The organism is Ruminococcus sp. AF17-22AC (assembly GCF_003460065.1).
Classification (GTDB): Bacteria; Bacillota; Clostridia; order Lachnospirales; family Lachnospiraceae; genus Blautia_A.
In genome coordinates this window covers 1-57,671 of the sequence record NZ_QRXT01000015.1, presented here as the reverse complement: position 1 = coordinate 57,671, position 57,671 = coordinate 1, and the positions used below count along the sequence as shown (strand labels likewise).

Genomic DNA, 57,671 nt, shown 5'->3' with positions numbered 1-57,671 from the left:
AAGTCCTGCATCTTCGAATTTTTTACGGTATGCCCACTGCCAGGAATAATCAAAGTATGCGGAAAAGCCTTCTTCTTTGCAGCGTTTTTCATAGATGGCACGCCACTCTGGATCATCGGTATCTTCCGGCTCATAGTTTGCTGTATCCATATAATTTACGCCACATGCCAGACACGCATCCATGATTGTCAGATCCTGATAAGGAAGGGCGATGTTCATTACCAGATCCGGTTTATAGCTGTTGATCAGTTCGATCAGCTGATCTACATCATCTGCATCCACCTTAGCTGTAGTAAGGACAGTTTTTGTCTTTCCTTTCAGTTTTTCTACAAGCGCATCACATTTTTCCTTTGTACGGCTTGCAATACACATTTCTGTAAATACCTCATCAACCTGGCAACATTTCTGAATTGCCACACTGGCTACTCCACCGCAGCCGATCACTAATACTCTGCTCATAATTCTTCTCCTTTTTATGTTGATATGTTACTGTTTTCTCTTAATGTTGTTTTATGATATCGGGACTTTTGACCCTGGTATCATTCTATTTTGCAATTGCCAGAAGCAGTTCACGAAGAACCTTGCAGGCTGTTGCAGTTGAAACACCACTCGCATCCAGCATGGGTGCAAGTTCATTGACATCTGCCCCTACCACATTTGCCTGAGAAACGGTACGGATTGCTTTAAGAAGCTCTAAAAAGCTCACACCTCCCGCCTCCGGAGTTCCTGTCCCCGGAAATACCGATGGATCCAAGCAGTCCAGATCAATTGTAAAATATACCGGAACCTGTTTCTCTTTCAGTTCTCTGATGGTCTCTTCCAGTCCTTCAAAAGTAAACGGATGAAAATCTGTATGTCTGGAAGCAAACTGAAATTCTTCCCTCGCTCCGCTTCGGATACAGAACTGATGGATATGGCCATCTCCCACAATTTCATGGCATCTGCGAAGAACACAGGCATGACTTAATTTTGCTCCGAGATAATCATCTCTTAAATCTGCATGAGCATCAAAATGGATAATATGAAGATCCGGATATTTTGCGGCTACAGCACGCACCGCTGCCAGTGTTACCAGATGTTCTCCTCCAAGAAGCAGTGGGAATTTTCCTGCTCCCAGGATTTCTTCTGCTCTCTTTTTAATGTCTGAAAGTGCCATTTCACTGCTGCCAAAGCAAAGCTCCAGATCCCCGCTGTCAAATACGCTGATGTCCATAATATCTTTATCCTGATACGGACTGTAGGTCTCCAGGCCAAAGCTCTCATGGCGCATGGCTGATGGGCCAAATCGGGCACCCGGACGAAAACTTGTTGTAGAATCAAACGGTGCACCATAAAGAACAATGGATGCTTCCTCAAAACTGCTTTCGCAGCCGATAAAGGTTTCTATATTAGGTAAAATCATAAATTAATCCTCCACTTCTTTCAGCATGTCTTCCAGAAAAGCCGGAAGATAAAATGCCCCTTTATGGAGTCTGGTCGTATAGTAGCGTGTACGAAGATTTAATGCGTTCCAGGCCTCTGCATCCAGATCATCTACCGGATGATATTTTTTACTTGCAAATCCGAACAGCCAGTAACCTGCAGCAAAGGTTGGGATATGTGCCTGATAAACACGGCTGATCTGGAAAGTGCTGGCAATCCTTTTATGGCTGCGCTGCATGGCATGTGCATCTTCTGCATAAAACGGGCTTCCCTGCTGGTTTACCATAATCCCGTCATCCTTCAGTGCATTGTAACAGTTTCCGTAAAATTCACGGGTAAACAATCCTTCCGACGGACCAAACGGATCAGAGGAATCCACGATGATAAGATCATATTTTGCTTCACATCTTCGGATAAATCTCAGCGCATTTTCATAATGAAGATGAACTCTTCTGTCATCCAGTCTGCAGGCATTTCCCGGAAGATAGGCACGACAGGCCTCAACAACCATCGGATCCATTTCTACCAGATCAATATGACGCACTCTGTCATATCTGGTCAGTTCACGGACAACGCCACCATCTCCGGCGCCGATCACCAGAATATCTTTTGCTTCTTTATGGACCGACATCGGCACATGCGTGATCATCTCATCATAAATAAATTCGTCACGCTCTGTCAGCATTACATTTCCGTCCAGAGTCAGCACACGGCCAAATTCCGGTGTCTCAAAAATATCAATTCTCTGATACTCACTCTGTCTGGAATAAAGATGGCGGTTTACCCGGATACTGTGTTTCACATCCGGTGTATGAAATTCTGAAAACCACATTTCCATTGTCATTCCCTCCCTGTCAGAACATTCAGTCTCAAAATATCAGGATCTTCAGGTCCCGTCATGTTACAGCCCTTTGCCTTGGCATATTCAATATAATCCAGGATCTCTGCTGTGATACGTTCCCCCGGTGCAAGAATCGGAATTCCAGGCGGATAGCACATCACAAATTCACTGCAGACCTTACCCTCGGTTTCACGAAGCGGCAGACTGCATTTATCCGCATAAAAAGCATCCTGCGGGCTGGTCACTACCTGAGGATCAATATATTCCTGACTCAGAAGTCCTGAACCATCTGTCTGAAAACGTCTGCGGATCTCTGCGAGCGCACTCACAAGCCGCTCTACTTCCTGTGCACGGTCTCCTATGGAAAGGTAGGCAAGAATATTACCGATATCTCCAAACTCTATCTGAATATCATATTCGTCACGCAGAATATCATACACTTCGATTCCTGCAAGTCCGATATCCAGCGTATGTACGCTTAATTTAGTTATATCAAAATCAAAAACAGAGTTTCCGTTTACCAGTTCTTTGCCAAACGCATAATAACCGCCGATCGCATTGATTTCCTCTCTGGCATATTCTGCCATATCTGCTACCTGATGAAAGATCTGACGGCCGCGCTGTGCAAGGTTTCTTCTTGAGATATCAAGGCTTGACATCAGAAGGTAGCTTCCTGAGGTCGTCTGTGTCAGATTGATGATCTGGCGCACATAGCCGGCATGTACATCCGGACCTGTAAGAAGAAGGCTTGACTGTGTAAGACTTCCTCCACTCTTATGCATGGACACAGCTGCCATATCTGCACCTGCTGCCATAGCAGAGACAGGAAGACCTCCTCCAAAATAAAAATGCGTTCCATGTGCCTCATCTGCCAGACAAAGCATTCCTGCATCATGAGCCATCTTAACGATCGCACGCAGGTCACTGCATATTCCGTAATAAGTCGGATTGTTTACCAGTACTGCAACTGCCTTTGGATGTTCTTTTATCGCTTTCTCCACCTGTTCCCTTTTCATTCCAAGGGAGATTCCAAGCCGCTGATCTACTTCCGGGTTTACATAAACAGGAATCGCACCACACAAAACAAGTGCATTCAAAACACTCCTGTGAACGTTACGTGGCAGTATGATCTCATCTCCACGTTTGCAGGCAGTCAGGACCATCGTCTGAACAGAACTTGTCGTGCCTCCTACCATCAGAAATGCATGTGCTGCTCCAAAGGCATCTGCTGCCAGTTCTTCTGCCTCCCGTATTACAGATACCGGATGACAAAGATTATCCAGTGGCTTCATACTGTTAACATCAACACCTACACATTTTTGTCCCAGAAATTCTGTCAGTTCCGGATTGCCTCTTCCTCGTTTATGGCCAGGTACATCAAATGGTACAACCCTCATACGACGGAAAGTCTCCAGAGCTTCATGTATCGGTGCATGATTCTGGTTTAATTTAAAACGACTTCCTTTCATCATTCCTCCAATTCCAGTTTCCTTTGTATCACCCCTTAATATACATTCCACAGACTGAATAAAAAACGTAAAAAAACGCAGATCAGGGCACTAAGCCACAAACCTGCGTTTGATCTGTATTTGCATGCGTATCAGAGTCTATATAGCAATCATACTTTTACTACTCTTATTGATCGTTTCACAAGTCTGCGCTTCTGACGCATTTCGGTTATCAAAGGAACCTACTTATAAAATTTGAGCTTTTAACTCAATCAATAAGGTAACCAAAGTTACCATCATCGGCAGTGGACCCGGCTGTCCGTATGGCCTTAACCCTGACGGGTGGTCCCAAACAATTGCTTTGAAAAGACTCTGTCTGTTACTCTGCATCTTCGTCTCTCAAAATTGACCTAATCATATCATGTTGAAAAAAAACTGTCAAGTTCCGCTTCATCCTCAACATGTGGAATCAAAAATCCCTATAACGTAAAAATGTCGTCTCACCATCCTTAGACAGTAAAACGACATTTTCTTACTTACATCTTTTGATTTGGTTTGTTTCCATTTTTAGCTTTATTAAATGATACGGTATTTCTATCTTACTTCTGTTCCTGACTCTTTAACAGCTTCCTGAGACGCTGAACTTCCTCTTCAAGCGCATTTGCTCGCTCTTCTGCCTCAATCTTTAACTGTTTTTCTTCATCTGCTCGCTGTTTTTCCTCATCCGCTCGCTGCTTCTCTTTATCCGCGCGTTGCTTCTCTTCATCCGCGCGTTGCTTCTCTTCATCCGCGCGTTGTCTTTCAGCCTCTGCACGCTGTTTCTCTCTCGCAGTATTTCTTTTTTGAGCCCCTATGTCTATTTCTTCCATATTCTCAAACAAATATCCCATACCACGACCTCCTATTCCACCCATTAGCTCCCGGGCATTCTCACTTGGTACTTTCATTTTCATTAGTAAAGACCACAATATCTTTTTATTGTAACATGTTGATTTTGATGGAACAACTGAAAACTTTCTAAAATACAAAAACTATCGCTCAATTCCCTGCTCTTGTCGCATCCTCGCGGAGCGTTTTTCTGAATATGAATATGTGTATTAACTCCGATTATTTTCGGATAGAAACAGGAAAGATACTCTTCAAGATTTTTTGCATTGATTCCGCCTGTCGGCATAAACTTAAGTCCTCTTTTAACTGCCTGAGCAACCTCAGATGGTGAAACACATCCCGGGTAAACAGGGATTTCTTTTTTCAGACAATAGTCTACGATCTCCGGATCAAATCCAAGGCTAACTATGAACTTGGCACCTGCTGCTGCATCAACCTGTTCCTTAGTAAGAACAGTTCCTGCTCCTACAAGCATATCCGGAAACTGCTCTGCCATAAGACGGATAGATTCTTCCGCTGCCTCAGTACGAAATATAACTTCTGCACATGGAAGTCCACCTTCAACAAGTGCCTTTGCAAGCGGAACTGCATACAGCTCAGCAAAACCCTAAATGTCTGAGTCAATAGAGTTCTTTTATAGCACACAAATTTGGATTTCCATGTGAATTTGTGATATGATTACAGATATACAAAAGAGATATGCGTGAATACGCAAAAACTGTTATACCTTGTCAACAGAATAAATACAGAAAGGACCTATCTCATATGGTAAAGATTATTTCAGACAGCACCTGCGACCTCTCTCCTGAGCTGATTGCAAAATATGATATCGACATCCTGCCGCTCCACATTCTTCTCGGCGAGGACGAATATGAAGATGGCAGAAACATTACGCCGCAGCAGATCTATGACTGGTCTGATGCACACAAAACAACGCCCAAAACATCAGCCCCGTCTCTGGCTGAAGCCATTGATCTTTTTCGCCCATATATAGAAGAAAAACGTGAAATCGTCTGTTTTTCCATTTCCGGCAGCATGTCCACTTCCGGAAATGTCATGCGCCTTGCGGCTGAAGAATTAGAAGCATCTGATCTTGTTACGGTCGTTGATTCGGCAAACCTCTCTACCGGAATCGGGCTTCTCGTCATAGAGGCAGCAATTATGGCCGAAAAAGGACAGTCCGCAGCCGAAATCGCAGCTACAATAGCATCTTTAAAACCCAATATCCGCGCAAGCTTTGTCGTCGATACACTTACTTATCTGTACCGCGGTGGCCGATGCAACGCTGTTTCTGCCATGGCAGGCGGAGTTCTGAGACTCCACCCGAAAATCGTCGTCGAAAACGGTGCCATGGACGCGTCCAAAAAATATCGTGGCAAAATAAATTCTGTCATTATGTCCTATGTAAAAGACATGGAAGATGATTTAAAATCTGCAAGACCTGAGCGCGTATTTATCACACATTCCGGATGTGACCGCACCACCGTTGATGCCGTCCGCTCCTACCTGGAAAGTCTCGGGATCTTCCATGAAATATTAGAAACCAGGGCCGGCGGTGTTGTTTCCAGCCACTGCGGTCCTGGTACACTTGGTGTTCTGTTTATTGCAAAATAAACGATTACACCGGATATTTATTATTACTTATCACGTTTTATGAAGTTCACATAAATTTATAGATATTATAAATATTAATCACGATCATCAGTAGCATCAATGCAATAAATAACTTATCAACTGTTTTTTCATTGATTTTCTTATTAATTGCACGCCCGCAGATGCCACCGACAATCCCTCCGGCAACCATAAGGAGCAGCACTCCAGGCTGAAAATCGGGCACACTTCCTGTCACAAGTGTAGAAATCAGACTCGCAATCTGTGAGAAGAAAATAACATAAAGGGAATTCTCTGCTGCAATCTTTGTTGACATGGAAAAGAAGAAAAACAGCACCACAAGGTTGATCGGACCTCCACCGATTCCGAGAAAAGACGACATAATCCCCAGAAAAATGCCAATCAAAATGCATACAACCGCATTGTCCACTTTGTAGGTTTTGATTTTCGCTTTATAAATTGTATAAATAAGAGTGCCAAATGTCACAATCAACAGGCAGAGTGCCTGTACAGCTCCGACTTTGTTCGGATCACTGCTTAAAGATTTCACATAAGAAAACAGCCATTTCCCAATCAATCCTCCGACTGCCGCCCCCATCGCAAGTGGGAACCCGGTTTTCATAGATACATGGGATTCTCCACTTATTTTATTTCTCAGAACGGAATATGCCGTCATTGAAAGAACCGTACATCCAGATAGAAAACTGATTGCACTTACATCCAGCACACCAAAAGAATCAAGCACCGGTTTGATGATTACACCGCCACCAATTCCGCAAATTGCCCCAACTATCGATGCCCCAAAACACACAATTAAAAATATCAGATAGATCATTTTTTACGCCCCATTTCCCTATTGTTCTATCATTTTTTGCTGATTTTCCGTATTTTTGGGTAAGGAAAAGCGAGCTGGCCTAAAACAGCTCGCTTTCCTTTGATTAGAATATGTTTTTATTGTAGAAGAATTTATCTGTCAGCAGCATCCACATCCACCGTGACGATGTCCGTATTCATCCATACAGTCATCTTCCGGATTCTTCATGCAGAGGTGCACTGCAGCTTTCTTAAATGTCATTGGTAATGCAAGAATATTCGGTTCCTGACCAACAAATTTCTTCTTAGCATCTTCCAATGCCTCTTCGAATGTAGCTCTTGTCTTGAGTCCCATTCCTCTTGCATATCCAGGTTCCTCAGCACCTACAATGTAGATTGCGCTGGTATTCATTTCTGCAATGTGTCCACAGGACATCATAGAGAAACCATGGAACGGATGAAATGCATTTGTAAAACGATATTTACGAATATATTCTTCGTTTGTCGCGAAATATTCACCATAACGGTTCATATCCGGTAAAGTATTCATATGGTCATGCTGGAACAGCTCGTACTGTTCTCTTAAGTATGGCCACAGTTCATCATGGAAATATCCGTTGCATGTTGATGCACAGATAATTACACAGTTGTCACTCATAACTCGTTTGAATCGAAGCACCTGTGCACTTAAAGCCTGCATCATCATAATCGGATTGGTTCCCATTCCATCTCCATAATGAAATTTCTGCGGCATACCAAATACCAGTACATCGTATTTTTTATCTGCCCAGTGTACATAGGTTCTCTTATCCGCAAGCTTCCAGCTGATTGGCATCATTTCTTTTGCATAGCCGGAATAAATTGCAATCTGCCTGGACTGTGTATCAAGAACCGCATCACAACAAAAGAACGGATGTCCCATTTTTTCTTCCATGTGCATGCTGATCTCATCAAATTTATTACGCATCAGACTTCCACCATTAACCGGTGTAAAATCATCTCTGTGCATAACGGACGGTACATGATGACTTGCAATACATCTCCAGTTTGTGATACCGGTCGCACTGTGTTTGTATCCACCCGAATATCCACCATAAGGATTTCCCTGTACATGACCGATCAAAATTGGGATATCACAGTCAAATACATACTTGTTCATATATACCGGATCTCCTCTGCGAGTAGTTCCAAGATATACCATATGTTCCTGATCCTCGCTGTCATGGCTGATAATCTGACTGGTATGCCAGAACTCATTAAATAATTTTTCACCGAAAATTGCCTTTGCATCGGATTCTTTACTTCTCGGATGTAAGCCATTGGAAATAATAAAAAGAATATCTTTTTTCTCCACACCTGCTGCATAAAGTTCTTTCAGGATATATTTAATACTTAATTTTCTGTGACTTGTTTCCTGTTCTCCACCTTTTACACGATCCGGAACAATAATTGTTACCGTACTGCCTTTGTGTGCAAGTTCAGTTAATGTCGGCATTCCGATTGGATGTGCCAGACTTTCAAGATAAGCTTCTTCCAGTTTGTCTTCCGGAATATATGCAGGATCTTTCACGGTTTCTCCCGGAATAAAAATATCTGTATTATCCGGCAGCTCTGCTGCCATAGTTCCCTGTCCATATTCAAAATCAAGTTTCATAGTGTCTTTCTCCTCTTTTTGTCGTACAACGCTGTTTTAGTTACATTTAGCCTTCCATGTATAAACGGATAATCTCTAAATATTCTTCCGGATAGTATCCGATTTCGCCCTGAAATCTGGTGAGTGCAATTAATCCTCCGTCAATTTCATCAATAGCCGCCAACATCGCAGCATTATCCTGTTTTAATCCACCGCCATAAACAATGTCCATTCCACCTGTCTTTTCTTTTACAAAACGGGCGATTTTGGTGATATACTCTTTATCAGCCGGTGTCTTGCCAGGTCCAATTGACCAGATTGGTTCATAAGCGATCACTACTTTAGATGTATCTACATCTTGCAATCCGATTTCAAGCTGTTTGCCGAGTACTTCCTGCCACTGTTCCTGCTCCTCACTCTTTTCTCCAATACAGTAAAGAACAGTCATGCCCCGGTCGATCGCACATTTGATTTCCTGATTCAGAAGACGGTTTACAGCATCTGTATCTGTCACACCTGCTTCTGCAAGAATACCTGCTTTGTCATTACGTTCCTCACAGTGACCGATGATCGTAGTCTCACAGCCTGCTGCCACCATTGCAGATGCAGGCCTGTTAGTTGTAAAAGCTCCGAAGTTTCCACCTACTGCAGTGTCTGCTCTGTATACACTCTGGCATCCGACTTTAACCGGACTTCCTTCTGTTTTTGCATTAACCGCATTCAAAAGATGAATTTCCGGAAAGTACATTCCAAATTCAACTTCTGCCGGATCATATTTTTTTAATTCTTCCTGTGTATTTTTTACAATATATTCAGCCCAGTCTGCTACCGGTGCAATGCGATTCACACCGCCCAACTCTGTAGGGACATCAAATCTTTTTAAATTCAGATAAATATGTTTCATGGAATTTCCCTCACTTATTCTTCTGGTTATCAAATTCCCGCTTTTTTGTAACGTTCCGCCATCTCATCAAGAGAGACTCTTTCTACCTTTGGTGCTTTGCCGAAGCTTCCAAACTTCACGATCAGAGTTCCGACCACTTCTTTTACACCATCCTCAATACATTTGCAAATTCTTGCCACATCATCGTTCGGAACATTACCGTACATAACAGTATCCATGATCGGTGTAATAAATACACGTGGGTCAAACGCAGATTTATTTTTCTCTAACAATTCATAAACTGCACCCACGGAAGCACTGTTTCTGAGTGCCACATCTCTGGCAAAAAGTTCTTTCATATTTCTTGTAACTGCAAGACGGATATCTGTATCTACGTTGATTTTGTTAATCCCACAATGTCCGACCTCAATCAGCTGATTTACATCAATACCGTATGCATTTTTGATATCTCCGCCTAACGCGTTGATTTCCTCTACAATATACTGTGGTACAGTAGAAGAGCCATGGCTTACAAGATATCCTTCAATTCCTTCATGCATCATGCATTCTTTAATAGCTATTGCGATTTCTTTACGGATTACTGTGTCCTTTCCTTTATTGGCTCCGTGCATGGTTCCATAGCTGATTGCCAGCGCATCTACACCTGTCTTTTTGAAAAACTCAATTGCCTTCAGTGGGTTTGTATAAGTACTTGTTGCTGCAAATACATGATCTTCTACACCTGCCAGCACACCAAGTTCTCCTTCTACAGAAACGCCTCTCTCATGTGCATATTTTACAACTTCACGTGTAAGTTCCACATTCTCCTCAAACTGAAGAGAACTTCCATCGATCATAACACTTGTGTAACCACCCTCAATAGCTGCCACACAGGAATCAAAGTTGCGTCCGTGATCCAGATGCAGGGCAACCGGGATCTCACTGTCTGCTCCGTATTTCTTTACCGCATCCGCAATATTTTTGGCTCCGACTTTTTTGTCCTCCAGAGTTGCATTTGTAAAATCTGTACGTCCTCCCATAAATCCATTGGCAAGGTCTGCTCCCTGCAGGATAGCCGGGCTTCTGAACATTTCATGGACATTGACCACTGCTTTTGCCTGGCATACAGCATTTACATTAAATGCCCCTTGTGCATAATCATTCTTGTCCGCTGCATCCAGAATTGCTCTCATTGGTACTAACATGTTTATTCCTCCCGACATTCTATTCTGTAAATGGTTCAAATGGCATGTTTTTAAATGTTACAAACTCTCTGAGCGGCTTTCCGATCAATGGTCTGCACCATTCCACAAACTCTTTTGTTACGCCATTATGTTCTGTATTAATATACTCATCCGGCATGCATCGCTCTGTCATCATAACTTCATGGATCGGAATCAGCATCGGTTCTGCTTTATAAATTTCTCCCGGAATCCTCTTAAATCCAACCATTACACCTGTTGCACCCTGCATTGCTGCCTTCACAGCCTCTGCACCGGCAATGATTGCCTCTTCACGGTCAACATCTGACTGAAAAGCAATACTTGCACGTCCGCATAAGCCCGGTTTTTCGCTTCTGGCTTTATATCCCAGTTTTTTGATTACAAGATTTGCCAGATGTGTTCCGACATCTCCATAATAGACAGCTCTTCCTACCTGAAAGATTGGCTCAACGATCGGAGATCCGTCTTTCTTTTTCAGACCTTCACTGGCTACCACAACGATGCCTTTTTTCTCCTGTAACTTATTTTCAATTGATGTCAGGAACTGATCCTCATCAAAAGGTTTTTCGGGCAGATAAATAAAATCCGGACCGCTTCCGTTTCCGTCATCTGCAAGTGCACTCGCTGCCGCGATCCACCCGGCATTTCTTCCCATTGCTTCCACTACACTGACATGAATAGGGAGAGCTCTGACATCCTGACTGATTTCTCTGACAGATGCAGCGATGTATTTCGCAGCACTTCCAAATCCCGGTGCATGGTCTGTAACAGAAATATCATTATCGATTGTCTTTGGAATTCCTACCACAGAAATTTCCTTTCCGATTCTTCTGCAGGCTTCATAAACCTTTCCACAGGTATCCATGGAGCCGTTTCCACCATTAAAAAATACATATCGAATATTCCATTTTACCAGTATTTCTGCAATTCGGTCGTACTCCGGCTGCTCCAGCGGATCTCTTGAAGTACCGATTGCAGATGCCGGTGTATATGGAAGCATACTCAGTTTTTCTTCTGAAATTTTCTTCAGATCCACAAACTGTTCCCGCAGGACAGCTCCGGCTCCGCCGATCGCCGCATAAAAGCTTCCAATTTCTTTATATTTCTTTATTTCATGAATTGCCCCATACAGGGACGCATTAATAACTGCGGTCGGCGCACCTCCGTGCACGATCAATGCATTCACTGACATTTCCAGTCCTCCATTTATTTTCCAGTACTTTCTCTCTCTACGATCTTGTATTTAAAATGTACTGTTTCTTTAATCTGCTGACCTTCTCTCATCAGATAGATCATTTCAATCGCTTTTTTCGCAATCGCTTCATTGTCCAGATGCACAGATGAAAGAGATGGAGTCACATAATTACAAACACTGGTATCATCAAATCCCATAACCACAATGTCCTTCGGAATGCTGTAACCTAATTTCTTTACGGCCCGCATCCCAATACATGCCATACGGTCATTTCTTCCGAGAATTGCATCTACTTTCTTTGTTTTCAGATACTCTGCTATTTTTTGTTCCACTTCTTCATCTGTACGGCAGCCCGTGATCACATTATCTTTCCAGTCAAACCCAAATGCCTCCATCTGTGCAGCAAAACCCTGAAGTCGGCTGTCAGACAGATCACTGAATATGTTTTCCTGAGAAACTCTGTCAAGATAAATGATATTCCTTCTGCCCATCTCATAGAAATATTTGACACAGCCCTCCGCTCCGCTTCGAAGTCCTGTTCCTATCTTTCCCACACCTGTCTTTATCCTGTAATTGCGTGTCAGCAGCAATACAGTCGGTATTCCCGCCTGCACAAATCTTCTTACAAATTTTTCCGGAATCTTCTTTGAACTGATAACAATTCCGTCAAAGCGTCTGCTTAAAATCCTGCTCACAAAAGACTCATCATTTCTGCACGCACACAATGTAACGACAGATCCTTTTTCATAGGCATATTTATCCAGTGAACCAAGCATGCTTCCGAGTCGCTCACTCTCTGGCGTATCAACAATGAACAAAAGCTGTTTGCTGTCCTTCCCGCTCAATGCCAGCGCCATATTATTTGGTGAATAATTCAGTTTTTCAGCCGCCTCCAGCACACGCTTTCGTTTTTCGGCCGCAACATACCTGTTGTTATTCATCACATAAGATACGATTGTTTCACTGACATTTGCTTCTCTCGCAACATCTGCTCTTGTTGCACATTTAATTTTCTGTAACGCCATAGTTCCTCCATCCACATACATGGTTCTTTATTTTTTATTAAGCCTTATTTTCACTTCCGGCTAATAAAATAAGTTTTTTAACATCATCTTTTAACTTGTCACTTGCATATCTTGACAATCTCCATGCATGTCCCTGATCCACTTTTTCTTTCAGACCCTGCCGAACATAGTCGACATACTGATATCTGATCTGCGTTCCGAAATTAATTTTCGCAACACCGTACTCTATGGATTTCTTTACTGTCTCTTCATCCATACCGGTACATCCGTGCAATACGAATGGAATATCTGTAAATTCTCTGCACTGTCTCAGGATATCGACCTTAATATCTACAGGTCCTTTGTAAAATCCATGTGCATTTCCAATTCCTATTGCAAGAGAGTCCGGATGGCAGGATTCAAGATATTTCTTTACATTGTCTACATCTGCGATATTTGAACATTCTGTAATATTTCCATTATCATCAAGTCTGGCAAGCTCACCAATCTCAGCCTCTACCGGAATGTCGATCGCATGAGCGACTTTGATCACTTCGTTGGTCCGTCTGATATTTTCTTCGAGAGAATATTTAGAACCATCATACATAATGGATGTAAATCCATAATTCAGCATTTCCACGCAGTGTTCAAAAGTGTCGCCGTGATCCAGATGAATTGCTACCGGCACGCTTACCTTTTCGGCCATCCATTTTGCAGTTTCATAGAACCAGTCATGACCGGAATACTCACCGGTTGACAGATAATGTGCCAGAATGATCGGGGAATTCATCTCTTCAGCTGCCAGGCAGACTGCTCTGATAATATCATAGGTGCCTCCCTGCGTGTTGATCGCAGGTACAGCATATTTTCCTTCATATGCTTTAGTCAGCATTTCTTTCGATGTAACAAGCATTTATTTTCCCTTTCCATTTTCTTATAATTATCATTTAATATCAATGATTACTTTTAAATAATCTCCGGGATTTTCCATCATATCTTTGATAGTGGCTTCTGTATCCTCTAATTTGATGTTCTTTGTGATCAGTTTGTCGATCGGCAAAATACCTTCATCCATTAATTTGATAGCTTCAGGGAACTTGCCACATGAGTTTCTGCTCGGGCAAACGTCAATTTCTTTCTGCATCAGTCTTGTCTGATTTACGGTAACCAGTCCGTGTGGCCATCCAACCAGAGCAATTCTTGCACCGTGGCATACATAGTTGTGCATTTCACCGAGAATTGGCTGTGCACCAGTGCAATCAATCATCGCCTCACATAATTTTCCATTTGTGACTTCTTTCAGGAACTCGACAAGATCACCTTTTGCAGAATTAAACGTATATGGCATATTCAGTTCTTTTTTTGCAAATTCAAGTCTCTCTTCTACAATATCAACGATGATCGGAGTTGCCTCATAGCTTAAGCATGCGAATGCAGCCATCAGACCGATCGTTCCGGCCCCGAATACTACTACATGATCGCCTTTGCTTACTCTTGCCCGGGTAGCACCGTGTAAACCGATTGTCAGAGGCTCTACCAGCGCTGCTCTCTGGAAATTTAGAGTATCCGGTAATTTGTATAATAATTTGATCGGATGGGAGAAATACTCTGTCATCATACCATCTTTATGTACACCGCATACATGAAGATCTGCACAATTGTTAAATCTTCCCACTTTGCACATATGGCAGGAGAAATCCGGTACATATGGTTCCAGAGCTACCCTGTCACCAACTTTAAATCCTTCTTCGTTTTCTCCGATCTCAACGATCGTACCTACACCTTCATGTCCCAGCCCGTGAATTGGATATTTCATTGTAGGATTTTTTCCGCTATATGCAGTGACATCTGATCCACAAATACCACATTTCTCTATTTCTACAATTGCATGTCCCGGTGTCAATACCGGTCTTGGCATATCTTCCATTACAAGTTTACCAGGTTCAAAAATTGATAACATTCTCATTTCATTCTTCCTCCTTGTCGTTCTCTCTTACAAAGTCCAGTCCGTCCGGCATGATACCCATGCTCCAGCCGCCATCTGCAAAGATGACCTGTCCAACAATATAATCAGATTCTTTAGACGCAAGGAATGTGGCCAGGCTTGCAATTTCTTCCACTTTTCCAAATCTTCCTATTGGTGATACAGATAAGATTTTCTTTGCATCAAGGATTCCGCTTCTCAGTGGACGTTTTACCATTTCGGTCTCAATCCATCCCGGTGCGATCGCATTTACCTTAATTCCGTACATTGCCCACTCTGCACCGAGCTGCATGGTCATAAGATTGATTGCGCCTTTTGTGATACCATACGGTGTCCTTCCGACATTGATCATCTTACTGTTTCCGGAAGAAATATTAACAATGCTTCCTTCTCCCTGCTTTCTCATATACTTTCCGATTGCCTGACAGCAGTACAGAGGTGCTTTCATATTGATTTCAATAACCATATCAATCTGCTCTTCTGTCAGTTTAAATGTTGGAACTGGAAGCGCTACACCGGCACAGTTTACAAGAATGTCAAGGTGTCCGTGTTTTTCATACAGCGCATCTGCCATCTGGAAAATTTCGTTTCTGTTGCGAAGATTAATCTTATAGAATTCAGCAGCTTCACCTAATTCTTTTACCGCCTCTTCTCCTTCGTCCAGGATGTCAGCTATAACAACTTTTGCGCCTTCTTCTACATATTTTTTTGCAATACCAAAACCGATTCCTCTTGCGCCGCCTGTTACGACAGCAACTTTATTCTCCAGTCTTTTCATATTCCTACCACCATTTAATCTTTTCTGTAATATACTCTCTGTACTCAATAAATTTCGGATCTGCAACGTTTCTCGGATGTGGTAAATCGATTTTAATTTCTTCTTTGATGTTTGCCGGTTTGTTGCTCAGAATGATAACTCTTTCAGCAAGGTAAACAGCTTCTTCTATATTATGTGTGATGAAAACAACAGTGCTTCCAAGTTCTTTCCACAGACGGATAACCTCGTCCTCCAGATAGAATCTCATCTTGACATCCATCTGGCCATACGGCTCATCCATCAGAAGCAGATCAGGCTGCATTGCAAAAGATCTTCCGATTACAACTCGCTGTGCCACACTTACAGATAAATCACCAGGATATTTTTTGCGTGAATCCTGTAGACCCATCAGTTTGATGATCTGTTCTACACGTTTGTTAATCTCATCTTTTGGTAATTTCTTGATTTTCAGACCATATGCAATATTTTCTTCAACGGTAAGCCACGGCAGTGCGCTCGGCTCCTGAAAGATAAAGGAAATATTATGTTTTCTCGGATCTGCCGGTTCTCCATCGATGAACAGATCACCTTCACTCGGCTGATGAATACGTGTCAGGCAATTTAAGAAGGTTGTTTTTCCACATCCGGTCGGTCCTACTACACATACAAATTCATTTTTCTTTATATCAAAGTTCATATGATCCAGGACCAGTAAGTCTCCGAAACGTTTTGTCAGGTCTTTGACCTCAACTTTTACGGGTCTGTTATCATTAAGTTCTGCCATAAGTTTTTCCTCCTGCTTAAACTGAAAGATCCGTATTTTCGGAAATCTTTGTTCTCAAATTCATAAATTCATCACTTACCATATCTCGAGGTCTCGGGAGATCAATGGTATATTCTGCTTTTACGCTTGCCGGACATTTACTTAACAGAACAATACGTGTTCCAAGATAAATTGCCTCTTCAATATTGTTTGTTACATAGATAACAGTTCTCTTTTCCTGCTCCCAGATACGAAGTACTTCATTCTGCATGGAATAACGTGTCTGTGCATCCAGTGCTCCAAAAGGCTCGTCCATAATCAACAGTTTCGGGTTGTTTGCATATGCTCTTGCGATACCAACACGCTGTTTCATACCGCCTGACAGTGCATTCGGATAAGAATTTTCAAAGCCCTGCAGACCTACCAGATCGATGTATTTCTGACAGATCTCTCTTCTCTTTTTCTTATCCATTCCACTGAATTTCAGTCCGAGTTCTACGTTTTCCATAACAGTCTTAAACGGCATCAGAGCTGTTTTCTGAAAAACCATACCCATCTCAGGATCTACACCGTTGATTTCTTTTCCATCGTATATTACAGAACCGGATGTTTTTTCTACAAGACCGGCAATGATATTTAAAAGTACGGTCTTTCCACATCTTCCAGGTCCCAGAATTACAAGGAACTCTCCGTCCTTGACATCAAAGCTTACATCTTCAATTGCTGTAAAATAATCTTTTTTATTGAAAAATGTCTTTGAAATATTAGACACTTTCAATTTTGTCTCTAATTGTTCCATGGGCAAACCACCTTTTCCATTTTGTTAAGAACTACAGATAAAATAAATCCGATAATCGCAATCGTGATTACGGCTACCAGTACAAGTGCCATATCACCACCCTGCCATCCTTTTGTAACCATTGATCCAAGTCCGGCAGTTGCACCAAGCATTTCTGCTGCCAGCACGGTTGTCCATCCTGAACTTACAGATGTTCTGATTCCTGCAAAAATAGACGGTAATGCAGTCGGTACTACGATTTCCATAAGGATCTGTCTGTTGCTTCCGCCAAACATCTTTCCAACCTGAATATTGATCTCGTCTACCATTCTGATACCTGTTGATGTATTGATAACAAGTGGAACAAAGGTTCCGATAAATACGATGATAATCTTTGCTGTTTCACCGATTCCGAACCACATGATGATCAGCGGGATCCATGCAATCGGAGGAATAGGTCTGATTACTTCAAATATACTTCCAAAAAGTGCTCTTGCAGTTCTGCTCCATCCAATAAGGATTCCAAAGAAAATACCAAATGTCCATGCAAACAGCAGTGCAAGTAATACTCGTTTCAGGGATGCCCATGCATGTCCCAGAAGATTGATTCTGCCGATTGGTTTTGTAAAGGTTCTTCCAAGTCTTTCAATAACTGCTGCCGGTCCGGGCATCAGTTCCGGATGAACTGATGAGAATGATACCCATGCAACGATTACGCAAAAGATTGCCAGTACCGGTAAACTCCAGTATAAAATGTCATGTATTCTTTTCTCTTTTTTTCTCTGATCCATTTACTCAGCACTCCTCTCAATTCTTGCTCTGCCATCTCAGTGCATGTTGCTCAACATAGGATAATATTCCGGAGAGAACCGCGCCGATTGCTCCGATCGTAACCATACCTGCAATAACGATGTCCGGTCTTGCGATGGTTCTTCCGATCTGGATCATGTAACCTAAACCGGCACTTGCTGCAAGCATTTCTGCTGCTACCAGTGTAGACCAGGAGTTTCCGAGAGCTACACGGATTCCTGCAAATACCATCGGTAATGCACTCGGAATACCTACTTTCCAGAAGATCTCAACATTTGATGCTCCAAACGTTCTTGAAACATTGATCAAAGTTTTGTTTGTCAGTTTAATTCCTGTATATGAGTTGATGACACAAGGTACAAACGCGGTGAAGAAAATAATCATTGCTTTCGCTTTTAATCCGATTCCCATCCATACAACTACAAGCGGGATCCATGCGATCGGAGGTACCGGTCTTACAAGCTCGAAGATCGGTCTGATGAAACGGTCTGCGTATTCCCACCATCCCATGAAGAGTCCGAGAGGGATTCCAATTACCATTGCGGTAAGGAAACCGGTGAGAGCTACCTGTAAGCTGGCAAGGATGTTGATTCCTAATGTATTTCCATCCGGTGCCTGATTGTAAATTTTATATCCCAGTGTCTGAAGAATCGTTGTTGGTTTTGGAAGTCGCGTTTCATTTACCAGTCCGAACTCAACCGCCAGCTGCCATATAAGTAAGAAGATAAAAATACCCAGAATACTCAGCAGTGCATATTTAACATTCTCTCTTTTTATTTTCTGGATGTGTTTTTTTTGCTCTTCCAGTAGTTTTGCTTTATTCTCAGCCATATACTTACTACTCCTTTTTAGTTTAAAATTGCCACAAAACAGTATACTGTCTTGTGGCAATCCCTGTAATTATTCTGCTAATTCAGCGCAAACATCTTCCATTAAAGTTGTGTCCATATGATTCAGCATCTTTTCGTCATCGCCAGCATTGTATTTTCCAGTTTCAATAAAGAAGTCTAAGATACCTAATAATTTTTCTTCCATTACAGAATAATCACCAGCTTCAGAAGTTGTTGTCATGCTCTTTAATACTTCATCAGCTGCGTAGTATGGATCCTGTTCCATGTATAAGGAAGCTGTTTCAGGCTCCAGTGTGATACCGCACTCTGCGTTAAAATCACTGCAAAGCTGAGCTGCATCCTCTGGATTCTCTTTCATCCAGTCGATTGTTTCCCAGTAAACTTTCAGGAATCTTGTCATTGCTTCATATGTTTCTTCATCTTCATAAGAAGCTGTGTTTGCAATAATGCTGCACTCAAGTCCTGTATCTGCCCAGTTTCCACAGGAAACTTCTGTGTAATCTTTCTTATCTTCTGCGAAGCTGATTGCGCCTGTGATAACTGATACATCACCCTGTCCTGCCTGGAATGCACTGTTTGCTGTAGGTGCATCCATGGTGATTACCTGTACATCATCTGTAGTAAGTCCGAAACCGCCTAATGTTTTGATCAGCAGGTACTCTAATACTGTACCGGAGTTACATAATACTGTTTTGCCTTTCCAGGAATCTGCATCGCCAATGATCTGATCATTTACTGTATTGTGTCCTGCGCCTGCTTTTACAATATCGGAATCATTTCTTGCCCATACGGTCTGTGTTCCGTTATCTGTATTTGTTGCTCCGACTAATTTTGCATCATAGGAAATCAGTCCGGAAAGTACACCGCCAACTCCTGTAAATCCAAGATCCCATGAGTCAGATGCAAGTGCCTCCATCTGAACCGGACCATTATCAAATAATACATAGTCAACATCAAGTTTTGCATCATCGAAGAAGCCCTGTTCCATAGCTACATATATAGGTGTAAAGTTTACGGAACCATTTACACCAGATACTGTAATGGAAAGTTCTTTCTGATCATCTGCCTTGTCAGCTGCGTATACGCTGCTTCCCATTGAAAGTGTCATTGCTGCTACCAGTAACATTGCTAATCCTTTTTTCTTCATTCTACCTTCTCCTTTTCTCATGTGAATTAATTATACACCCGTGTGTACAGCTTCTTTTAAAAAAAGAGCTCCGTTCTTGTACACCCGTGTGTATACCCCTCTTAAAAAAGAGAGCCGTCTCTCTTTTTCGTTTTGTACACCCGTGTGTATCAGCTCTATCTGTATAATATTCCATCGAAAGCCATTTGTCAATATGACGAATGAATATCGTTATTTTGCATATATTTTTTTCTTTTTTCCTTTTTTATCGCGGTATTTTTTGTTTATTTTGTATATATTATATAATTCTTACAAAGTTCGTCATCTCTTACTTGTAGATTTCTTACAACAATCTGACCATTTTTCATTTTTACGCAATATCATGCAAACGTTTGTTCAAATTTCCATCCTCTTTCTATACCTTTTGTGTTACGCTTATTTTTAGATATTCGGAGGTTCTACTCCACAATACTTATGGATCATCATGCATTTATCAGGGAGGTTTTTATTATGCAGATTAAATTACAATCCGACAATTATCAGGTACTCTTAAACACACTTGGTGCAGAACTGAATTCCTACACCGATCCATCCGGTAAAGAATATGTCTGGAATTCTGACCCGACTTACTGGCTTCGTTCTTCACCGCTTCTTTTTCCGACAGTTGGAAATCTTCGTAATGGAGAAACAGTTATAAAAAATCATATTTATCCGATGCCAAAACACGGCTTTTGCAAAGAATCTGAATTTGAGGTAATCGAACAGACAGAAGATTCTGTTACATTTTTGCTGAAGACAACTGAAAACACACTGAAATTCTATCCATACAATTTCGAGCTGTATCTTTCCTATCATCTGAACGGAAAAAATCTGTGCATGGATTATCGTGTCGTAAACAAAGATTCTGACCCTATGTATTATCATATTGGCGCACATCCGGGCTTCATGCTTCCGGTTGAGGACGAAGAAACAATTGAAAACTGTATTCTGAAGTTTGAGAAAGAAGAAGATTTTATCTCTTATGAGTATGATCTGAAAAATCTCGAATACAATGAAGATCACAAAGTAACGCAAAAAGCCGAAGGAACTACACTCCCTCTTACCATTCCGATGTTTGACCAGGATGCTATTTTCTTTGAACACACCAATTCGCATCGTGTTTCATTTTTAAACAAATCTACCGGAAAAGGTGTATCCATGTATTATCCGGATTTTGAATCAATTGCATTCTGGACACCAATCGGAGGCAAAGCTCCGTTCCTTTGTCTGGAACCATGGAACGGTTCTGCAATCTTCCGACAGGATGACGACATATTTGCACATAAACGCAGCATTCTCTCCCTTGAACCAGGAAAGGAAAAAACTTATCATCTGGAAATATCTCTTGTAGAATAATTTTACAGATGCATCAATAAAAGTCCTCAACATACACATATTCAGAAAACTTCGGATGCAGTACAGTTTTTCTGCTGTCCGAAGTTTTTTACTTTTTAATATTCTGAATGTAAACTTATCTTTTATTATTTTTAATTTTCAAATTCCACATAATCTCTATAGCTCCGTTGATTATCTGAAATTTTTCAAAATAGGCTTCTTCTTTTGGAATCCACAATGCCTGAAATTCTTTTGCTTTTTCCTGCCCATTTCGCCTTATTATATTGGCAATCTGATCCTCTGGTGAAATATTCATAAAAATTCGAAGCTGATACGGATTCTCAAAATATGGATGCATGCTGTAAGATCCCTCTATGATATTCAGCTTTTTATATGGAACCCAATATGCTTCCAGCAATTTCCACTGCTGACAGCTGAACGGCTGATACAGAACCGGACGTTTTTGCACAACAGGTACAAGAACCGTCTTTCTGAATCGCTCATAATCTACATTTCCTCCGATTTCGGCCAGTCGTTCCGGCGTCCGCTGCTCTTCCCTGAGAAAAAAGTCATCCATCCGAAACAAATTACAGTCAAATTTCTGTTTCAGATATTCACCAAGTGTTGTTTTTCCACTACCGCATCTGCCGTCAACAGCGACAAGTAACGGCATATCTTCCCCCATATAATCCTCCTGCAGTTGCCGTATTGCCTGAACTGCAGGTTCAAAACGTCGCCTGCATTGTTTTTTTAACTCCATACTTCCACCCTGGTCACACAATATACGCGACTCACAATAGACGGAATGAAAATCAGTTGAATCAAAATGCCCGGAAGTGCATTTATAAAACCACCCATCAAGAACAGCTTCCAGGTGAATCCTGCCCCCATAGAAGCATATACAACTGCTGAAACAATTCCCCAGACAATGCGTCCGCAAAGCATAGCCGTTATCAACGATATATACAGCGATCTGATATCTTTTTCCATTTTGGCAGACAAAATTCCTGTTATCATTCCATACGTTGCAAGTTCGAATGCCATGCACACCGCATTCGGAAAAAGTGCCGGCATGCCAAACAGAACTCCCCGGAAAAGCGGAGTGATAAATCCAATCAACAGGCCATATGGCCATCCGCAGATATATCCGCATAACAGTACCGGAATATGCATTGGGCAAAGCATTTTTCCTATTGCTGGTATCTGCATTGTAATAAAGGGAAGAATCAGTCCGATTGCAAGAAACATTGCTGCCAGAATACTTTTTCTTAAAGCCATTTTTTCTCTCATTTCCAATTTCTCCTTCTGCCTTTTATTTATCACTACAATATCATATATTTTTCTGTTTGTATTTCTTTTTTGTGCAAACGTTTGCGTACAATTTTACTCAAATTTTGCGTAATTTATGTTATACTGTCCATAAACAAAACAAAAGCAATATTATACAGAAAGAGGCATGTATCTTATGACTTTAAAGGAAATTGCAAAAGAAGCCGGTGTATCAATCTCAACCGTTTCAAGAATCATCAATGGAAACTCTCCAAATGCGGCAAGCAAAGAAATGCAGGATAAAATCTGGTGTATTGCACGGGCAGGTGGATATGTCCCCAACACTTCCGCACAGGCTCTGCGTCAAAAGACTGAAACTTCTTCACATCATCAGTCCATAGCCTGCATTTATGCCCGCTCTCAGGATGCCCAGAATGATGCATTCTTCTCGACTCTTACGCGAAGTATTGAACAGGAAGCCTTAAAAGAAGGATATATCGTCAAATACTCTTTTTCCGCCTATGATATTCATACCCCGGCAACCTACAACCAGATTATGAATAATGAAGTCGACGGAGCTGCAATTCTTGGCCGCTGCGACAAAGAGACGCTAAAATTTATGAAGAATCACTTTCGAAAGATCATTTACACCGGGCTGAATCCTCTTGATGCAGATTATGATCAGGTTATCTGCGACGGCAATGCAGTGGCTTCAGACGCAGTAAAACATCTGATTTCTCTCGGGCATAAAAAAATCGGCTACATCGGAGAAACCAAAAACGAAATCCGCTATATCGCCTATCGCAACACTTTGAAAGATCACCGGATTGCTTTTGACAAAAATCTTATTGCCAATGTTCCGGTTTCTTCCGAAGGCGGCTATCAGGGCGCACAGCGGATTTTAAAACGAGCTTCGGATATTACTGCTTTTTTCTGTATGAATGATATTACTGCAATCGGTGCAATACGTGCTATCAAAGAATCCGGGCACCGCATTCCGTCCGATATTGCCGTAATCAGCATGGATGACATTGACATCGCTCAGTACGTCTCGCCAATGCTTACGACCATGCATATCCCCATTGAGGAAATGGGAAAAATGACAGCTAAAACACTGATTGACCGGATCAATAACGGTCATACGCTGCCTTTAAAAGTTTCTTTGCCATATTACATGGCAAAAAGAGAAAGCTGTCTCTGACCTGCTTTACCCAACCGCTTTCTTCTGTTCAGCCCAGTTCAGATAACTAAAGAATCCTATGTTCAGGACGATTCCCACAGTCGTTGCCACCGGAGCAGCCAGACCGATCTTTGTCAGGCTTGCGTTCGGCTGGATACTCATAAAGTATGCCAGCGGCAGACGTACCAGAAGTGTCTGGATCAGGCCCTGCGTCATAACCCAGACAGTCTTATTATTTCCATTGAAATAACCAACCATACTGAACAGGATCGCTGTCACAAGTGTCTCCGGTGCAAAACCTTTCAGATATGCAAATCCATTCTGGATAACCGCTGCATCTGTAGAAAAAGCACTGCACAATACATCACCTTTAAACAGAACCAGTACAAATACCACACAGCCGACAGCCAGACCCACACCGATTCCTGTAAACATAGACTGTTTCGCACGTTTTTTCTTGCCTGCACCTATATTCTGGGAAACGAAAGATGCCATTGACTGCATCAGTGAACTCGGTACGAGCATTGCAAAGTTAACAATTTTACATGCAACTCCGTAACCGGACGAAGCTTCCAGTCCAAGTCGGTTGACAAATGCACAGAGTGCCAGGAAAGAAATCTGTGTCAGAAATTCCTGCAGTGCAAGCGGAAGACCGATCTTCAGGAATTTCCGGCACTGTGGGTTCAGGCGAAACTCCTTCTTTGTGATCGCAAACGGAAGATCTTTTTTCAGCAAAAGCATTACTGCAAATACTACGCTGAGCGCCTGTGCGGTAACTGTTGCGATTGCAGCTCCTGCTGCATCCATGTGAAGACCGGCTACCAGTACCAGGTCGCCGATAATATTTACGATACATGCCACCAGTACAAAAAGAAGCGGTGATTTACTGTCTCCCAGTCCACGGAAGATTGCAGACAACAGGTTGTACGCTACAATAAATAAAATACCTGCACCGCAGATTCTTACATAACTTGCAGTCAGATCTACAGCCTCCGCCGGTGCCTGCATCAGAACGGAAATAGGACGGGCAAATCCAACCATCGCAATAAACAGCACGACAGACATCATGGTAAATACCACTGTTCCACCACCAATGACAGCCCCGATCCTTTCCGGTCTTTTTTCACCGAGATAGCGAGCGATCAAAACGGTGATACCCATTGCGAACTGAATTACTACAAATGTCACCAGATTCAGTACCTGGCTTCCGGTGGAAACCGCAGAAAGTCCGGATGTGGAACCAAATCTTCCTACAACCAGCAAGTCGACTGCGCCGTATGCCGCCTGCAGAATCAACGCCCCGAGAACCGGCATCATAAAGGCGACCAATTTCTTCAGTATATTTCCCTGTGTAAAATCAGCTTTATCATTTGTCATGATGACTCCTCCTCTTGCACATGATCTGATAAAATTTTTCAATCGTGCGGATCATACAGTCTGCATCTTCTTCTGAAATATCACTCAGTTCCCCGGACAGCTCGCCGAAATAATGCTCATCATACTTATGAAACAGCTTCCATCCTTCTTCTGTGATAGATATGTAAGTGACACGTCCATCATCCGGGGATGCAATCTTGCTGAGATAACCTTTTTTCTCCATCTCCTTGACTGTTCGGGTGACTCCCGGCCTTGGGAGATTCATTACATCGCTGATATCAGACACTTTTACACGAATGTCTTTTTTTTCCAGTTTCTGGATTGCATCCAGATATTGAATATAAGACGGCATCACCCCTTCCGGCAGAGGCGGCAGCATCTCCCGGATCCGCTTCGCCTGATAACATGCATCAAGCATTTCTTTGATTTTTTTGGTTGTCATAATATATGCCTCTATATAATTATCATCGTTAATTACCTTTGATAATTATATAGAAAACTGAGGATTTGTCAAGAAGTATTGCATCCTCGCGGAGCGTTTTTATGTAATAGGAACATTACGAAGTAATTTCCTATTACATAAAAAATATCGTTTTACCATCATTTAGACAGTAAAACGATATTTTCTTACTTACATCTTTTGATTTGACTTGCTTCCATTTTTAACTTTATTGATATGTTACGGTATTCTATATGTTACTTCTGTCCCTGAAGCTCTAACAGCTTCCTGAGTCGCTGAAGTTCCTCCTCAAGCGCATCCGCTCGCTGCTTCTCTTCATCCGCTCGCTGCTTCTCTTCTTCTGCCCGCTGCTTCTCTTCTTCTGCCCGCTGTTTTTCTTCTTCTGCCCGCTGCCTTGTTAAGGCAACCTTCCTTTTTAGAGCCCCAATATCTATTTCGTCCATATTCTCAAACAGATATCCCATACCATGACCTCCAATCTCGCCTATAATATTGCTGGCCTCCTCATTCGGTACTTTTAATTTCATTAGTAATGACCATAATATTTTCTTATATATCTCTTTTATCTCATCCGGTGCATTTCCATAAGTGGAATCTACCATTTCCTCCGAGACCTTTCTAAACTCCGAAAGATCTTCCTCCGTCTGTATCTTATTAATCAGCATCACCAATGACATTTCATCATGTTTTTCGCTGAGTTCTTCATTTGTATATTGTCTCACACTCACTACCTGATATGTAAAATCCGGAATATATTTTTCCATTTCTTCTGAAAATTCAATGCGGTCTTTCAGGTTCAAATCTGCAGTCCATTTCCGTTTTCCCTCATAATATACAATTGGAATAATCAGAGGATAACGAAAATTTTTACGTCGGCTGCTTCCTTCCTGGATTTTATTCTGAGTCGCTTTATATTCCTGCCAGATTACACACATGTACCGAAGCAACTGCATCGCCACATCATAATCAATATCACTCTTGTGCTCAATCAATGACAATACATAAACTTCTCTTTCTATTGTGCCATCTGCTTTGCGGATATATACCTTTTTGATCGTATCCGACTCAAATTCCACCCCCAGAAATGCCTGATATTTTTCCGATACATCCTCAATATCCTCCGGCATCACATTCGCCAGCAGCGGAATATCTGTATAATTTCTCAGAAACTGACTTGTCAGCCTGTTATTCTTAAATATCTCCCGGCTGTTTGCATTTCTCACATGCATTTCCGGCTGGTAGCTCGCGTTCTTTTCTCTTTTGTCCTGTGATGCTTTTTCCATTTTGCCTCCTCGCTGGAAACAAATCACAGATCAAAAGATATTTGCTCTTTTATTGTAGCATGGAGATTTTAAAGGAACAACTTAAATAAAAAAAATTTTCCGCATACCAGGCGTCCCGCCGTGGCGGTTACCTGCACTGCACACTCCGAACAGAACAGGATCATAATCAGCAGGGAAGCTTCACTTGTCGCAATAGCGAAGCGTTCTGTTAATATTTATTTCAGTTTCTTCTTCAGTTCCTGAATCAGTTCAAAGTAATCTCTGTGTCTCATCTCAGGGAATGCTTTGATGAGTCGTCCCTGTCCAAATACAGTGTGGTTTGTGATAGAACTGGACAGTTCATCAAACTGTGCCTGAAGTTCTGTTTTTTTCATTCGAAGCATTTCGATTGACTTATCTTTCTGCGCTATTGTAGCATCACGGAGCTCTGCTTTTGCAAGTGTAACCTGCACTTTACCCTCACCGACTTTCTGAGCAGTGTCGATCGTGGTCGTCGCCAGTGTGTTGCTGAGTTTGTCACTTACAATTCTCATATCGGAGCTGACTTTATCCAGTCTGGTAAGCTTCTTGTTCAGTCCGCGGATCGTTGCTACAGTCACTACAAAATCCGCAAAATATGCCGCATACAAAATTGCTATCACAACCCATTCCCAGGTTGCCGGTATATGTGATGCCTGATTCTCCACATACTTCTGGAAAACTTTTACGACCATCACGATTGCAAGTCCCCAGATCAGCGAAAACTCCAGACAGATATACCCGTGAAAATTCAGCGGCTTATCTGAATAATCCCACCATCTTGCATGAAAGCATACGTCAAGCAGCCATCCGGCGATCAGCTCTACCAAAGTAGCCAGGACAAATCCAAAGACAAAGATCATTCCTTCACTCATCACATGTCCGCCGCTCTGAATCGTATTGAGCAAAGCAAAAACGGACAATACTCCGAAACCATACACCGGGCAGACCGGACCATTCAGAAAACCTCGGTTTATCACCTTTCCAAGTGCAACCGCATGAAAGATAACTTCAACAACCCATCCTCCAAAAGAATAAAACAAAAAATACAAACATATCTGAAAATATGTCATTCCACAAATCATTATCTATACCCTCCTCCATCTTTCCTTTTTGATATAAGTAAATTTATTATACCAGACACGCCAATATATACCTATACAAATCTTATGAAATATTTCGTCAGAACAAAGCGGACAAGTCTGCTTCAGCAAACATGTTCCTATTACATAAAAATACCGCCAGTTAGCTCCGGGCCATCTGACGGCATTAATATTATCTCTTTACCCCACACTGAATCGCCTGTGTCGGGCAGGCTTTCTTACATCTTCCACAACGGATGCACTCTGCACTGTTCGGGTTTTCCACAGGGTTGACTTCCATCTGACATGCTTTTGCACATTTTCCACAGTGAATGCACTTCTCCTCGTCTACACGATAACGAAAAACAGATACTTTATTGAATATAGAATAAAATGCTCCCAGTGGACAGATATATTTACAAAACGGCCGGTAAATAAGAATTGCCAAAATGATCATAATCACCAGAATCACATTTTTCCATATGTAAAGCCATCCGACTGCACTGCGCATGGACTTATTCAACAATACAAGCGGAAGACCACCTTCCAGTGTTCCTGCCGGGCAAATCAGTTTGCAGAAATACGGTGCGCCCTGTCCCATGATATCTACCACAAACATCGGCAATAAAATTACAAATATAAGAAAAATTACATATTTCAGCTTGCGAAGCAGTTTGTCTCCGCGAAATGTCCTGATTTTTTTCGGAAACGGAATCTTGTTGAGCAGATCCTGGATCAGTCCGAACGGACACAGGAATCCGCAGACCAGCCTGCCCAGCAATGCTCCGACAAAAATCAGAAATCCGACCACATAATATGCCATTTTGAAGTTCCAGCTTCCGATCACCGCCTGAAGAGAACCGATCGGACAGGCGCCTGTCGCACCGGGACAGGAGTAGCAATTCAGTCCCGGAACACAGACATTTTTCAGCTTTCCGGTATAAATCTTGCCGGTCACAAAACCAGACAGATGACTGTTAGTCAGCAGGGCCCACAATGCCTGGATTCCATGTCGCGGCCATTCGTTTATTTTCATTTTTTTATTATCCAATTCCAATACACTCCATGCAGATATTAATTGCTTTTGTAAAAACTACGGACATCTCGCCTCTGTAGATTCCAAAGATCATCAGAAGGATTCCAAGAATTGCCAAAACAACTCCTGCCCATTTTGTTTCTGTTATTTTTTTTATCATAGTTATCTTTTATCTTTCTGCCGGAAACCGGCATTGCTGGTTATCACAACTATACTCTTTTATTTTGAAACATTCGCAAGCTCTTTTTCTACGATTTTCTTCCACTCATCCAGGCTATGGCTTCCGGAATATGTTTCTCCTACAATATTTCCATCTTTGTCAACAAAGAAGGTTTCCGGGAAAGCAGAGATGCCATTCAGACGTCCATTCATCATTGTTGAATCCGGAATCAGGAAAGGATAAGAAGCTTTTGTCTTTTCCTGAAGAACACCAGCTTTTTTCACGGTAGCATCATCCTGTTTTCCGTCATCTCCTACTGTATCAAGAACCACACCAACAACTCCTACTCCCTTGTCTTTCATCTCCTCATAGAGTTTTTCCAGTTCCGGAATCTCATTGACGCATGGAGAACACCAGGTAGTAAAAATATTGACCAGAGTCAGGTCATAATCGCTAAATACTTTTTCTGTATAGTCTTTTCCGTCAACACCCTTTGTCTCAAATTTACCCACAGTTGTAGAATCACCTGCATTGCTGGTATCCTGTGGCTGATCAAATGCGGAAAGCTGCTGGAATGGTGTCATCTCTGTGAGTGTCACATCAATTTCTTCCACTTCTTTTTTCAGGGATTCATCTGCATCTTTATTAGTGCTCAGATAATATTTATACTTTCCATCACTGCTGCTTCCGATTTCTTTGTGTTCTGTACAGCCTGTGATCTCATCCAGTTCTTTCTCAGAATCTTCGTCATAGATTCCAATCACTCCAATTTTTGCAAGACTATTGCACCAGTCATCATACGCTGTTCCAAGCTTGTCAACCTCTGCCTCTTTCTGCTCCTCGGTCATTTCGCTCCAGCTTATATATGCATATTTAATTGCATCTGCAGTGTCATTCCATCCTTCATTTGAGATCATCGCAATAGTCTGCGCTTTTATCTGTTTAAGCAGTTCCTCTGGAAGTTTCATGTTAAGTCCAAGGAATGGATACTCATAAGAATCCTGTGCCTGCACAGTTGTCTCAGATGGTTTGAAAGTACCCTGTATAAAATCAGACGGGATTGCATCCCCCTCTGCAGCAACTGCATCATCATCAACTACCATTCCGTCCTGGTCTGCCGGAACCGCCATTGCTTCTGTACTTTCTGCTGCCATTACGGATACTCCTCCAAAGGTGGATGCTCCTAATACTGCAGCTGCCATAAGTGCTGTTATTTTTTTCATTCTGAATTTCATGATATATATCTCCCTTCAATTGATTTCGTTTGCATTTTACAGCGTGAGCTGTGCTCACTGCGATTACTATAGACAAAACTATACCATACTGTACATAAAATTGGTGTTAAGAAAACACGAAAATGAATTTTTTTAATCAAAATGCCGATTTCATTGAAATATGTGATTTTTTTACAGGAATTTTATGTCCAACATGATATGATAGTATCAGACAGAATTATCGAAATACCTGATACAAAACAATTCTCAGGTACTACCACTTAAAAAGGAGAACTTACATGCATATATTAATTATAGAAGATGAAGAACAGCTCTGCTGCTCCATTGCAGAGGGTCTTCGCATGAATGGATACGAAACAGATACCTGTTTTGATGGAAACGAAGGACTGGAATTATGTATGACAGAAAGTTACGATCTGATTCTTCTGGACCTGAATCTTCCGGGAACAGACGGTCTTGACATTCTGCAGCAATTCCGTACATCTGACAGCACCACACCGGTTCTGATTCTTTCCGCGCGTGGACAGATTCAGGACAAAGTAGAGGGACTGGATCTTGGCGCCAATGATTACCTCACCAAACCTTTTCACTTTGAAGAACTGGAAGCCAGAATCCGCAGTCTCACCCGTAGAAAATTTATTCAGGAAGACATCTGTCTGAAATGTGGCCGCATCATTTTTGATACACGCACACGGAAAGCCAGTGTAGATGATGCGACTCTTTCCCTTACCCGAAAAGAAAGTGCACTTCTGGAATATTTCCTGCTCCATCAGGGTCGTATCATCAGCCCCGAGGAAATGATCGAACATCTCTGGGACGGAAGTGTTAACAGTTTCAGTAATTCAATCCGCGTCCACATTTCTTCTCTGCGCAAAAAACTTCGTGCTGCACTGGGCTTTGATCCGATTCAGAATAAAATCGGACAGGGATATATTCTGATGGAGGAAATATCATGAAAAATTTTTCCAGAAAACTCTCCCTGCAATGGCGTCTGACACTGATCACCGCTCTGCTTGTAACAATCACCTGCATACTGATGTACTTTTTTATCAGTCAGTCCGCAGTTACCGGTATGGACCACCTGCAAAATTATATCGTACAAATTAATAAAACCGATTCTTCACCAATTACTTTTAACATAGATCCAACTATCTTGTTTCCTGATCTCTCAGAACAGGTAACAACGACCAAACAGCTTTTTCAGATCCGAAGCCTTATCACTACAGTACTCATCATTCTGCTGAGCAGTGCCTGCACATATTTTGTCAGTCGCCGGGCATTAAAACCATTGCACAATCTCAGCACAAAAGTTGAAAAAATCCAGGCACAAAACCTCTCCGAACCACTTGAAGTACCGGACAGCAACGATGAGATCTCGAATCTGACACTTTCCTTTAATGAAATGCTTTCCCGTCTGAATGATGCCTTTACCGCACAAAAACAATTTTCTGCCAGTGCCGCGCATGAGCTTCGCACACCCCTTGCGGTCATGCAGACAAATCTGGAAGTTTTTTCCCGCAAGAAAGAGCCCTCCGCTGATGAATATCAGAAGCTTTTTTCCATGATTCAGGAACAGACCGGACGACTCTCCCATCTGGCAGAAATACTTCTCGATATGATCGGGATACAGACGATTGAACGTTCTGAAACAATCTCGCTGGCAGAGCTTACAGATGAAGTTCTCTGCGACCTGACTTCAATTGCTGAGCAAAAACAAATTAAGCTGATTCAGGAGGATGGAGACTGTACCATCACCGGAAGTTATCTTCTTCTCTACCGTGCTGTGTATAATCTTGTGGAAAATGCGATTAAATACAACCATCCCGGTGGAAAAGTAACGGTAAACATCCGGCAGAAAAAATCTCTCCTGAACACTGCTGTTCCTCCTGTTCCGACAGACTGCGCCCTCGTTGAAGTATCTGACACCGGGATCGGAATTTCTCCGGAATATCAGGAAAAAATTTTCACCCCGTTTTTCCGTGTAGACAAATCCCGAAGCCGCGCTATGGGCGGCGCCGGACTGGGGCTCGCGCTCGTAAATGAAATTGCCAGACAGCATGGTGGCGAAGTAAAAGTCCTGAAAAGCAATAAAAACGGCAGCACGATTGCCCTCATACTGCCACTGTAAAGCAACAGGCACAAACCACTGTTTTATGTGATCTGTGCCTGTATTGATTTTCAATCTAAAATTTCTTTCATCGGTGTGCCGATCGTTCCTTCCGGCATCGCAACTCCGAAATTTGATGCAATCGTCGCGCCGATATCAGCAAAGGAATCAGACTCCGGCAGATTTCCGCTTATTTTCAGTTTCGGCGAATACAGAAGAAGCGGTACATATTCTCTTGTGTGGTCGGTTCCTGTATAAGTCGGGTCATTTCCATGATCCGCAGTGATCATCAAAAGATCATCATCCCTGAGAACTTTCAGAAACTCACCTAATTTCACATCAAAACGCTCAAGCTCTGCCGCATATCCTTCCGGGTTTCTGCGGTGTCCCCAAAGCGCATCAAAATCAACAAGATTTGTAAAACAGAGTCCTGTAAAATCAGTCTTTGCATAATCAATCGTCTGATTCATTCCGTTGACAGAGCTTACGGAATGGACGGAATCTGTAATTCCTTCCCCATCAAAAATATCATGAATCTTACCGACTGCCAGCACATCGTAACCGTTTTCTTTCAACGCATCCATTGCTGTTTTATTCGTCGGTTTTAACGCATAATCATGGCGGTTGCTGGTTCGCTTGAAGTTCTCCGGTGAATCACCGACATACGGCCTTGCAATTACGCGACCTACTCGCCATTCCTCTTTGAGCGTCAGCTTTCTCGCAATCTCACAGCAACGATACAGATTTGCCAGATCAAATGTCTTTTCATTTCCGCAGATCTGCAATACAGAATCTGCAGAAGTATAAACGATCATCGCATTTTCCTGCATCTCCTGCATACCAAGTTCTTTAATGATCTCTGTTCCACTTGCGCTTTTATTTCCGATAACCTTTTTGCCACACTGCTTCTCAAGCTCGTCGATCAGTTCCTGCGGAAAACCGGTTTCCGTAAATGTCTTAAACGGTTTTGTCGTATGGATACCCATCATTTCCCAGTGTCCGGTCATCGTATCCTTGCCATTGCTCTGCTCTTTCATTCGCTTGTAGCAGCCCAGCGGTTTCTCAACAGGATGAATACCTTCCATTGCTTTCAGGTTTGCCAGACCCAGACTCCGTAGATGAGGCATCTTATCCTCATGCAGATATTTGCCCAGATGACCGAGCGTATCTGCGCCTTCATCTCCAAACTTCGCTGCGTCCGGCATATATCCCATGCCGACCGAATCCAGCACAATTACAAATATTCTCTGATATTTCACTTTATCGTTTACCTTTGTCATATGGAACTCACCTGCTTTCATTATGTTATGATAATTATACCCCGATGACCATAGAATTACAATTACATCGACAGGCTGCTCCTGTTTCTTTTCGCTAATTATTTTTTATTCTATCCGCAGCATCCGATAGCCTATTCCAACATGAGTCTGTATATATGAAACATCACTCTTTTCTGTTTCCAGTTTCTTTCTCAAAGTCGCCATAAACACACGAAGAGAAGCTACATCACTCTCTGCGCTTCTGCTCCAGATCTGCTGCGTGATATATGTATGCGTCAGTACCTTACCTACATTACGCGACAAAAGGCACAAAAGTTTATATTCAATAGGGGTCAGATGCAGTTCTTCACCTCTCAGATAAGTACAACCGGCCGTATAATCAATTTTCAGTTCACCATTGGTAAAAGTCGATTCTTCCTGCATCTCGCCTGTCTGGAGCAGTGCAAGTCGTCTCTGCGTGACGCGTATCCGTGCAAGAAGTTCCTCGACTGAAAATGGTTTCGTTATATAATCATCTGCGCCTGCATCCAGCGCTTCTATCTTATCTGTGTCTTCGTTTCTTGCACTTATAACAATAATCGGCATATTTGACCACATTCTGATTTTTTTGATCACTTCCACTCCCTCTATATCCGGCAAGCCCAGGTCAAGCAAAACAATATCCGGATTATGTGAGGAAGCCTCCAGAATGGCAGAGGTACCATTCTCTGCTTCCAGATATTTATAATCATGTGTCTTTAATGCTGTTATGATCAGGTTTCGTATCGGACGATCATCTTCAACAATCAGAATCGAATTTTTATTCATTTAATATCACCTCGCTTAATGGCAGAGTAAACGTAAAAATACATCCTCTCGGAATATTATCTGTCAGCACCAGAGTTCCCCCGTGTGCTTCAATAATTGACCGGCAAAGGGCAAGGCCAAGACCAAGACTTCGATGACTGTCAGCGATTGTATTATTGCCTGTGTAGAACATTTCAAATATATGCGATTTTACTTCATCTGAAATACCTGGTCCGTTATCAGCTACACTGATCTGTGCTTTACCATCCTTCTTTATTCCTCTGATGCATATCTTTGAGCCCGGCAGTGTATATTTTATTGCATTATCAATCAGATTTACAAGAACCTGGATTATAAGCCGCACATCCATATGTACGAGAATGAATTCTTCACATTCTACGTCAATCTGATAATCCTCATGTTTTCGGCTGATGTGGCGCAATGATTCTGCAATGACTTCGTCCAGAAGCTGATCTGTAAATTTAATCTTTAATCTTCCATCGTTCAGTCTCGTGATAGACAGCAGATTTTCCACAACATCAATCAGCCAGTCTGCATCATCATAAATATCTGAATAAATTTGACGTTTTGTTGCCTCATCCAGACAGCTTCCATTGTTTAACAGCATATCTGCATTTCCGGATATCGAACAAAGAGGTGTTCGAAGATCATGTGAAATCGCACGCAAAAGATCCGCACGAAGCTGTTCATTTTTAGCAAATACTGCATTTTTTTCTTTTTCTATTGCATTATGTGAATTTTCCATCGTAAGTGCACATTCATTAAGAACAGAAATCAGAATGCTATTCTCATAAGAATCCAGTTTTTTCTTCTGCAATGGAATTCCAATTACACCATATACATTGTCTCCACTTTTAATAACAAAGTATAAACATCTGGCACTGCTGAAATGATTCGTTGTTGCACCTGCATTCTGCCTATTCTCATATGCCCACCTGGCTACATACTGTTCTTCTGATGTCAGAAGTTCTCCCTGCCTTCCACTTTCGTCATTATGAAAAAACAGACTGCCGCCGGACAGTTCTCCGTTTTCTTCAATATACGCAACAATATTACAGTTTAACAGACGCACCAGTTGTTTACAGGTAACACAAAGGATATCTCTTCTGTCTTTTACCTGTTGGAGTAGACGGTTTGTATCAAATAAAATCTGTGTGCAAAAAGCCTGCTGTGCCGATAACCTTGCATGCTCTTTTAGTTTTGCCGCAAGTGTTCCTGTCAGTACGGATGAGATAAGCATGATCAGAAATGTCACAGGATAACCAACTGCATATGTCTGAAATGACATTCTTGGTTCTGTAAGAAAAAAGCAAAAAAGAACGACACTTAAAAACGAACCGGCCAGACTGCAAAGATATCCATCTGTTAAAATTGAGGTGAGCAATACTCCAAGGATATATATGGTAACTATATTCGCATCTGTGAAATACAGTTTCTGAAATATCAGTCCAATCAGTGTACAGCCAATAAATATTGAAACTGTCAGAATATAATCTTTTACTGATGGTGTTTCAATATGGAGCTTAAACTTCTGCTTCTGACCGGTTTCCGGCATAACTGTACCCGGAATAACATGCATGTATGCATTCTTTTTTCTTCCTTTTGAACTCATCTCGACTTTTTTTAATAACTGCAGATTTGAACGTTCATCAGAAAGTTCTTTTCGGCTTTCCTTAATAAAGCATCCCAGTTTTGACACCATAAAAAGTCCCAGCCCAAATATTACACATACAATCAATATCAGAGTTCCCTTTTCCATTATCATCACCCACTATCTTCAGATATGAAAACATTTTTGAATTGTTTTATAATCACCCAGTACCAGAAGTGTACTCCCATCATTCAGAACTGTATCAGCTGATATTGCCACACCGATTTCGCCGCCTTCATTTTTGACTGCCAGAATATTTATATTATGTTTCTTTCTTATGTCAAGTTCACCTATGGTTTTTCCAATCCACTCATACGGTATTTCTACTTCAAAGATTGCATGAGATGCATCGACTTCCATATAATCAAGGATATGATCATCCGCATAACGAATGGATGCCCATTTTGCCACCTGTTTTTCAGGATAAACCACCTTATCTGCACCATTTCGCAAAAGGAATTTTTCATGGACATCCCGTTCCGCTCTGGAAATTACCAGTCTGGCTCCCAGTTCCTTTAGTAAAGAAGTCGTCTCAAGCGAATTCTGAAAACTACCTCCAATCGTCACAAAACAGATATCATAATTTCCGATTCCCAGAGATTTCAGAAATTCAGCATCTGTGCTGTCTCCAATCTGAGCATTGGTAACAAACGGAAGAACTTTCTCTACTCTTTCCTCATTCAGATCTACCGCCATAATCTCATGTCCCATCTGATTAAGCTGCATTGCAATGTGTTTTCCAAATCTTCCAAGTCCAATAATTAAAATATTCTTCATAAAAAAGCTCCTTTAACCCACTGTGATTTTTTCCATTGGCATTCTTGCATTATTATTATTTTTTCCTGAAAATACTGCATAGATCAGTGTCAGTCCACCCACGCGCCCCAGGTACATAAGTACAATCAATATCAGTCGTGATATTATATGTAGATCGGGCGTAACACCCAGAGTCAGTCCTACCGTTCCTATAGCTGAAGCTGCCTCATAAAAACAGGTTAGCACAGGTAAGCCTTCATAAGCACTGATTATGATCCCGCCTCCAAAGAACAGCATCAGGTACAGCATAGCAATTGTTGCCGCATTTTTTATCACCTGAACATCAAATCTTCTTCCAAAAGCACCTGCATCTTCACGGCTTCTGAATGTAGCAAATGCATTCAGGATCAGTACTGCAAAAGTTGTTGTCTTCATACCTCCCGCTGTGGAACTTGGTGATCCTCCGATCAGCATCAGCAATATCATAACCGACTTTCCTGCTTCTGTCATCAACGGGAGATCTGCAGTATTAAACCCGGCTGTTCTCGTTGTAACTGACTGAAATATTGAATACAGCAGACGTTTTTTAAACAGAAACTCTCCAAAATCATTGGCAAAAAATAAAATTGCCGGCAATATAATAAGAAGAACAGTTGTTATCAGAATCACCTTGCTCTGCATACGATAACGTCTGAAATTTAATTTATTTTTATAAAAGTCTTCCCAGGTAAGAAATCCGATACCTCCGATTATAATCAGAAGCATGATCACCATATTCAGCCATATATTATCGCCATATCCTGAAAGAGATACAAACCTGTGCCCTTCTGTTCCCAGTATGTCAAACCCGGCATTGCAAAATGCAGATACTGAATGAAATACGGACATCCAGATTCCCCTCCGCCCAAAATCATGGCAAAATACCGGGAGAAGTAAAATTGCTCCAATCGCCTCAACCAAAAAAGTTCCTCTCAGTATGAATTTTGTCAACCGGACAATTCCGCCTACCTGCGGTGCCGATATTGCGCTCTGCATAGTGCTGCGCTGCATAAGAGATATTTTTCTTCCGGAAAGCATAAATGCAGCGACAGCAACTGTCACTACTCCCAGCCCACCTGTCTGTATAAGTATAAGAATAACTGTCTGACCAAATCCGGACCAGTAGCTGCCTGTGTCCTGTACAACAAGCCCCGTCACACAAACTGCAGAAGTTGAAGTAAAAAGTGCTTCGTCAAATGGAGTTACGATTCCATCTGCAGACGAGACCGGAAGCATCAGAAGAAGCGTTCCCAAAAGAATCACTCCTGCAAACCCTAATATGATCATCTGAAATGACGTCAGATGTTTTTTTCTGTGAAAATTCTCCTGCATAAATGTATGGCTCCTTTTTTAATATTTTGCACATGCAGATTTTAATCTTTTTATTCCAGTCTTATTATATATATAACTCCTCAAAGATTGTATAAAATTATCGGAATCAATATTAAGATTTTATAAAGAAAATAAATAGACGACACTGTGAAACGACAAAACTGATCTGTACCGAAAAGGAGAAGTCTGAAAGATATTTTCAAACTTCTCCCTTTATAATTATGTCTTAAAAGATTATATCAATAAAGAAAACAACATCACAACTATTCTTCCGGCAGTCACCTTACGGAACGCAGGACGGTCTCGACAACCTGATCGTTCCCTCTGTTTTCACCTGCAAAGATCACCATGTCAATCTGTGTCGCATCTTTCTGGTCAATAAACACGATTCCGTAAAGGCTGTCTGTCGAGCAGAAAACACATGGAATTCCATTGATCTCTGCTTCTTTTTCCAGTTTGAATCCCTGCTCGTTGATCTGTTCTTTCAACACATCCATCATTGTCATGTTATTATCGGCAAGCTCCTGCTCAATCTCTTTCCTCGTCTCTTCATTGTCAGGCTCCGTTGCCATCGCCATACAGATATAGGCTTTGTCTTCAGATACAGAAATATATTTCACACCACCTGCAATGTCTTCTTCGTCCGGCTGGCAGGCATCCCATTCTGTCGGAATATACAGTTCAAACAAATCTTCTACCTTTGTCCATATACCATCGTATCCGGCTTTCGTTTCATCAAAAGAACTTACTTCATCTGTCGGCTCCACATGACGCATGCATACATGATCTTTTACATAATCAATTTCCGAGAAAAGCTGCTGATATTCCTCGCTGATGCTTTCATCTTCCATATATCCCTGCACATCTGTCGGAAATGTCAGGAAATAATTCATCACAGACTCCTCGCCGAATCCTACATAATAATAGGACGGCAGCTCTGTGAAATCACTGTTTACGGAATAAGATAAGGAAAAAAGTTTCCCGCCAACTGTCCCATAATTTTCCTGCCATTTTTCTTTGCTCGCCTTATGATAAAAAGTAACACTGGTGTCCTGTGCCTGCACCGCAACCTTTCCCTTCCAGTCTGCTGGGAGTGTCACAGCAACCTCTTCAAAATAGTAGATCTGCGAGCCGTCATCCATTGTATCATTTACAAAAGTCAGCAGATTCTGCGTATCGACCGCCGCAAAAGCCGTCACCGGAGTCAGAGAAGTGGTCATCAGCACCATTCCCATACCAGCTGCTGCCAGTGTTTTTTTCCAGTTCTTTTTCATTATTTCTTTCCTACTTTTCATCCTTCATTATAAATCATGCCTTATTCGATCTCGTCATCACGAATCGGTAATACCATATTTTCCAATGCATACCGAAGTTTTGGATGATGAATCACAAAATGGATCGCCGGAGCCCGGTTCTTCGATATCATGCACCATTTTCCCTCAAAACAAGTGATCTGGATATTGTGAAAACCTTTTATCTTTGTCAGATTGAACTGATAGTTTTCGTTTGCTTTCGCATAGTCCCGGCCTGCCTTTATACATGCCAGATACTCTTCATAGGTCAGGTGGATATCTTTTTCCAGAAAACACTCTGCAATCGGAAGCACCGGCGGATATTTTTCATACTCCGCTTCAGAAAGCACTGATACTTCATCCTCTACTACACTGTGCTTCAAAGTCGTCACCAGACATGTTACAGATTTTTTATAGCATTCCAAAATCACAGTTTTTTCATTCAGCACAACATGATTGCGTTCCAAAATATCTTCCAGCAGTTTTTCCGGCAGAACGCCCAGATCCGGAACCGCCAGTACACGTCTCCGACGACCTTCTTTCCCGGCATTTTCAATCAGAGCAGCATACAGTTCTTTTTTGCGCTCTTCCCTGTAAATATCCATCAGTGGATGTGCTTTTTTCAAAAGATATTCCATATTTTTCTGACTGATTAATACTTCCTCTTTGCGGCTGGTCAGATAATAATGTGCCAGATCATGATGCCCGCTGATGCAGTCACCTGTCATCGCCACCTGCCCGGAACAATAATGCAGATGAGAATAGATACGATTCTGTACACCTTTCAGATAATATGGTGAAATCTGCCCGGTCATATAAAGCGGCACCCAATTTTCCAGACCGAGCATCATATCTTTCATCGGACGTTCCACATCGTGGATGATATGGATATGCAGCCCCTTTTTGAGAACCATCGCAAGACCGAACATGTATTTTTTTGCAAAATCCTCGTCTGCAGCCATATCTTCTACCGGCATGTCACTGCATATGTACAAGGCCTTCATTGATTTTGAAAGCACGGTATGCTTCAGAAAATCCAGTTCCCCCTCGCGCATTTCTTTCAATCCATAATAATGTCTCGAAACAGGAAGCTGAAACGGTACTTTCGGCACCTTGAAACTGTCAAAATGAATGGCACGTATATAATCATCCAGATTAAAAGAATCCACTTTACGCAGAAAACCAGATACATAATCAACGTCTTCCGGTTTTAAAGAACTCAGCCACTCCCTCAGTTTTTTCCTGTATAGAGAACTGTCTGTAATTTCGTCTTCATTGCATTGAATAAGATATGTCACCTTTTTCCGATCCTGCTCATCCTTGTAATTAGATGCAACATACTCGCAGATTTTTTCGATAAACTGCTGATGATGTGCCGGATTGCGCTTGCCCGTCCTTATCTTCGACAGGTACGAGGGATCATAATGCAAAAATGCCGCAATTCTGGAAATATTGATATCCAGTTCTCTCAGCAGAATGTCGAGTTTCTGGTTGTTAAATGCCGGTTCGTCCCGATTATCCTCCAGACTTTCACGCAGTGTCTGCAAAACTTTGTCCGCCTTAAAATCCCGGATGCCTTTTTCTGCTGCAGTCTTGATGATTCCATCGGACAATTTCTTTAAATATTCACTGTCAGCTGAAGGTGCACGCTCACCTTTGCGGTACCGGCTGATAACCGTTTCGGATATTTTGCTGTTACGCGCCAGCTCTTTTCCATTGCAGCGGATCTGTATGATATAGTTATTCAGACATTCCTGAAAATTCATCTTCTCCATCCCCTTCCGAATCATTCCCATATTTCCTGCTTACAGTATAAAGGATTTTCGGCAAATGCTCAAAAAATTACCACCTTTGTCTATGACAGATATGGCAATACTTTTGAGCATCAACAGAAACTTTGTTATACTGATTTTACCAATACTCAGAAGGAGGATACAACAATGAAAAAGTTTAAGAAAACATTAGTAAGTCTTGTTATGGTACTTCTGTTAGCATTCACAATTGTCCCTTCAACGAATGTAACAGTTCAGGCCGCTTCCGTCGGAAAAGTGACAGGATTAAAAGCAGTCTACACCAAAGGCCAAACACGACTTACATGGAAAAGAGCATCCAGAGCCAGAGCATATGAAATCTATCGCTCAACCAACGGTCAGAAATATCAGAAGGTAAAAACTGTCAGAGGACTTTCCTGGCAGGATACAAAGAAAGGAGAGCTCTGGTACAAAGTACGTGCTGTCAATGGGCGACAGAGAGGTCGTTTCAGCAATGTCGCATCCATTTATACGATCGGAGGCCGCATTTCATTGCGAAAAACAGGGAATTCTTTTCTGAGCGCCGGAACCAGCATATTTGCTCTGGAAATCTGGAATTATGCATCGAAAAAGCCAGCTTTCATAGGATGCAGCAATAACGGCAGAAAAATGACTAATTTTCCGATATACGTTTATAATAAGAAAAAGCGCAGATATGAAAAATCATTAACAAATGAACCTTACTATCATGGAGCACTTTCATCTTCCGCAGGAGAAACAGATCTGAAAACCAGTATTCTGCACAGGGGAAAAGGGAATTATATTGTTTATGTTGCCGGTCTTGGAATGATTTATCCATATGTAAATGCTTACGATAACGGTAATATTTATACGTATTATATCTACATGTATTTTAAAATCGGATCAAGAACATATCGTTTTCGAGTAAGCTCTAATTCGTCATATTACAAAGATTATCATGTACAGCGTATAAGATAGATTTTGGCTAAAATTAAGGAGAAGTCCGAAAAAGACTTCTCCTTTGCTATTGTTTTATTATTGTTTTATTATTCTTTTTCATACAGAAATTCTTCCGGCAGACTTACCTTGAAATCTTTTGCCAGTGCACGGAAATTATCTGGCTGGATTGTCTGCAGTTTGTGCGGTGTCATAGAGAGGATCTTTACAAGGATCTCTGCTGATTTCTCAACAGTATGAAGCAGGCCAAATGTCAGGTCAAAATCCTCTCCGGAACAGAACATTCCATGATGTGCCCAGATTACAACATCATATTTTTTCATAAGTTCCGCTGTTTTTACAGCAATTTCTCTTCCGCCCGGAACCATCCAGCCGACAACTCCAACACCGTCCGGAAATACGACCGGACACTCGGTTGCGGATTCCCAGAGTTCTCTGGTAAACACTTTGTCATCCAGTGGGAGCACAAATGTCAGTGCAATCGTGTTTGTGGTATGCGCATGGTAAATAACACGATGCTTTCCATTAGTAAGTTTTTTCTTTACTTCATGATTCATCAGATGCGTCGGAAGCTCACTTGTCGGTCTTCCTCCCTCTACCAGCCCCCAACGGATACGGTAATTGCAGCCAGTCTCATCCAGTTCGATAATTGCAAGACATACTTCCGGGTCAACAATGATATTTCTGAAATATTTACCACTTCCTGTCACAAGGAAAAATTCGCCCGCCAGTCCCGGTACTTCAGTTCCGATCGGTGTCCATTCTCCCGGTGCGTTCAGACGCGGACGGATCATTTCGACTTCCTCTGCCTTCAGACGATAGCTTAAGTTACCACCGTTTCTCTCATGCCATCCCTGCAGATAACCGTCATTCGCCATCTTGATAAAACCCTGTACAAATTTTGACTCTAAGATCCTCATAATAAAATTCCTCCGATTTCGTCCATAAATGGGCAGTTTTGTTGTGTTGTGGTTTTATGTTGTTTATTCTCTTGATTTATGTTGTTTCTCTTTGTTTTCATTTGCATTATATATGGTTTCTTGTGGTTTGTAAAGACCTTTTTGAAAAAAACTTCAAAAAACCACATCCGTATCACTCTGCATATAAATCGAATATATTTTTTTATGATGGATTTCTATGATTACATCTGCCAGATGTGTTTCTCTCATATACGTTGAGGACAATATTAATAATGTAATATTATTTTTCCTCAACTGAAAAATTAAATCTGTAATGAATGCGCGTGACTGATAATCACTCTCAACAAACGGACTACATATAACCGCCAGCTTTGGGTGTATAAATATCACATGCTGATAGAGTAAGTGATATTTTTCTTCTTTAGAAAGTTCTGCGAGATACTTGCAGGCTACTACATTGCCCAGTTCCTTTTTTGCCTCTGTAAATAACAGTTTCTGTATATTTTTTCTTACAAATTTCTGTCCACTCTTTTTTTCAATACCCTGGGTCAGATTTTCCATATAACTAAGGTCCATGTACGGCATCGTCCTGTATGCATTGGCAAGAATAAAGGAGATACCATACGGGTAAATTTCTTTCCTGGGATATCGTTCCAGAAGTACTCCATTAAATCGCACCTCGCCGAGGTATGTAGCTCCTTTGCGTTGCAGAAGAGCCATAATATTATCCTGTACCTTGCGATTTGCCAGCAGAACAATACACTGACCTTCATATAGTTTGAACGAAATGTCCTTTATATCTTCCGTGTATACATTTCTAAATTCCAAAACAGAATTTTTCATATTTATCTGATGAGTGGTGTGTGCTCTTTCCAGACCGTTCATATCTGCTGCTATACATCTCCAAAGTTCCTGTTCATCCGGATGTTTTTCTCTCGTCAGATATTTTATATTCGTTCCGTCTCTCATTAATATTGTAAAATCTGCAAATCCTATAATTTCACTGTAATCATTTCCGATCATCAGAAACGTCACTCCCTTTTTACGGAATTTCTGAATAATCCCACGTACCTTTTTATATTCACGTTCCGTAAGAAAGTTTGACAGACCAACCATAACAATCATAGCAGCTTCCGCTGTAACAGCACGCAAAATCTCAATAATACACCTGTCAGCGTTTGAAATATTTTCACAGTTTTTGCTCTCCGGAAGATCTATATTTAATTCTGACTTTATCCATAAAAACCGGCTTCGTTCCTTTTTGCTGGAAATTACAAGTCCATGTCTTTCTCTTCTTGGCGTGACAAATATATTATCAATCGTCGATAATCCCTTAAACAGACGATTATTGTAGTCTATAATGGAAATGTTATTAGGCGCAGACTCACAATAATCCTGATTATGAACCAACTTTCCTCTTACATAGATTTTCCCGGTGATATTATCTCTCGTATTTGTTTGTAACAAATTCAGCAAAACCTCAATTCCGGTATCATTTACCGCAACCATTCCAGCCATTTGCCCCTCATATATTGAAAAGCTCAGATTTTTAACATCTGATTGTAATGCATTATAACTTGTCACATTTTCAAAGCGTACCAGTTCCTTTTCCACTTTGACCTCCCACATCTTCTTTATCAATGCGTAGTTTTTTCTCCAGATCATCAGGTGTCAGCACTACCGGAAGTTTTATATGTACGTCTGTCCCAATACCATAAATACTGTTCAACCAGATGCCATACTCTTCTCCAAACAACAGCTTAATTCTTTGGTTTACATTCCGTATCGCAATTCCACCACTCTTTTCGGATTTTTCATATCCATAATTCTCACTGTCAGTCCACAAACGATTATTAATCTCAGATAATTCTGTATCTTTGATTCCAATTCCATCATCACTGATCATAATATCCAGATTTTGCTTTGTATAACTAATTGAAATCGTCACCTGACCAGCACCTAACTTCTGTTCGATTCCATGATAAATCGCATTTTCCACAACTGGCTGCATAATCAGTTTCGGTATATAAAGTCTCAGAATATTTTTGTCCTCTTCATCATACGTTATCTGAATTCCGATTTTATTTCCGAATCGATAGTGTTGGATCGTAAAATAGTTCTGGATATTTTCCAGCTCATCCTCTATCTGCACCAGATAATCCAAATTAGAAATCGTATAGCGGAAAAAGGTTGCAAGCGCTTCTGCCATTGTACCGGCATTCACTGCTCCGTTTATAATAGCTTCACTTCGAATCGTTTCCAGAGTATTATACAGGAAATGCGGATTGATCTGATTCTGCAGTGCCAGAATCTGTGCTTCTCTTTTAGATGCAAGAAATAAATTTCTGTTTTCGTCTTTGTTATTGATCATAAACTCATAGAGCTTTCCTTCTTCCGGCGAATGAAACATATATAATTTTCGAAGATATTTATTCTCATGATTCAACAAAAAATTCTTTATATACACGTCCTGTTTATTCAGCAACATTAAAACAACACTGAGAATTACGATTTCCGCTAATAATACTGCCAAAATCAGCACCGACACCTGCAAAATAAAACAAAGAGCCAGCAAAACAACATTTATCATAATCAATACTGAAAAAATATAATTCGTGTATATTACTTTTTTCTTATTATCCATAAATCTTCCTATACTGGCTTGGCTTTACTTCTGTATATTTTTTGAAGTTCTTTGTAAAACTCTTAACATCAGAATACCCTACGGCCGCTGCTATACTTTCTATGGTTTCTCTCGTATTTTTGAGAAGTTCTTTTGATTTTTCAATACGTGATTCCATGACATAATCACTGAACGTAATTCCACATTCCTGTTTGAATCGAACACTGAAATGCGCGCTGCTGTAACCTACATATTCGCTGACTTCCTGTATTGTCAGATTTCCCGCCAGATTATTTCGAATATATTCTTTCGCATCGCGAATAGGCTTCGATCCACTTAGTGCACGTTTATGTCGGTACTCACTTAAGGACTGTTCCAGCGTCCCACTGAGTAATTCCTGAATTTCTCCTAATGAAATACAATTTTCGATGGATTTCATAAAATCTTTCAGAAGATTATCATCCTCATCCAGTGTATAGTTATTTTTTTGCATGGAAAGCAGATATGAATTCACCAATGCTTTTGCAGACTGCTCGATCTGATATCCATTAATTTCTTTGTCTTTGCTTAATGCTGTTCCCCACTCCTGAATAATATCGCTGATTCTTTTATCGTCCAGATTTTCTACCACATTCTCCAATTCCCTGACTGTATGCAAAAAATAGTCTTTGTAGTCCTGAACAACTATTTTTTCTTTTCCTTCAATAATCCTGTCTGTCCCCACCAGAATACGGTCTTTTATCGCAAGATATGCTGTTTCGTACGATTTTCCCACTTCTACCAGACAATTTACGCGCTTCCCCAGTCCAATTGTAAGATGCAGTTTCTTGAACACATCTTTCTGAAGAAGCATCTGATTTAAAAGACGATGAATCTGTGATTCTATTTCTGCATATTCATTTTCATAATTAAACAAAAAGATATATGTTCCATTATCAAGCATTGTTCCCTGCATTTCCTGCATAACAGGTGCAAAAGCAAATGACAGACTCTGTTGGATTTTTTCATACAGAAAACTGCTTTCTGTCTTTTCTTCAAAATTCAAACCATCCGCTTTTACGATCACAATTGTAAAAAAGCCGGGAATAAATTCGTATTTATACTGCTCATTTAATGTATTCATATCTTTTGTTAAAACATCGAATCCCTTCCCATGTGCAATTTCCATAATCAGTTGTTCTCTGTACAATCGTCGATTCTGCTGTTCCAGTGTCCATGCTTTTTTCACCTGACTGTACATCTGATTATTTTTGTCAATGCGGCTTTTTATACGCAATAAAGCTTTTGTCAGTTCTTCCGCCTTTACCGGTTTTAAGAGATAATCACTCACTCCATAATGGATAGCATTCTGTGCATAGTCAAACTGACTGTATCCACTGATAATAATGAACTGAATGTCAGAATTGTACTCTTTACCAATTCTGATCACATCTACACCATTGTACCCGGGCATACGTATATCGGTTATGACAATATCCGGCATTTCATTTTTTATTATTTTAATAGTTTCTCTGCCGTCATGTGCTACGGCAATTACCGACATCCCCAGAGATTCCCAGTCTATAAGTCTGAAAATCAGCTCACATATCCTTAACTCATCATCTGCAATCAGTACTTTTATCATTTGTACGTTTCCCCTCTCCTGCATAAACTATGACTTTCTCCATTTGGTTGCTTACAATGACATTTTTACTTTTTGTTCATAACAATCCCCTTTATTTTACATGTTTTCGCTCAATTTGCAAACAACAAAATCCGGATTGCATATACCAACCCGGATTTTGGAAAAAGTTTTTCATACAATACACCTGAATATCAATTGTCAGAAAATCAATTGAGAACTTTAACTTTTTTCTTAAGTTTAATATACTGAAGACTGTCAATAACAACTGCCAGGATAAGAACCAGACCTTTGATCATCTTCTGCATAAAAGGATTGAATCCCAGAAGTGACATACCATTACTAAGAACACCGATAATAAGGATACCACAGAACGCTTTAATTACACTTCCTTTTCCACCGTTCAGACTTACACCACCAAGAACGCATCCGGTAAGAACGTCCATCTCATAACCTTCACCTGCACTCGGCTGTCCACTTCCAATTCGGCCAAGCATTACAATTCCGGCAATACCAACCAGGAATCCACACATAGTATACGCCATAATTCGGAATTTATCGGAACTGATACCTGAAAGATCTGCTGTTTCTTCGTTACTTCCTACTGCATATAAGCTGCGTCCGATATACATTTTAGAAACAAAGAACTGTCCAAGGATTACAATCACAACCATCAAAAGTGCAGATACAGGAATGACTTTAAACAAATATGTCTGTCCAATCCATGTCAGTGATGCAGGAATGCCATAAACCGGTTTTCCCTCACAGATAGAATATGTAAATCCATAGAGGAAAATCTGCATTCCAAGTGTCATGATAAGCGGTGGAACTTTAATTTTTGCAATGATCACACCATCGATAAATCCCAATGCAGTAGCAACCAGTACTGCAAGAATTAATGCAATCGCTACACTGAAGCCCCTCTCTGTTACAAACTTACTGATCAGTACTACAACCAGAGAAATAACAGAACCCATGGAAAGCTCGATGCCACCGCCTCCGGAAACAAGTACCAGGGTCATACCAACGGAAAGTATTGCCATGATCGCTACCTGTTTGGAAATGTTAATAATGTTGGCACCCGTCAGAAATGTAGGTGTTGCAAAAGAAAAAATTGCAACCATTACCAGTAAGATTAAAAGAACTCCATATTCATCATAAAACTTTTTAAATGTTAATTTTTGTTTCATAAGCTAAAACCCCCTGTGATCTATATAGTTAGCTGAAATTATAAGCCGGAAGAATACTGCATAACTATTTCCTGACTAAATTCACCTTTAGAAATTTCACCTGCACTGACACCCTCATGCAGAATAAGTATTCGATCAGACATTCCGAGAAGTTCCTCCATCTCTGAGGAAACAATAACAATTGCAATTCCCGCCTCTGCCAGCTCAGCAAGTAATTTATAAATTTCCTGTTTTGCACCTACATCGACACCTCGTGTAGGTTCATCCATAAAAATTACTTTACAGTCTGCTGCAAGCCATTTTGCAAGAACAATTTTTTGCTGATTACCTCCGCTTAGTGTACTTGCTTTTGTATCTATACTCGGTGCTTTGATTCTCAGATCTTCCCATTCTTTTGTCGCAATTTTTCGTTCTTTTATCTTATTGATAACTCCCAAATTTGAAATTCTCTTCAATATTGGTAATGAAGTATTGTAACATATGCTGTAATCCAGAAGCAATCCCTGTCGTTTTCTATCCTCAGTTACAAATCCGATTCCCAGTTTTACCGCATCTTCCGGACGATTAATCTTAACTTTCTTTCCTTCCAGATAGATTTCTCCTGCATAACGAAGATCTGCTCCATAAATTGCTCTGAGAAGTTCTGTTCTTCCAGCTCCTACCAAACCTCCGATTCCAAGGATTTCACCTGCTCTTACTTTAAAAGAGATATTCTGTACTTTTTCAGAATAAATGTTTTTTGCTTCAAATATAACATCTCCAACCTTTCCTGATTTTTCAGGATATTCATAGGAAAGTTCACGGCCTACCATCGCTTTGATAAGTTTAGGTGTATCAAAATCTTCGATAGGTCCTGTCGTGATCAGTTTACCATCTCGCAATACTGTAATTCTGTCTCCAATCTTAAAAAGTTCCGGCAATCTATGAGAAATATAGATGATAACATATCCCTTTTTTTTCAGCTTCATAACAATATCGAGAAGTTTATCTACTTCGTCTTCGGTAAGAGGAGCTGTCGGTTCATCCAGAATCAGTACTTTAATATCTTTTGCCAGTGCTTTCCCTATTTCTACAAACTGCATATATGAAACCGTCAGATATTTTACAATTTCTCCGGTATCGATTTCTATATTCATTTTTTTAAAAACTTCATCTGCCCGTTTTTTCAGCTTTTTCAGATTAAATAATTTTGAGTCTGCATGCTGCTCGCCCAAATACATATTTTCTGCTACTGTAAGATCTTCCGCCAGATTAAATTCCTGATAAACAACTTCTATTCCCAGATCTTTTGATAATTTGGGGGTCATTGCGTTGTATTCTTTTCCTTCAAAACTGATAACACCAGAATCCGGCTGGTCGGCTCCGGATATCATCTTAATAAAAGTCGATTTACCCGCGCCATTTTCTCCTACAAGACAATGCACTTCGCCTTCCATAAAATCTATTGAAACATTATCCAGAGCCTGTACTCCCGGATATTGTTTGGAAATATTTCTTAATGATAAAACAACTTTCTTATCAGCCATAAGCGTTCTCCATATCTATCCAGTAAAGTGATTCTCCGACCATACGAAGTATGTGTCGGAGAATCCTGTTCATTAATCAAGTCAACAATTTTTATTACTTAACATATAATGTCGGATGGGAAATCCAATCTTCTTCTGCATTTTCGGAAGTGACAGAAACCATAGGAAGAATAACACTATCTGTTTCAACACCGTCAAGCTGTTTTACACATGCAAGAAGTGCCATTGCGCCACCATCGTAAACATCAAGACCAACATCTCCTCTGAGGATAGATCCCTCAGCAACCATGTCAATTGCATCGTTTACACCATCATTACCAAACATACCAAAGTTTTCATCTTTCAGATCTTTGCCTGCTGCCTGCCATGCCTGTGCATATCCAAGAAGACATGTATCATTTGTAGCTAATACACCTTTCAGATTCGGGAATGCCTGTGTCCATGCTTCACATGCTTTTACACCATCTTCTGTTACAAGGCCTTCCTGTTCGTCAACAAGTTTGATTCGTGGATCTTTTTCTGCAATTGCAGCTTCAATACCTGCAAGTCTTGCCTGCTGATATTCGAATTCATGATGCCACAGAACACCAAATTCCAGATCGCCTGTTTCATCCGGGAACTGTTCTAATGTCCATTCTGCTGCCATGGTACCTACGCGATATCCAATCTGATAGTTGTCGCAGAGGAAGGATAATGGATAGAGACATGCCTCTCCTGTTGAAGGATCAATGATATTATCATCATATGCGCAGATAACAATGCCTTTTTCGATAGCTTCATTTACAACTGTTGCAAAAGCCTGTTTATCAAATGCATGAATAATAATGGCATCATAGCCCTGTGCGATCATGTTTTCTACATTGGCAACCTGTGCTGCAACGTCATTATTTGCTACCATACAGGTATACTCAACGCCGATTTTTTCTGCTTCATCAGCCATACCTTCTGACATGGTGTTCCAAACAGCTACGTCCATACTCTCAAGGGCAAAACCAACTTTGTATTTTTCTTTTGCTGTGTACTCATCTTCCAGTACAGATACATCATCGGTTCCCTTCACTTCTGCCGGAACTGCGTCAGAATAGTCCGTTACATCCGCGTACACGGTTCCTGCCATAGCACCTAATGCCATCATCCCTGCCATGAATCCTGCCATCACTTTTTTCTTCATTATTTGTCCTCCTTTTTTTATGCCAAACCGTATTTGGCTAATTTTTCTTTTTCGTACTGAAGCAGATATGCTGCTTCTTTATCACGATATTCCGGTGACATATCTGGTTCCAGATCTCTCCACAGAGCAACTGCATTTCCTACTTCTCCGCCAGTAGCAATAAATGGTTCAGACACGATTCTACCTGTATAGTGAATATCACCAAGTGCTTTAAAGATTTCATCAAAATCAATGTGACCTCTGCCCGGGCATCTGCGGTTGTTATCTCCTGTGTGGAAGTTAACAAGTTTATCTCCTGCAAGATGAATAGCTTCACTGAAGCTGCTTTCTTCGATATTCATATGATATGTGTCCAGAAGGATTCCAATGTTCGGAGAATTAACTGCATTTACATAATCCAACGCTTCCTGTGCTGTATTGATAAGACATCCTTCAAAACGGTTTACCGCTTCTACGCAATATGTAATGTCGTTATCAGCAGCAACTTTTACGAGCTCTCTCATGGATTTCAATGAATTTTCAAGAAGAGGTTTCTTGCCTTCTACCGGATCTACATCTGTACAGCCCCATCCCTGATAACTTACACCGGAGATTACTTTGCCGCCCATATATCCTACTCGCTCAACAATATTTTTCAGATATTCTACACCACGAAGTCTTGTAGCTTCATCTCTGCTTGAGATATCATAATATGGATCCAGACCAAGGCTATATGTAAGTTCAATCCCCAGATCTGCTGCTGCTTTTTTCATTTCATCCATGTGCTCATTTGTCATCTCGAGTAACGGCTGTGCCTGAAATTCAAGGATATCAAAACCGATATCTTTTACTTTTTTCATATATTTGATATGGTCAACATCCCAACTGTTTTCCCAAAAATTTATAAAAATACCCAATTTATTCATTTTTGCCACTCCTTTTATCTTTTACGGAATCAATGCCACCTTAAATGCTGCCGGATCCTTCTCTGCAACTTCAAATGCTTTTTCCCAGTCAGTGAGTGCAAATCTGTGTGACAGTATTCCATTTGTTTTCATCGTTCCATTTACCATGCCTTTGATTACTGCATTATAGCAATGTCCGGACAGATGTGAACCAACTACATCCATGTGCTTTGTATCGCCAATTACGTTCCAGTCTGCGGTAACATCTTTCGCAAATACACCAAACTGCACATATCTTCCCATATTTCGTACTAGATTCAATCCCTGCGGTACACTCGCCGGACTTCCTGATGCTTCAATATATACGTCGCATCCATATCCGTCTGTTAAGGAATTAATAATTTCCTGAACATTTTCTTTTGCAGGATTAATGACCAGATCAGCTCCAAATTCTTTCGCTTTGTCCAGTCTTTCCTGTCTGAGATCGAGTCCGATTACCATTTTAGGAGAATGTGTCTGTGCTGCACAGATCATTGCCAGCCCAATGGTTCCAAGTCCGCTGATAACAACGATATCTTCATATCCGATGTTCCCACGTTCCACTGCATGCATGCCACAGGCATATGGCTCAACCAGCGTTGCCTGATCATCTGTCAGTTCATCCGGAAGTTTATGAATCACACTGTTTTTAGGAAGCTTCATATATTCTGCAAAGCCGCCTTCTGCCTCATGCTTAAATCCGAAAATTCGATGTGGCTGACACATCCAGTAATTTCCCTGTCTGCAGAACTTGCACTCTCCACATGGTAAAATCTGTTCTGCAAGGATTCTGTCGCCGATTTCTACCTTCGTTACGTTTTTGCCTTTCTCTGCAACTACACCGTGGAATTCATGACCGCCAATGCAAGGAGCTTCAATGTATGCTGTTTCAGGGCTGATTCCCCATACTCGCTGTCCGCCATGATATGTTTTGACATCCCCGGAGCAGACACCGCATCCTTTTACACGAATGAGAATATCATCATCTCCGATTTCCGGAATTGCTACTTCATCAATCCTGAAATCATAAGGTGCGTACATTCTCAGCGCCTTCATAGTTCCTTTCATTTCACGCCTCCTTATATATTTAATCCATTTTAATTACTGATTTCACTATATTGGCTTTGTCTGCAATACTCCTATTCATTGCTTCTTCTACATTGTCAAACTCAAATACATCTGTTACGATTCCTTTAAGATTGATAAGACCACTTGCGACAGCCTTGATTGCCATTGGATAAATATGACGATATCTGAAAACTGATTTTATGGTGATTTCTTTGTCACAAATCAGTCCCATATTCAGATTCATGTATCCTGATCCGCTATATGCTACCTGCACCAGTGTACCGGCGCGTACCAGCATTTCCAGCCCCTGATTTGCACACAGCTCCACTCCGGAAGCCTCTACAACAATGTCTACTCCTCTGCCTTCTGTCAGTTTCTGGATTTCCTCTACCGGATTTTTTTCCTTACTGTTGATTACTCCGGTTGCACCGAGTTCCATTGCTTTATCAAGTCGTTTATCCATAATGTCTGTTACGTACACCTGAGTAACTCCGAATGCTTTTAATGACATCATCGCGCACAATCCAATGCATCCTGCACCTGTAACAACAGCTGTTTTTCCAAGAGAGGCACCTGCCTGATTTGCTGCATGCATACCAACTGCCAGAGGCTCGATCAGTGCACCTTCCATTGTGCTCACATTTTCCGGAAGTTTAAAACACAGATCTGCTTCATGAGCTACATATTCCTGAAATACTCCATCAACCGGAGGTGTTGCAAAGAACTGTACATCCGGACATAAGTTATATTTTCCGCTTCTGCAGAATTCACAATGTCCACATGTCTTTCCAGGTTCCAGAGCTACACGGTCGCCTATCTTAAGATGTTTAACATCCCTTCCTGTTTCTACAACTACACCACCTGATTCATGGCCCAGTACAAATGGTGGTTTTACGATATATCCTCCGATTCTTCCATTTTCATAATAATGCATATCGGATCCGCAAATTCCTACGCAGTCAATTTTTACAAGGACTTCATTATCTGCCGGAGCAGGTATTGGTCGTTCTTCCCACCCCATTTTCATTTTGTCCAACATGACCGCAACCTTCATATTTTCTTTCACTGTCGCGTCCCCTTTCTTTATTTGTTGATTAAATTCTATCAATGACGGGCTTTTTAAACAAGGTGGGGACAATTTGAAAAAGGGGGGCGTTGATTCGATTTTCATATTTCGACAATCATATATATAAAGGGTTTACACATCACTTAAATACCGTTACAATGAAATACGTAAAAATAAAAAGGAGAACCACGAAATGGAATTACAGAATGGAAGACCGGAAAATGTAAATGACCGTCTGGACAAGGAGATTCGTGTCTATGACTTTTTAGATAAACTCAGCGTTACTTACCAGCGTGTTGACCACGAAGCCGCCATGACCATGGAAGCCTGTGAAGAAATTGACCGCACACTCGGTGATGATACCGCTATCTGCAAGAACCTGTTTCTGTGCAACCGTCAGGAAACAAACTTTTATCTGCTCCTGATGCCGGGCGACAAACCCTTTAAGACAAAGGATCTTTCCGCTCAGATCGGCTCGGCACGTTTATCCTTTGCAAAACCGGAATATATGGAAAAATATCTCGACATCACCCCGGGCTCTGTCAGCGTCCTTGGCCTGATGAACGACCGCGAAAAGAAAGTTCAGCTTCTGATCGATGAAGATGTTCTGAAGGATCCTTATTTCGGCTGCCACCCATGCATCAATACATCCAGTCTGAAATTTACCACAAAGGATTTTACAGAAAAGATTATTCCTGCACTTGAACATGAACCGATCATTGTAAATCTGCCCGTCTCTGAAGTATAATTTCAAGACGAATATTCGCAGATATATCAAATAAAAACTGAATCTGGAGATGTTTTCGATGAAAAAAGAGTTGAATTTTGCAAAATTGCTTTTAGAAACGCTCATTTTGACCGGTGCTGTGGCAATCATTGCTGCTGCCGTTTATTTTTTCCTCGTACCGAGCCATGCTTCTGTCAGCAGTATTTCCGGTCTTGGAATTGTTCTTTCCAACTTCATCCCACTGCCCCTCTCTGCGATTACCATGATCCTGAATGTTGTTCTTCTGATCATTGGTTTTATCACATGTGGGAAAGAATTTGGAGTAAAGACCGTTTACACAAGTATCATACTTCCTGTCTTTCTCGGAATTTTTGAAAAAGTTTTTCCGAATTTTACTTCCATGACCGACAGTCAGGAACTGGACGTGCTGTGCTATGTCCTTGTTGTCAGCATTGGTCTGAGTATTCTTTTTAACAGAAATGCTTCGTCAGGCGGGCTTGATATCGTAGCAAAGATTATGAATAAATATCTGCATATGGAACTCGGCAAAGCAATGTCACTCTCCGGCATGTGTGTTGCACTGTCCGCTGCACTTGTTTATGACAAAAAGACCGTCGTACTGAGTATTCTTGGTACATATTTTAATGGAATTGTGCTGGATCACTTTATTTTTGACCACAACATCAAGCGGCGTGTCTGCATTATTACAAAAAAAGAAGAAGAACTGCGAAATTTCATTATCCACGATCTTCACAGCGGAGCCACCGTTTATGAAGCATACGGTGCTTACAATATGCAGAAGCGAAATGAGATCATTACGATCGTAGACAAAACCGAATATCAGAAGCTGATGAATTATATCAATCATGAAGACCCACAGGCATTCATCACTGTGTACAATGTATCTGATATGAGATATCAGCCTAAAGTATAAATCAGCGTAGGCGCCACCGGTGCCTCCTCGACAGGAAATGTAAAACTCCGCCAGAACAGGTAGTTACGTACCCGAACTGGCGGAGTTTTATTATTTGTTATTTTTTGCGGCGTTTGAGGCAGATTCCTCCACCGATCACTGCAATCGCAGCAATAAGAAGAACTACAAAAATTCCAATCGGTGTGTTATCACCGGTTTTTACTGCTTTTGTGGATGTTGCGTTAGATGAGGTTGTGGTTGTTTTATCTTTGTCCTTGTCTTTATCCTTATCTTTATCCTTATCTTTATCCTTATCTTTGTCTTCATCCTGTTCCTGATTGGTAATGGTTACTTTTGCGGAAGTATTGCTCTCATCAAATGTAACTTCCTCATTCTCCAGCGATACATCATATTTAAAGGTTTCTGCATCGATAACCGGTTTTCCATCCTTATCAACCTCTGTCACATAGAAAGTCTTGGATGTTCCCTGTGCAATGGATACTTTAATCTGTGCTGTCACACTGGAGCTGCCATTCAGATTCAGTGGAATAATATTCTGAGACACATTCTCTGAAAGTTTTGTACATTCTTCATCATCAAAAATACCTGCATAGAATGTCTCATCGCTGTTCTTTGCCTTACCTGTGCTGTCCTTAAACAGTTTGGTAATGCTCAAAACACCCTCTTTGTAGAAACCATCAGGGAATTTCATAAAGCGGTTGTCAAAGTAAACTGCTTTACTTCCGTTCGGAGTTTCTACGGTAACTTTGTTGCCATCTGTGAAGAGTGCTACATATTTTGTTCCTGCAACAACGCCGCTCAGATAACGAACGCCGTCTTTTGTACATTCACCTACATAATATGTCTTGTTCGGTTCCACGCCCTCAAATGTAACTGTTTCAGAAGTGGAATTCTTAAATGTAAGTGCTTTAATTTCGGATGCAAGTTTTGTGCAGTTCTCATCTTCATAAAGTGCTACGTAGAAAGTCTGATCCACTGCATAAATGTTCTCACCTGCAACTGTCTTCAGGTTCTTGGTTACAGAAATGGATGCGGATGTATCTTTCTTCTCATCCTTCATGGTAACTTTGTTGCCTGTAACTGCATCTGTTGTTTCGCTTGTTACCTTGCCTTCATTATCAATTGTAAACTTGATGCTTGCGGCGATGTTGTATCCATCCGGAGCTGCTGTCTCAGAAAGGATGTAGGTTCCGGCTGTAAGTTTCACTGTATGTGTCTTAACTGTTCCGTCTTCGTTCTTTCCATCATCACCGGATTTCCACTTGATTGCTTCAAATGTGTCATCATTATCTTTGGTGATCTGAAGGAATGCACCTTCGAGTTCAGTGTTGGTGGTAAGGTCAACTTTGCTGATCTCGATGTCTTTTTCTATCAGGACATCCACCATCGTAAGCCTGATCTTTCC

The 57,671-nt window shown here is 41.2% G+C and carries 55 protein-coding genes (1 of these 55 running past the window's edge); 8 read left to right on the top strand and 47 right to left on the bottom strand.

Annotation, left to right across the window (positions count from 1 at the left end):
* The 6 genes from DWW86_RS15665 to DWW86_RS15640 form a co-directional block, all read right to left on the bottom strand.
* Nucleotides 1-459: the 5' portion of a saccharopine dehydrogenase family protein gene (locus tag DWW86_RS15665; protein ID WP_117943977.1), read on the bottom strand. The gene continues 801 nt to the left of window position 1, outside the view; only the first 459 of its 1,260 coding nucleotides appear in the window; its start codon is at nt 457-459; the stop codon falls past the left edge of the window.
* Nucleotides 460-544: 85 nt separating this feature from the next.
* Complete coding sequence (gene speB / locus DWW86_RS15660; protein ID WP_117943975.1) at nt 545-1,402, bottom strand: agmatinase; 858 nt, start codon at nt 1,400-1,402, stop codon at nt 545-547.
* A 3-nt stretch (nt 1,403-1,405) separates the two neighbouring features.
* The gene (gene speE, locus DWW86_RS15655) at nt 1,406-2,260 is read right to left on the bottom strand and encodes a polyamine aminopropyltransferase (protein WP_015541672.1); all 855 of its coding nucleotides are present in this window, start codon (nt 2,258-2,260) and stop codon (nt 1,406-1,408) included.
* Between the two features lie 2 nt (nt 2,261-2,262).
* Nucleotides 2,263-3,735, bottom strand: a complete 1,473-nt coding sequence (locus DWW86_RS15650) for an aminotransferase class I/II-fold pyridoxal phosphate-dependent enzyme (RefSeq protein ID WP_015541671.1) — start codon at nt 3,733-3,735, stop codon at nt 2,263-2,265.
* 575 nt (nt 3,736-4,310) lie between these two features.
* Nucleotides 4,311-4,601 (bottom strand): hypothetical protein, encoded by a 291-nt coding sequence (locus tag DWW86_RS15645; RefSeq protein ID WP_117943973.1) that lies wholly within the window; start codon nt 4,599-4,601, stop codon nt 4,311-4,313.
* A 62-nt stretch (nt 4,602-4,663) separates the two neighbouring features.
* Complete coding sequence (locus DWW86_RS15640; RefSeq protein ID WP_117943971.1) at nt 4,664-5,194, bottom strand: beta/alpha barrel domain-containing protein; 531 nt, start codon at nt 5,192-5,194, stop codon at nt 4,664-4,666.
* 170 nt (nt 5,195-5,364) lie between these two features.
* Here DWW86_RS15640 and DWW86_RS15635 point away from each other — a divergent pair, with 170 nt between their 5' ends.
* Nucleotides 5,365-6,213, top strand: coding sequence for a DegV family protein (locus DWW86_RS15635; RefSeq protein ID WP_117943969.1), 849 nt, complete (start codon nt 5,365-5,367; stop codon nt 6,211-6,213).
* Nucleotides 6,214-6,259: 46 nt separating this feature from the next.
* Here DWW86_RS15635 and DWW86_RS15630 read toward each other — a convergent pair whose 3' ends face one another.
* The 14 genes from DWW86_RS15630 to DWW86_RS15565 all read right to left on the bottom strand — a co-directional run bounded on the left by DWW86_RS15630 (nt 6,260) and on the right by DWW86_RS15565 (nt 20,051).
* Nucleotides 6,260-7,045 carry a sulfite exporter TauE/SafE family protein gene (locus DWW86_RS15630; RefSeq protein WP_117943967.1) on the bottom strand — a complete coding sequence of 262 codons (786 nt, stop codon included), beginning with the start codon at nt 7,043-7,045 and terminating at the stop codon, nt 6,260-6,262.
* Between the two features lie 138 nt (nt 7,046-7,183).
* Nucleotides 7,184-8,677: a lactate racemase domain-containing protein gene (locus DWW86_RS15625; protein WP_117943965.1), complete on the bottom strand. Its 1,494-nt coding sequence runs from the start codon at nt 8,675-8,677 to the stop codon at nt 7,184-7,186.
* Between the two features lie 46 nt (nt 8,678-8,723).
* The gene (locus DWW86_RS15620) at nt 8,724-9,560 is read right to left on the bottom strand and encodes a triose-phosphate isomerase family protein (RefSeq protein ID WP_117943963.1); all 837 of its coding nucleotides are present in this window, start codon (nt 9,558-9,560) and stop codon (nt 8,724-8,726) included.
* A 29-nt stretch (nt 9,561-9,589) separates the two neighbouring features.
* Entirely contained in the window at nt 9,590-10,744 is a 1,155-nt protein-coding gene (locus DWW86_RS15615; RefSeq protein ID WP_117943961.1) for a class II fructose-bisphosphate aldolase, read from the bottom strand.
* A gap of 19 nt (nt 10,745-10,763) precedes the next feature.
* Entirely contained in the window at nt 10,764-11,954 is a 1,191-nt protein-coding gene (locus DWW86_RS15610; protein WP_117943959.1) for a diphosphate--fructose-6-phosphate 1-phosphotransferase, read from the bottom strand.
* Nucleotides 11,955-11,968: 14 nt separating this feature from the next.
* On the bottom strand, nt 11,969-12,982 hold the full coding sequence (locus tag DWW86_RS15605; RefSeq protein ID WP_181985379.1) for a LacI family DNA-binding transcriptional regulator: 1,014 nt from the start codon (nt 12,980-12,982) through the stop codon (nt 11,969-11,971).
* A gap of 37 nt (nt 12,983-13,019) precedes the next feature.
* Nucleotides 13,020-13,874, bottom strand: a complete 855-nt coding sequence (locus tag DWW86_RS15600; protein WP_117943955.1) for a class II fructose-bisphosphate aldolase — start codon at nt 13,872-13,874, stop codon at nt 13,020-13,022.
* 30 nt (nt 13,875-13,904) lie between these two features.
* Nucleotides 13,905-14,927 (bottom strand): zinc-dependent alcohol dehydrogenase, encoded by a 1,023-nt coding sequence (locus tag DWW86_RS15595; protein WP_117943952.1) that lies wholly within the window; start codon nt 14,925-14,927, stop codon nt 13,905-13,907.
* A gap of 1 nt (nt 14,928) precedes the next feature.
* Nucleotides 14,929-15,723, bottom strand: coding sequence for an SDR family NAD(P)-dependent oxidoreductase (locus tag DWW86_RS15590; RefSeq protein ID WP_117943950.1), 795 nt, complete (start codon nt 15,721-15,723; stop codon nt 14,929-14,931).
* Nucleotides 15,724-15,727: 4 nt separating this feature from the next.
* On the bottom strand, nt 15,728-16,486 hold the full coding sequence (locus DWW86_RS15585) for an ABC transporter ATP-binding protein (RefSeq protein ID WP_117943948.1): 759 nt from the start codon (nt 16,484-16,486) through the stop codon (nt 15,728-15,730).
* A gap of 16 nt (nt 16,487-16,502) precedes the next feature.
* Complete coding sequence (locus DWW86_RS15580; RefSeq protein ID WP_117943946.1) at nt 16,503-17,264, bottom strand: ABC transporter ATP-binding protein; 762 nt, start codon at nt 17,262-17,264, stop codon at nt 16,503-16,505.
* A complete protein-coding gene (locus DWW86_RS15575; RefSeq protein ID WP_117943944.1) occupies nt 17,252-18,034 on the bottom strand; it encodes an ABC transporter permease in 783 nt (260 codons plus the stop codon). Before DWW86_RS15575 ends, DWW86_RS15580 begins: the two co-directional genes overlap by 13 nt.
* 16 nt (nt 18,035-18,050) lie before the next feature.
* Nucleotides 18,051-18,884 carry an ABC transporter permease gene (locus DWW86_RS15570; protein WP_117943942.1) on the bottom strand — a complete coding sequence of 278 codons (834 nt, stop codon included), beginning with the start codon at nt 18,882-18,884 and terminating at the stop codon, nt 18,051-18,053.
* A 69-nt stretch (nt 18,885-18,953) separates the two neighbouring features.
* Nucleotides 18,954-20,051, bottom strand: a complete 1,098-nt coding sequence (locus DWW86_RS15565) for an ABC transporter substrate-binding protein (RefSeq protein WP_117943940.1) — start codon at nt 20,049-20,051, stop codon at nt 18,954-18,956.
* 489 nt (nt 20,052-20,540) lie between these two features.
* Between DWW86_RS15565 and DWW86_RS15560 the strand changes: the two genes are divergently transcribed.
* Nucleotides 20,541-21,425, top strand: a complete 885-nt coding sequence (locus tag DWW86_RS15560) for an aldose 1-epimerase family protein (RefSeq protein WP_181985378.1) — start codon at nt 20,541-20,543, stop codon at nt 21,423-21,425.
* 115 nt (nt 21,426-21,540) lie between these two features.
* On the opposite strand, the gene DWW86_RS15555 is transcribed toward DWW86_RS15560, so the two are convergent.
* A complete protein-coding gene (locus DWW86_RS15555) occupies nt 21,541-22,089 on the bottom strand; it encodes a nucleoside/nucleotide kinase family protein (RefSeq protein WP_286187743.1) in 549 nt (182 codons plus the stop codon).
* Between the two features lie 65 nt (nt 22,090-22,154).
* Nucleotides 22,155-22,694, bottom strand: a complete 540-nt coding sequence (locus DWW86_RS15550; protein WP_181985377.1) for an ECF transporter S component — start codon at nt 22,692-22,694, stop codon at nt 22,155-22,157.
* 175 nt (nt 22,695-22,869) lie between these two features.
* Between DWW86_RS15550 and DWW86_RS15545 the strand changes: the two genes are divergently transcribed.
* Complete coding sequence (locus DWW86_RS15545; protein WP_117943933.1) at nt 22,870-23,874, top strand: LacI family DNA-binding transcriptional regulator; 1,005 nt, start codon at nt 22,870-22,872, stop codon at nt 23,872-23,874.
* A gap of 6 nt (nt 23,875-23,880) precedes the next feature.
* Here DWW86_RS15545 and DWW86_RS15540 read toward each other — a convergent pair whose 3' ends face one another.
* From DWW86_RS15540 to DWW86_RS15510, 7 genes are all read right to left on the bottom strand, one after another.
* Nucleotides 23,881-25,230 (bottom strand): MATE family efflux transporter, encoded by a 1,350-nt coding sequence (locus DWW86_RS15540; RefSeq protein ID WP_117943931.1) that lies wholly within the window; start codon nt 25,228-25,230, stop codon nt 23,881-23,883.
* Entirely contained in the window at nt 25,220-25,672 is a 453-nt protein-coding gene (locus DWW86_RS15535; protein ID WP_117943929.1) for a MarR family winged helix-turn-helix transcriptional regulator, read from the bottom strand. Before DWW86_RS15535 ends, DWW86_RS15540 begins: the two co-directional genes overlap by 11 nt.
* A gap of 254 nt (nt 25,673-25,926) precedes the next feature.
* Nucleotides 25,927-26,973 carry an Rpn family recombination-promoting nuclease/putative transposase gene (locus DWW86_RS15530; RefSeq protein ID WP_117943927.1) on the bottom strand — a complete coding sequence of 349 codons (1,047 nt, stop codon included), beginning with the start codon at nt 26,971-26,973 and terminating at the stop codon, nt 25,927-25,929.
* Nucleotides 26,974-27,188: 215 nt separating this feature from the next.
* Nucleotides 27,189-28,076, bottom strand: a complete 888-nt coding sequence (locus DWW86_RS15525) for a putative ABC transporter permease (RefSeq protein ID WP_117943925.1) — start codon at nt 28,074-28,076, stop codon at nt 27,189-27,191.
* Between the two features lie 190 nt (nt 28,077-28,266).
* Complete coding sequence (locus tag DWW86_RS15520; RefSeq protein WP_072523402.1) at nt 28,267-29,109, bottom strand: 4Fe-4S binding protein; 843 nt, start codon at nt 29,107-29,109, stop codon at nt 28,267-28,269.
* A gap of 7 nt (nt 29,110-29,116) precedes the next feature.
* The gene (locus DWW86_RS15515) at nt 29,117-29,269 is read right to left on the bottom strand and encodes a CD1871A family CXXC motif-containing protein (protein WP_015541666.1); all 153 of its coding nucleotides are present in this window, start codon (nt 29,267-29,269) and stop codon (nt 29,117-29,119) included.
* 59 nt (nt 29,270-29,328) lie between these two features.
* A complete protein-coding gene (locus tag DWW86_RS15510) occupies nt 29,329-30,504 on the bottom strand; it encodes a TlpA family protein disulfide reductase (RefSeq protein ID WP_117943923.1) in 1,176 nt (391 codons plus the stop codon).
* Nucleotides 30,505-30,782: 278 nt separating this feature from the next.
* On the opposite strand from DWW86_RS15510, the gene DWW86_RS15505 reads away from it, so the two are divergent.
* The gene (locus tag DWW86_RS15505; protein ID WP_015541664.1) at nt 30,783-31,460 is read left to right on the top strand and encodes a response regulator transcription factor; all 678 of its coding nucleotides are present in this window, start codon (nt 30,783-30,785) and stop codon (nt 31,458-31,460) included.
* Complete coding sequence (locus DWW86_RS15500) at nt 31,457-32,632, top strand: sensor histidine kinase (RefSeq protein ID WP_117943920.1); 1,176 nt, start codon at nt 31,457-31,459, stop codon at nt 32,630-32,632. Before DWW86_RS15505 ends, DWW86_RS15500 begins: the two co-directional genes overlap by 4 nt.
* 50 nt (nt 32,633-32,682) lie before the next feature.
* Here the strand turns inward: DWW86_RS15500 and DWW86_RS15495 are convergent, their stop codons facing one another.
* From DWW86_RS15495 to DWW86_RS15465, 7 genes are all read right to left on the bottom strand, one after another.
* A complete protein-coding gene (locus DWW86_RS15495) occupies nt 32,683-33,891 on the bottom strand; it encodes a phosphopentomutase (RefSeq protein ID WP_117943918.1) in 1,209 nt (402 codons plus the stop codon).
* 105 nt (nt 33,892-33,996) lie between these two features.
* Complete coding sequence (locus DWW86_RS15490) at nt 33,997-34,698, bottom strand: response regulator (protein WP_117943916.1); 702 nt, start codon at nt 34,696-34,698, stop codon at nt 33,997-33,999.
* The gene (locus DWW86_RS15485; RefSeq protein ID WP_353652729.1) at nt 34,691-36,457 is read right to left on the bottom strand and encodes an ATP-binding protein; all 1,767 of its coding nucleotides are present in this window, start codon (nt 36,455-36,457) and stop codon (nt 34,691-34,693) included. Before DWW86_RS15485 ends, DWW86_RS15490 begins: the two co-directional genes overlap by 8 nt.
* An 18-nt stretch (nt 36,458-36,475) precedes the next feature.
* Entirely contained in the window at nt 36,476-37,126 is a 651-nt protein-coding gene (locus tag DWW86_RS15480) for a potassium channel family protein (RefSeq protein WP_072522310.1), read from the bottom strand.
* Nucleotides 37,127-37,138: 12 nt separating this feature from the next.
* On the bottom strand, nt 37,139-38,476 hold the full coding sequence (locus tag DWW86_RS15475) for a TrkH family potassium uptake protein (protein ID WP_072522311.1): 1,338 nt from the start codon (nt 38,474-38,476) through the stop codon (nt 37,139-37,141).
* Between the two features lie 278 nt (nt 38,477-38,754).
* On the bottom strand, nt 38,755-39,750 hold the full coding sequence (locus tag DWW86_RS15470) for a hypothetical protein (protein ID WP_117943913.1): 996 nt from the start codon (nt 39,748-39,750) through the stop codon (nt 38,755-38,757).
* Between the two features lie 41 nt (nt 39,751-39,791).
* Complete coding sequence (locus tag DWW86_RS15465; RefSeq protein WP_147338120.1) at nt 39,792-41,534, bottom strand: helix-turn-helix domain-containing protein; 1,743 nt, start codon at nt 41,532-41,534, stop codon at nt 39,792-39,794.
* Between the two features lie 174 nt (nt 41,535-41,708).
* On the opposite strand from DWW86_RS15465, the gene DWW86_RS15460 reads away from it, so the two are divergent.
* The gene (locus DWW86_RS15460; protein ID WP_117943909.1) at nt 41,709-42,518 is read left to right on the top strand and encodes a hypothetical protein; all 810 of its coding nucleotides are present in this window, start codon (nt 41,709-41,711) and stop codon (nt 42,516-42,518) included.
* A gap of 68 nt (nt 42,519-42,586) precedes the next feature.
* Here DWW86_RS15460 and rhaD read toward each other — a convergent pair whose 3' ends face one another.
* The 10 genes from rhaD to DWW86_RS15410 all read right to left on the bottom strand — a co-directional run bounded on the left by rhaD (nt 42,587) and on the right by DWW86_RS15410 (nt 54,605).
* Nucleotides 42,587-43,417: a rhamnulose-1-phosphate aldolase gene (rhaD, locus tag DWW86_RS15455; RefSeq protein ID WP_015541647.1), complete on the bottom strand. Its 831-nt coding sequence runs from the start codon at nt 43,415-43,417 to the stop codon at nt 42,587-42,589.
* A 153-nt stretch (nt 43,418-43,570) separates the two neighbouring features.
* Nucleotides 43,571-45,031, bottom strand: a complete 1,461-nt coding sequence (locus DWW86_RS15450; protein ID WP_072522316.1) for an ATP-binding cassette domain-containing protein — start codon at nt 45,029-45,031, stop codon at nt 43,571-43,573.
* A complete protein-coding gene (locus DWW86_RS15445; protein ID WP_117943907.1) occupies nt 45,006-46,061 on the bottom strand; it encodes a sensor histidine kinase in 1,056 nt (351 codons plus the stop codon). The genes DWW86_RS15450 and DWW86_RS15445 overlap by 26 nt, the downstream gene beginning before the upstream one ends.
* Nucleotides 46,054-47,664: a response regulator transcription factor gene (locus tag DWW86_RS15440; protein WP_181985376.1), complete on the bottom strand. Its 1,611-nt coding sequence runs from the start codon at nt 47,662-47,664 to the stop codon at nt 46,054-46,056. The genes DWW86_RS15445 and DWW86_RS15440 overlap by 8 nt, the downstream gene beginning before the upstream one ends.
* Nucleotides 47,665-47,870: 206 nt before the next feature.
* Nucleotides 47,871-48,851, bottom strand: coding sequence for an ABC transporter permease (locus DWW86_RS15435; RefSeq protein ID WP_072522319.1), 981 nt, complete (start codon nt 48,849-48,851; stop codon nt 47,871-47,873).
* Nucleotides 48,852-48,889: 38 nt separating this feature from the next.
* Nucleotides 48,890-50,377 (bottom strand): sugar ABC transporter ATP-binding protein, encoded by a 1,488-nt coding sequence (locus DWW86_RS15430; protein WP_117943902.1) that lies wholly within the window; start codon nt 50,375-50,377, stop codon nt 48,890-48,892.
* Nucleotides 50,378-50,471: 94 nt separating this feature from the next.
* Nucleotides 50,472-51,548 (bottom strand): sugar ABC transporter substrate-binding protein, encoded by a 1,077-nt coding sequence (locus DWW86_RS15425; protein WP_072522321.1) that lies wholly within the window; start codon nt 51,546-51,548, stop codon nt 50,472-50,474.
* Nucleotides 51,549-51,565: 17 nt separating this feature from the next.
* Nucleotides 51,566-52,453, bottom strand: coding sequence for a D-psicose 3-epimerase (locus tag DWW86_RS15420; protein ID WP_072522322.1), 888 nt, complete (start codon nt 52,451-52,453; stop codon nt 51,566-51,568).
* 21 nt (nt 52,454-52,474) lie between these two features.
* Complete coding sequence (locus DWW86_RS15415) at nt 52,475-53,539, bottom strand: alcohol dehydrogenase catalytic domain-containing protein (protein WP_072522323.1); 1,065 nt, start codon at nt 53,537-53,539, stop codon at nt 52,475-52,477.
* Nucleotides 53,540-53,558: 19 nt separating this feature from the next.
* Nucleotides 53,559-54,605: an NAD(P)-dependent alcohol dehydrogenase gene (locus DWW86_RS15410; RefSeq protein ID WP_072522324.1), complete on the bottom strand. Its 1,047-nt coding sequence runs from the start codon at nt 54,603-54,605 to the stop codon at nt 53,559-53,561.
* Nucleotides 54,606-54,798: 193 nt separating this feature from the next.
* Here DWW86_RS15410 and DWW86_RS15405 point away from each other — a divergent pair, with 193 nt between their 5' ends.
* Both DWW86_RS15405 and DWW86_RS15400 read left to right on the top strand, forming a co-directional pair.
* Nucleotides 54,799-55,353: a prolyl-tRNA synthetase associated domain-containing protein gene (locus tag DWW86_RS15405; RefSeq protein ID WP_117943900.1), complete on the top strand. Its 555-nt coding sequence runs from the start codon at nt 54,799-54,801 to the stop codon at nt 55,351-55,353.
* 58 nt (nt 55,354-55,411) lie between these two features.
* Nucleotides 55,412-56,266: a YitT family protein gene (locus DWW86_RS15400; protein WP_072522326.1), complete on the top strand. Its 855-nt coding sequence runs from the start codon at nt 55,412-55,414 to the stop codon at nt 56,264-56,266.
* Nucleotides 56,267-56,363: 97 nt separating this feature from the next.
* On the opposite strand, the gene DWW86_RS17195 is transcribed toward DWW86_RS15400, so the two are convergent.
* A partial coding sequence (locus DWW86_RS17195) for a SpaA isopeptide-forming pilin-related protein (RefSeq protein ID WP_286187742.1) occupies nt 56,364-57,671 on the bottom strand: 1,308 nt, incomplete at its 5' end.

What these genes read in the sequence shown, in the direction of transcription:
- DWW86_RS15440 (WP_181985376.1), bottom strand. Translation starts at nt 47,664, where the DNA reads ATGATAAAAGTACTGATTGCAGATGATGAGTTAAGGATATGTGAGCTG.
- DWW86_RS15515 (WP_015541666.1), bottom strand. Translation starts at nt 29,269, where the DNA reads ATGATAAAAAAAATAACAGAAACAAAATGGGCAGGAGTTGTTTTGGCA.
- DWW86_RS15610 (WP_117943959.1), bottom strand. Translation starts at nt 11,954, where the DNA reads ATGTCAGTGAATGCATTGATCGTGCACGGAGGTGCGCCGACCGCAGTT.
- DWW86_RS15555 (WP_286187743.1), bottom strand. Translation starts at nt 22,089, where the DNA reads ATGGGGGAAGATATGCCGTTACTTGTCGCTGTTGACGGCAGATGCGGT.
- DWW86_RS15470 (WP_117943913.1), bottom strand. Translation starts at nt 39,750, where the DNA reads ATGAAAAAGAACTGGAAAAAAACACTGGCAGCAGCTGGTATGGGAATG.
- DWW86_RS15495 (WP_117943918.1), bottom strand. Translation starts at nt 33,891, where the DNA reads ATGACAAAGGTAAACGATAAAGTGAAATATCAGAGAATATTTGTAATT.
- DWW86_RS15445 (WP_117943907.1), bottom strand. Translation starts at nt 46,061, where the DNA reads ATGGATAATAAGAAAAAAGTAATATACACGAATTATATTTTTTCAGTA.
- DWW86_RS15510 (WP_117943923.1), bottom strand. Translation starts at nt 30,504, where the DNA reads ATGAAATTCAGAATGAAAAAAATAACAGCACTTATGGCAGCTGCAGTA.
- DWW86_RS15525 (WP_117943925.1), bottom strand. Translation starts at nt 28,076, where the DNA reads ATGATTTGTGGAATGACATATTTTCAGATATGTTTGTATTTTTTGTTT.
- DWW86_RS15545 (WP_117943933.1), top strand. Translation starts at nt 22,870, where the DNA reads ATGACTTTAAAGGAAATTGCAAAAGAAGCCGGTGTATCAATCTCAACC.
- DWW86_RS15490 (WP_117943916.1), bottom strand. Translation starts at nt 34,698, where the DNA reads ATGAATAAAAATTCGATTCTGATTGTTGAAGATGATCGTCCGATACGA.
- DWW86_RS15420 (WP_072522322.1), bottom strand. Translation starts at nt 52,453, where the DNA reads ATGAATAAATTGGGTATTTTTATAAATTTTTGGGAAAACAGTTGGGAT.
- DWW86_RS15465 (WP_147338120.1), bottom strand. Translation starts at nt 41,534, where the DNA reads ATGAATTTTCAGGAATGTCTGAATAACTATATCATACAGATCCGCTGC.
- DWW86_RS15480 (WP_072522310.1), bottom strand. Translation starts at nt 37,126, where the DNA reads ATGAAGAATATTTTAATTATTGGACTTGGAAGATTTGGAAAACACATT.
- DWW86_RS15630 (WP_117943967.1), bottom strand. Translation starts at nt 7,045, where the DNA reads ATGATCTATCTGATATTTTTAATTGTGTGTTTTGGGGCATCGATAGTT.
- DWW86_RS15530 (WP_117943927.1), bottom strand. Translation starts at nt 26,973, where the DNA reads ATGGAAAAAGCATCACAGGACAAAAGAGAAAAGAACGCGAGCTACCAG.
- DWW86_RS15570 (WP_117943942.1), bottom strand. Translation starts at nt 18,884, where the DNA reads ATGGCTGAGAATAAAGCAAAACTACTGGAAGAGCAAAAAAAACACATC.
- DWW86_RS15580 (WP_117943946.1), bottom strand. Translation starts at nt 17,264, where the DNA reads ATGGAACAATTAGAGACAAAATTGAAAGTGTCTAATATTTCAAAGACA.
- DWW86_RS15620 (WP_117943963.1), bottom strand. Translation starts at nt 9,560, where the DNA reads ATGAAACATATTTATCTGAATTTAAAAAGATTTGATGTCCCTACAGAG.
- DWW86_RS15615 (WP_117943961.1), bottom strand. Translation starts at nt 10,744, where the DNA reads ATGTTAGTACCAATGAGAGCAATTCTGGATGCAGCGGACAAGAATGAT.
- DWW86_RS15565 (WP_117943940.1), bottom strand. Translation starts at nt 20,051, where the DNA reads ATGAAGAAAAAAGGATTAGCAATGTTACTGGTAGCAGCAATGACACTT.
- DWW86_RS15605 (WP_181985379.1), bottom strand. Translation starts at nt 12,982, where the DNA reads ATGGCGTTACAGAAAATTAAATGTGCAACAAGAGCAGATGTTGCGAGA.
- DWW86_RS15505 (WP_015541664.1), top strand. Translation starts at nt 30,783, where the DNA reads ATGCATATATTAATTATAGAAGATGAAGAACAGCTCTGCTGCTCCATT.
- DWW86_RS15520 (WP_072523402.1), bottom strand. Translation starts at nt 29,109, where the DNA reads ATGAAAATAAACGAATGGCCGCGACATGGAATCCAGGCATTGTGGGCC.
- DWW86_RS15600 (WP_117943955.1), bottom strand. Translation starts at nt 13,874, where the DNA reads ATGCTTGTTACATCGAAAGAAATGCTGACTAAAGCATATGAAGGAAAA.
- DWW86_RS15500 (WP_117943920.1), top strand. Translation starts at nt 31,457, where the DNA reads ATGAAAAATTTTTCCAGAAAACTCTCCCTGCAATGGCGTCTGACACTG.
- DWW86_RS15400 (WP_072522326.1), top strand. Translation starts at nt 55,412, where the DNA reads ATGAAAAAAGAGTTGAATTTTGCAAAATTGCTTTTAGAAACGCTCATT.
- DWW86_RS15645 (WP_117943973.1), bottom strand. Translation starts at nt 4,601, where the DNA reads ATGGGATATTTGTTTGAGAATATGGAAGAAATAGACATAGGGGCTCAA.
- DWW86_RS15425 (WP_072522321.1), bottom strand. Translation starts at nt 51,548, where the DNA reads ATGAAGAAAAAAGTGATGGCAGGATTCATGGCAGGGATGATGGCATTA.
- rhaD (WP_015541647.1), bottom strand. Translation starts at nt 43,417, where the DNA reads ATGAGGATCTTAGAGTCAAAATTTGTACAGGGTTTTATCAAGATGGCG.
- DWW86_RS15635 (WP_117943969.1), top strand. Translation starts at nt 5,365, where the DNA reads ATGGTAAAGATTATTTCAGACAGCACCTGCGACCTCTCTCCTGAGCTG.
- speB (WP_117943975.1), bottom strand. Translation starts at nt 1,402, where the DNA reads ATGATTTTACCTAATATAGAAACCTTTATCGGCTGCGAAAGCAGTTTT.
- DWW86_RS15405 (WP_117943900.1), top strand. Translation starts at nt 54,799, where the DNA reads ATGGAATTACAGAATGGAAGACCGGAAAATGTAAATGACCGTCTGGAC.
- DWW86_RS15625 (WP_117943965.1), bottom strand. Translation starts at nt 8,677, where the DNA reads ATGAAACTTGATTTTGAATATGGACAGGGAACTATGGCAGCAGAGCTG.
- DWW86_RS15475 (WP_072522311.1), bottom strand. Translation starts at nt 38,476, where the DNA reads ATGCAGGAGAATTTTCACAGAAAAAAACATCTGACGTCATTTCAGATG.
- DWW86_RS15460 (WP_117943909.1), top strand. Translation starts at nt 41,709, where the DNA reads ATGAAAAAGTTTAAGAAAACATTAGTAAGTCTTGTTATGGTACTTCTG.
- DWW86_RS15585 (WP_117943948.1), bottom strand. Translation starts at nt 16,486, where the DNA reads ATGGCAGAACTTAATGATAACAGACCCGTAAAAGTTGAGGTCAAAGAC.
- DWW86_RS15540 (WP_117943931.1), bottom strand. Translation starts at nt 25,230, where the DNA reads ATGACAAATGATAAAGCTGATTTTACACAGGGAAATATACTGAAGAAA.
- DWW86_RS15435 (WP_072522319.1), bottom strand. Translation starts at nt 48,851, where the DNA reads ATGAAACAAAAATTAACATTTAAAAAGTTTTATGATGAATATGGAGTT.
- DWW86_RS15430 (WP_117943902.1), bottom strand. Translation starts at nt 50,377, where the DNA reads ATGGCTGATAAGAAAGTTGTTTTATCATTAAGAAATATTTCCAAACAA.
- speE (WP_015541672.1), bottom strand. Translation starts at nt 2,260, where the DNA reads ATGGAAATGTGGTTTTCAGAATTTCATACACCGGATGTGAAACACAGT.
- DWW86_RS15575 (WP_117943944.1), bottom strand. Translation starts at nt 18,034, where the DNA reads ATGGATCAGAGAAAAAAAGAGAAAAGAATACATGACATTTTATACTGG.
- DWW86_RS15650 (WP_015541671.1), bottom strand. Translation starts at nt 3,735, where the DNA reads ATGATGAAAGGAAGTCGTTTTAAATTAAACCAGAATCATGCACCGATA.
- DWW86_RS15590 (WP_117943950.1), bottom strand. Translation starts at nt 15,723, where the DNA reads ATGAAAAGACTGGAGAATAAAGTTGCTGTCGTAACAGGCGGCGCAAGA.
- DWW86_RS15415 (WP_072522323.1), bottom strand. Translation starts at nt 53,539, where the DNA reads ATGAAAGGAACTATGAAGGCGCTGAGAATGTACGCACCTTATGATTTC.
- DWW86_RS15595 (WP_117943952.1), bottom strand. Translation starts at nt 14,927, where the DNA reads ATGAGAATGTTATCAATTTTTGAACCTGGTAAACTTGTAATGGAAGAT.
- DWW86_RS15485 (WP_353652729.1), bottom strand. Translation starts at nt 36,457, where the DNA reads ATGGAAAAGGGAACTCTGATATTGATTGTATGTGTAATATTTGGGCTG.
- DWW86_RS15535 (WP_117943929.1), bottom strand. Translation starts at nt 25,672, where the DNA reads ATGACAACCAAAAAAATCAAAGAAATGCTTGATGCATGTTATCAGGCG.
- DWW86_RS15550 (WP_181985377.1), bottom strand. Translation starts at nt 22,694, where the DNA reads ATGAGAGAAAAAATGGCTTTAAGAAAAAGTATTCTGGCAGCAATGTTT.
- DWW86_RS15560 (WP_181985378.1), top strand. Translation starts at nt 20,541, where the DNA reads ATGCAGATTAAATTACAATCCGACAATTATCAGGTACTCTTAAACACA.